General features: G+C 40.1%; 50 protein-coding genes (2 of these 50 cut by a window edge). 29 read left to right on the forward strand and 21 right to left on the reverse strand.

Annotated elements, in window-relative coordinates:
- The 10 genes from ABD894_RS19020 to ABD894_RS19065 all read left to right on the forward strand — a co-directional run.
- On the forward strand, positions 1-1,188 hold the 3' portion of the coding sequence (locus ABD894_RS19020; RefSeq protein WP_345212657.1) for a UDP-N-acetylglucosamine 1-carboxyvinyltransferase. It extends 102 nt beyond the left edge of the window; 1,188 of the gene's 1,290 nt are visible here — the last part of the coding sequence; its start codon lies off the left edge, out of view; the stop codon is at positions 1,186-1,188.
- Positions 1,181-2,494 carry an oligosaccharide flippase family protein gene (locus ABD894_RS19025; protein WP_345212658.1) on the forward strand — a complete coding sequence of 438 codons (1,314 nt, stop codon included), beginning with the start codon at positions 1,181-1,183 and terminating at the stop codon, positions 2,492-2,494. The genes ABD894_RS19020 and ABD894_RS19025 overlap by 8 nt, the downstream gene beginning before the upstream one ends.
- Positions 2,445-3,341 (forward strand): UDP-N-acetylmuramate dehydrogenase, encoded by an 897-nt coding sequence (murB, locus tag ABD894_RS19030; protein WP_345212659.1) that lies wholly within the window; start codon positions 2,445-2,447, stop codon positions 3,339-3,341. Before ABD894_RS19025 ends, murB begins: the two co-directional genes overlap by 50 nt.
- 11 nt (positions 3,342-3,352) lie before the next feature.
- Positions 3,353-4,324 (forward strand): glycosyltransferase family 2 protein, encoded by a 972-nt coding sequence (locus tag ABD894_RS19035; RefSeq protein WP_345212660.1) that lies wholly within the window; start codon positions 3,353-3,355, stop codon positions 4,322-4,324.
- A gap of 5 nt (positions 4,325-4,329) precedes the next feature.
- Entirely contained in the window at positions 4,330-5,757 is a 1,428-nt protein-coding gene (locus tag ABD894_RS19040; RefSeq protein WP_345212661.1) for a hypothetical protein, read from the forward strand.
- A 169-nt stretch (positions 5,758-5,926) separates the two neighbouring features.
- A complete protein-coding gene (locus ABD894_RS19045; RefSeq protein WP_345212662.1) occupies positions 5,927-7,129 on the forward strand; it encodes an acyltransferase family protein in 1,203 nt (400 codons plus the stop codon).
- A 19-nt stretch (positions 7,130-7,148) separates the two neighbouring features.
- Positions 7,149-8,336 (forward strand): glycosyltransferase, encoded by a 1,188-nt coding sequence (locus ABD894_RS19050; RefSeq protein WP_345212663.1) that lies wholly within the window; start codon positions 7,149-7,151, stop codon positions 8,334-8,336.
- Complete coding sequence (locus ABD894_RS19055; RefSeq protein ID WP_345212664.1) at positions 8,329-9,465, forward strand: glycosyltransferase; 1,137 nt, start codon at positions 8,329-8,331, stop codon at positions 9,463-9,465. Before ABD894_RS19050 ends, ABD894_RS19055 begins: the two co-directional genes overlap by 8 nt.
- A 6-nt stretch (positions 9,466-9,471) precedes the next feature.
- Positions 9,472-10,647, forward strand: a complete 1,176-nt coding sequence (locus ABD894_RS19060; protein WP_345212665.1) for a glycosyltransferase family 4 protein — start codon at positions 9,472-9,474, stop codon at positions 10,645-10,647.
- A gap of 2 nt (positions 10,648-10,649) precedes the next feature.
- Positions 10,650-11,789: a glycosyltransferase family 4 protein gene (locus ABD894_RS19065; RefSeq protein ID WP_345212666.1), complete on the forward strand. Its 1,140-nt coding sequence runs from the start codon at positions 10,650-10,652 to the stop codon at positions 11,787-11,789.
- Here ABD894_RS19065 and ABD894_RS19070 read toward each other — a convergent pair.
- From ABD894_RS19070 to ABD894_RS19080, 3 genes are all read right to left on the reverse strand, one after another.
- Complete coding sequence (locus ABD894_RS19070) at positions 11,779-13,650, reverse strand: hypothetical protein (protein ID WP_345212667.1); 1,872 nt, start codon at positions 13,648-13,650, stop codon at positions 11,779-11,781. The genes ABD894_RS19065 and ABD894_RS19070 overlap by 11 nt on opposite strands.
- A gap of 199 nt (positions 13,651-13,849) precedes the next feature.
- Complete coding sequence (locus tag ABD894_RS19075; RefSeq protein WP_345212668.1) at positions 13,850-14,161, reverse strand: DUF3467 domain-containing protein; 312 nt, start codon at positions 14,159-14,161, stop codon at positions 13,850-13,852.
- A 58-nt stretch (positions 14,162-14,219) separates the two neighbouring features.
- Positions 14,220-14,960, reverse strand: coding sequence for a tyrosine-protein phosphatase (locus ABD894_RS19080; RefSeq protein ID WP_345212669.1), 741 nt, complete (start codon positions 14,958-14,960; stop codon positions 14,220-14,222).
- Between the two features lie 295 nt (positions 14,961-15,255).
- On the opposite strand from ABD894_RS19080, the gene ABD894_RS19085 reads away from it, so the two are divergent.
- Together ABD894_RS19085 and ABD894_RS19090 are read left to right on the forward strand one after the other, a co-directional pair.
- The gene (locus tag ABD894_RS19085) at positions 15,256-16,236 is read left to right on the forward strand and encodes a UDP-glucuronic acid decarboxylase family protein (protein WP_345212670.1); all 981 of its coding nucleotides are present in this window, start codon (positions 15,256-15,258) and stop codon (positions 16,234-16,236) included.
- 287 nt (positions 16,237-16,523) lie between these two features.
- Complete coding sequence (locus ABD894_RS19090; protein WP_345212671.1) at positions 16,524-19,397, forward strand: T9SS type A sorting domain-containing protein; 2,874 nt, start codon at positions 16,524-16,526, stop codon at positions 19,395-19,397.
- 238 nt (positions 19,398-19,635) lie between these two features.
- Here ABD894_RS19090 and ABD894_RS19095 read toward each other — a convergent pair whose 3' ends face one another.
- On the reverse strand, positions 19,636-20,235 hold the full coding sequence (locus ABD894_RS19095) for a hypothetical protein (RefSeq protein WP_345212672.1): 600 nt from the start codon (positions 20,233-20,235) through the stop codon (positions 19,636-19,638).
- 581 nt (positions 20,236-20,816) lie between these two features.
- Between ABD894_RS19095 and ABD894_RS19100 the strand changes: the two genes are divergently transcribed.
- The 3 genes from ABD894_RS19100 to ABD894_RS19110 are packed head-to-tail and all read left to right on the forward strand — an operon-like array spanning position 20,817 to position 26,872.
- On the forward strand, positions 20,817-22,250 hold the full coding sequence (locus tag ABD894_RS19100) for a TlpA family protein disulfide reductase (protein WP_345212673.1): 1,434 nt from the start codon (positions 20,817-20,819) through the stop codon (positions 22,248-22,250).
- 24 nt (positions 22,251-22,274) lie between these two features.
- The gene (locus ABD894_RS19105; RefSeq protein WP_345212674.1) at positions 22,275-25,478 is read left to right on the forward strand and encodes a SusC/RagA family TonB-linked outer membrane protein; all 3,204 of its coding nucleotides are present in this window, start codon (positions 22,275-22,277) and stop codon (positions 25,476-25,478) included.
- A 23-nt stretch (positions 25,479-25,501) separates the two neighbouring features.
- Positions 25,502-26,872 (forward strand): RagB/SusD family nutrient uptake outer membrane protein, encoded by a 1,371-nt coding sequence (locus ABD894_RS19110; RefSeq protein WP_345212675.1) that lies wholly within the window; start codon positions 25,502-25,504, stop codon positions 26,870-26,872.
- A 36-nt stretch (positions 26,873-26,908) separates the two neighbouring features.
- On the opposite strand, the gene ABD894_RS19115 is transcribed toward ABD894_RS19110, so the two are convergent.
- The 4 genes from ABD894_RS19115 to ABD894_RS19130 form a co-directional block, all read right to left on the reverse strand.
- Positions 26,909-27,214, reverse strand: coding sequence for a hypothetical protein (locus ABD894_RS19115; RefSeq protein ID WP_345212676.1), 306 nt, complete (start codon positions 27,212-27,214; stop codon positions 26,909-26,911).
- A 140-nt stretch (positions 27,215-27,354) separates the two neighbouring features.
- The gene (locus ABD894_RS19120) at positions 27,355-27,798 is read right to left on the reverse strand and encodes a MauE/DoxX family redox-associated membrane protein (protein WP_345212677.1); all 444 of its coding nucleotides are present in this window, start codon (positions 27,796-27,798) and stop codon (positions 27,355-27,357) included.
- Between the two features lie 42 nt (positions 27,799-27,840).
- The gene (locus ABD894_RS19125) at positions 27,841-28,041 is read right to left on the reverse strand and encodes an HTH domain-containing protein (protein ID WP_345212678.1); all 201 of its coding nucleotides are present in this window, start codon (positions 28,039-28,041) and stop codon (positions 27,841-27,843) included.
- Between the two features lie 59 nt (positions 28,042-28,100).
- Entirely contained in the window at positions 28,101-28,457 is a 357-nt protein-coding gene (locus tag ABD894_RS19130; protein WP_345212679.1) for a helix-turn-helix domain-containing protein, read from the reverse strand.
- A gap of 126 nt (positions 28,458-28,583) precedes the next feature.
- Here ABD894_RS19130 and ABD894_RS19135 point away from each other — a divergent pair, with 126 nt between their 5' ends.
- Positions 28,584-28,751, forward strand: coding sequence for a hypothetical protein (locus tag ABD894_RS19135; RefSeq protein ID WP_345212680.1), 168 nt, complete (start codon positions 28,584-28,586; stop codon positions 28,749-28,751).
- 999 nt (positions 28,752-29,750) lie between these two features.
- Here ABD894_RS19135 and ABD894_RS19140 read toward each other — a convergent pair.
- The 7 genes from ABD894_RS19140 to ABD894_RS19170 form a co-directional block, all read right to left on the reverse strand.
- Positions 29,751-30,140, reverse strand: a complete 390-nt coding sequence (locus tag ABD894_RS19140) for a hypothetical protein (RefSeq protein WP_345212681.1) — start codon at positions 30,138-30,140, stop codon at positions 29,751-29,753.
- A gap of 125 nt (positions 30,141-30,265) precedes the next feature.
- The gene (locus tag ABD894_RS19145) at positions 30,266-30,595 is read right to left on the reverse strand and encodes a hypothetical protein (protein ID WP_345212682.1); all 330 of its coding nucleotides are present in this window, start codon (positions 30,593-30,595) and stop codon (positions 30,266-30,268) included.
- 1 nt (position 30,596) lies between these two features.
- Positions 30,597-33,194 (reverse strand): DNA ligase D, encoded by a 2,598-nt coding sequence (gene ligD / locus ABD894_RS19150; RefSeq protein WP_345212683.1) that lies wholly within the window; start codon positions 33,192-33,194, stop codon positions 30,597-30,599.
- Positions 33,179-33,340, reverse strand: a complete 162-nt coding sequence (locus tag ABD894_RS19155) for a hypothetical protein (RefSeq protein WP_345212684.1) — start codon at positions 33,338-33,340, stop codon at positions 33,179-33,181. Before ABD894_RS19155 ends, ligD begins: the two co-directional genes overlap by 16 nt.
- Before the next feature lie 51 nt (positions 33,341-33,391).
- Complete coding sequence (locus tag ABD894_RS19160) at positions 33,392-33,562, reverse strand: hypothetical protein (protein WP_345212685.1); 171 nt, start codon at positions 33,560-33,562, stop codon at positions 33,392-33,394.
- 204 nt (positions 33,563-33,766) lie between these two features.
- On the reverse strand, positions 33,767-34,639 hold the full coding sequence (locus ABD894_RS19165) for an alpha/beta fold hydrolase (RefSeq protein ID WP_345212686.1): 873 nt from the start codon (positions 34,637-34,639) through the stop codon (positions 33,767-33,769).
- 549 nt (positions 34,640-35,188) lie between these two features.
- Entirely contained in the window at positions 35,189-35,992 is an 804-nt protein-coding gene (locus ABD894_RS19170) for an alpha/beta fold hydrolase (RefSeq protein ID WP_345212687.1), read from the reverse strand.
- A 370-nt stretch (positions 35,993-36,362) separates the two neighbouring features.
- On the opposite strand from ABD894_RS19170, the gene ABD894_RS19175 reads away from it, so the two are divergent.
- The 6 genes from ABD894_RS19175 to ABD894_RS19200 all read left to right on the forward strand — a co-directional run bounded on the left by ABD894_RS19175 (position 36,363) and on the right by ABD894_RS19200 (position 40,833).
- Positions 36,363-37,376 carry a proline iminopeptidase-family hydrolase gene (locus tag ABD894_RS19175; RefSeq protein WP_345212688.1) on the forward strand — a complete coding sequence of 338 codons (1,014 nt, stop codon included), beginning with the start codon at positions 36,363-36,365 and terminating at the stop codon, positions 37,374-37,376.
- 191 nt (positions 37,377-37,567) lie between these two features.
- Entirely contained in the window at positions 37,568-38,758 is a 1,191-nt protein-coding gene (locus ABD894_RS19180; protein ID WP_345212689.1) for an MFS transporter, read from the forward strand.
- A 251-nt stretch (positions 38,759-39,009) separates the two neighbouring features.
- Positions 39,010-39,282, forward strand: coding sequence for a hypothetical protein (locus ABD894_RS19185; RefSeq protein WP_345212690.1), 273 nt, complete (start codon positions 39,010-39,012; stop codon positions 39,280-39,282).
- A 45-nt stretch (positions 39,283-39,327) separates the two neighbouring features.
- Complete coding sequence (locus ABD894_RS19190) at positions 39,328-39,738, forward strand: nuclear transport factor 2 family protein (RefSeq protein WP_345212691.1); 411 nt, start codon at positions 39,328-39,330, stop codon at positions 39,736-39,738.
- Positions 39,739-39,759: 21 nt separating this feature from the next.
- Positions 39,760-40,371 carry a pyridoxamine 5'-phosphate oxidase family protein gene (locus tag ABD894_RS19195; protein ID WP_345212692.1) on the forward strand — a complete coding sequence of 204 codons (612 nt, stop codon included), beginning with the start codon at positions 39,760-39,762 and terminating at the stop codon, positions 40,369-40,371.
- 39 nt (positions 40,372-40,410) lie between these two features.
- Positions 40,411-40,833, forward strand: coding sequence for a DUF983 domain-containing protein (locus ABD894_RS19200; protein WP_345212693.1), 423 nt, complete (start codon positions 40,411-40,413; stop codon positions 40,831-40,833).
- 238 nt (positions 40,834-41,071) lie between these two features.
- Here ABD894_RS19200 and ABD894_RS19205 read toward each other — a convergent pair whose 3' ends face one another.
- Positions 41,072-41,998 (reverse strand): LysR family transcriptional regulator, encoded by a 927-nt coding sequence (locus tag ABD894_RS19205; RefSeq protein WP_345212694.1) that lies wholly within the window; start codon positions 41,996-41,998, stop codon positions 41,072-41,074.
- A gap of 140 nt (positions 41,999-42,138) precedes the next feature.
- The gene (locus tag ABD894_RS19210; protein ID WP_345212695.1) at positions 42,139-42,978 is read right to left on the reverse strand and encodes an alpha/beta hydrolase; all 840 of its coding nucleotides are present in this window, start codon (positions 42,976-42,978) and stop codon (positions 42,139-42,141) included.
- A gap of 68 nt (positions 42,979-43,046) precedes the next feature.
- Between ABD894_RS19210 and ABD894_RS19215 the strand changes: the two genes are divergently transcribed.
- The gene (locus ABD894_RS19215; protein WP_345212696.1) at positions 43,047-43,253 is read left to right on the forward strand and encodes a hypothetical protein; all 207 of its coding nucleotides are present in this window, start codon (positions 43,047-43,049) and stop codon (positions 43,251-43,253) included.
- Positions 43,254-43,266: 13 nt separating this feature from the next.
- Here the strand turns inward: ABD894_RS19215 and ABD894_RS28215 are convergent, their stop codons facing one another.
- Positions 43,267-45,234 (reverse strand): sigma 54-interacting transcriptional regulator, encoded by a 1,968-nt coding sequence (locus ABD894_RS28215; protein ID WP_425562990.1) that lies wholly within the window; start codon positions 45,232-45,234, stop codon positions 43,267-43,269.
- Between the two features lie 189 nt (positions 45,235-45,423).
- The gene (locus ABD894_RS19230) at positions 45,424-45,711 is read right to left on the reverse strand and encodes a hypothetical protein (RefSeq protein ID WP_345212697.1); all 288 of its coding nucleotides are present in this window, start codon (positions 45,709-45,711) and stop codon (positions 45,424-45,426) included.
- A gap of 357 nt (positions 45,712-46,068) precedes the next feature.
- On the opposite strand from ABD894_RS19230, the gene ABD894_RS19235 reads away from it, so the two are divergent.
- The 4 genes from ABD894_RS19235 (at position 46,069) to ABD894_RS19250 (ending at position 50,970) form a co-directional block, all read left to right on the forward strand.
- A complete protein-coding gene (locus tag ABD894_RS19235) occupies positions 46,069-46,965 on the forward strand; it encodes an alpha/beta fold hydrolase (protein WP_345212698.1) in 897 nt (298 codons plus the stop codon).
- Positions 46,966-47,413: 448 nt separating this feature from the next.
- Complete coding sequence (locus tag ABD894_RS19240) at positions 47,414-48,283, forward strand: alpha/beta fold hydrolase (RefSeq protein ID WP_345212699.1); 870 nt, start codon at positions 47,414-47,416, stop codon at positions 48,281-48,283.
- Between the two features lie 142 nt (positions 48,284-48,425).
- A complete protein-coding gene (locus tag ABD894_RS19245; protein ID WP_345212700.1) occupies positions 48,426-49,115 on the forward strand; it encodes a hydrolase in 690 nt (229 codons plus the stop codon).
- A 67-nt stretch (positions 49,116-49,182) separates the two neighbouring features.
- Positions 49,183-50,970, forward strand: coding sequence for an amidohydrolase (locus ABD894_RS19250; RefSeq protein WP_345212701.1), 1,788 nt, complete (start codon positions 49,183-49,185; stop codon positions 50,968-50,970).
- 200 nt (positions 50,971-51,170) lie between these two features.
- Here the strand turns inward: ABD894_RS19250 and ABD894_RS19255 are convergent, their stop codons facing one another.
- A complete protein-coding gene (locus ABD894_RS19255; RefSeq protein ID WP_425562991.1) occupies positions 51,171-52,490 on the reverse strand; it encodes an alginate export family protein in 1,320 nt (439 codons plus the stop codon).
- Positions 52,491-52,883: 393 nt separating this feature from the next.
- Positions 52,884-55,184 (reverse strand): histidine kinase dimerization/phosphoacceptor domain -containing protein, encoded by a 2,301-nt coding sequence (locus tag ABD894_RS19260; RefSeq protein ID WP_345212703.1) that lies wholly within the window; start codon positions 55,182-55,184, stop codon positions 52,884-52,886.
- A gap of 633 nt (positions 55,185-55,817) precedes the next feature.
- Between ABD894_RS19260 and ABD894_RS19265 the strand changes: the two genes are divergently transcribed.
- Together ABD894_RS19265 and ABD894_RS19270 are read left to right on the forward strand one after the other, a co-directional pair.
- Positions 55,818-57,188 carry an RHS repeat-associated core domain-containing protein gene (locus tag ABD894_RS19265; protein WP_345212704.1) on the forward strand — a complete coding sequence of 457 codons (1,371 nt, stop codon included), beginning with the start codon at positions 55,818-55,820 and terminating at the stop codon, positions 57,186-57,188.
- A 4-nt stretch (positions 57,189-57,192) separates the two neighbouring features.
- On the forward strand, positions 57,193-57,671 hold the 5' portion of the coding sequence (locus tag ABD894_RS19270) for an imm11 family protein (protein WP_345212705.1). Its footprint extends 130 nt past the window's final position; 479 of the gene's 609 nt are visible here — the first part of the coding sequence; the start codon lies at positions 57,193-57,195; the stop codon falls past the right edge of the window.

Consider the following 57,671-nt stretch of genomic DNA (forward strand, 5'->3'; position numbering starts at 1 on the left):
TCATTAATTTGTGACGACATTGTCACATTAGAGAACTTCCCAACCGAGTTAGTTGATGCTCGTTATAAGATTGATTTTATAACTAAAAATGGTGGGCTAATTGTTATTGATGAAGAAAAGCAATCCCTCGTTATCAATGTATCAGATTTCAAAAATAATTTACTTGATGACTATGATTATCCTATTCGGACAACGTATTTATTAGCTGCCGGACTCATTAAAAGGTCTGGCATTGCTCAAATTCCCTATCCTGGAGGTTGCAAAATTGGAAGTAGAGGTTACGATTTGCATATAATGGTATGGCAAAAACTTGGAGCAGAAGTTACTGAAAAACTTGATTTTATTGAAATAAAGGCGCCTAATGGCTTTGTAGCAGGGGAGATTGATTTTCCTATCTCTACTATTGGAGGAACTGAGAACGCATTGATTTGTGCCGCTAGTATTAATGGCGAGACAATTATTAAGAATGCCTATATTTCTCCAGAAATAGAAAATCTTATCGAATTTTTGAGGGTCGCCGGTGCAAAAATTGATGTTGTTGGTAATAGTTTTGTTAAAGTCCATGGAAGCGAACATCTTCGCGGTTCTAATTTCCGAGTTATGCCTGATCGAATTGAAGCGCTTACTTGGATTGTCTACGGAATTCTATCAGGGGGTAAAATAACAATCGAAGATGTGCCGTTTTCTACGATGGAAATTCCTCTAATACATCTCAAGGAAGCAGGGATCGACTTGTACAGAAATTCGAATAATATCATTGTTTCACCAGAGTGTTTAATAAATGGAAGTATACAGCCATTTGAAGTATCTTGTGGTACACATCCGGGCATTATATCTGACATGCAGCCCTTCTACGTTCTTCTTGGATTATACGCTGATGGAATTAGCAGAGTTTATGATTATAGATACCCTGAAAGATTAAAGTATTGCGAAGAACTTAGTAAGTTTTATCCGGATCAGCTAAAGTGGGAAAAAGGTGCTATAACAATTATTGGTAAAAAAAGCGCAAAATCTGCTATTGCGCAATCCACGGATTTGCGAGGTAGTATGGCTCTAGTTATGGCAGGTTTACTTTCAAACGGTGAGTCTGAAATTTATAATGTTGAAATGGCTTTACGAGGTTATAATGAATTAGAGAAAAAGCTATCTGAATTAGGAGTTTCTATATCTCTTTTTCAGCATGAGTAAGTTTGTGAAAGATCTTGCTAGTGTTATGACTAGTAAGGTATTAGTTATTGTGCTAGGACTTGTCAGGTCAATAATTATCGCTCGCTGGCTAGGACCTGCTAATAATGGTATAATAGCGGCTATTTCAGTATATCCGTCATTGTTTATGACAATCGGGGCATTAGGAATTAGACAATCCACAGCATTCTACGTGGGAAAAAATATATACCCGGAAGAAAAAGTGAAACGTTCAATAATTCATATCTGGTTGTTAAGTACTTTTATAAGCATAATTATATGCTTTTTTTTAATTCATTATTTCTCTAGTTCTGGCGACAATTTATTATTGGTATTCTTGGCGATTATGCCTATTCCATTTAGTTTGTTTGTGGACTATAACTCTGGGCTTTTTTTAGGAAAAAACCAGATACAGCAATTCAACAGAGTTAATTGGCTTCCAATATTTTTCGTCCTGATTGCAACAGTTTTACTGGTTATATTGGCGAAATGGGGTATTGTAGGCGCCATGGCATCAGCCGTAATGGGGCCGCTACTGATGGCGCTGATCATGTTGAGGAAAAACGAATTCTATAAATATTTTACCTTGTCCATAGATAAGGAAATCATAGTAAAGCTATTATCGCTTGGAGTTACCTATGCCATTGCTTTGTTAGTAATAAATTTAAACTATCGGGTTGACGTTATCATTTTGGACAGAATGTCGACAGACTATCAATTAGGAATTTATTCCAAGAGCGTAAATATAATTGAAATGCTTTGGCAAATTCCTATGATGTTGAGTACGATTGTTTTTGCAGGTAGTGCAAACTCGAAAAATAGTAGAGAGTTTTCGGTAAAAGTACACTTACTTTTGAGGTTATCAATTATAATAATTGCTATTGGTAGTATTGTCCTATTAGTTCTGTCAAAGTTTGTCGTATTACTAATGTTTGGCAAAGCTTTCGTTGAAAGCGCTAGTGTTCTTCAGTACCTTTTGCCCGGTATACTATTACTAACCATTTTCAAAGTTTTAAATATGGATATGGCAGGGCGAGGTAAACCATGGATTTCAATGAAAGCGATGGTTCCTGCGCTATTACTAAATATTGTGCTTAATATTATATTGGATCCTTCTTTAGGGGCTAGGGGATCTGCTATATCAACTACCATAAGTTACATTATTTCTGCCCTATTATTTTTGCATTTTTATTCCAAGGAAGTTCAAATTCCAATTTTAGAGATTTTAAAGTTTTCGAAAAAAGACTTTGATATCGCTATTGAAAAAATTAAAAGAAAAAAGCCGAAAGAAAAATATGAGAGTCTATAATAACTTTGATTTAACAGACTATAATTCATACCGCATTCCTGCAATTTGTAAGATAGCTTATTTCCCTGAAACCAAAAATGATATAAGTGACATTTTCAGTCTGAAAAATGATGAGAATAAAATTATTTTAGGTGGTGGTAATAATATTATTCTATCCAAATCTTATTATGATGAGTCTTTTGTTATTTTTTCCGGCAACTTCAATCACATATCACTTGACGATAGTGGGTTTTTATGTGCCGAATCTGGTGCTTCTATGTTAGAGTTGAGTGAATTTGCACTAGATAAATCGTTGTCTGGCTTAGAAGTGTTTTTTGATATACCAAGTTCTCTAGGAGGAGCGATTGTAATGAATGCAGGTGCTGGAGGGGAAGACATAAAAGACTTGTTATCTTCAGTTGAATTTTACGATCCCACGACAAATTCTTTTGCACAAAAAACGAAACAAGAAATGGATTTTAGCTATCGTAATAGCTATTTTCAAGTAAACACACATTTGATAGTAACTGAAGCCAAACTTCATTTGCGCACTTCTGATACTATCACGATTTCAAATAAGATGACGGCAATCAGAAATGCAAGGTGGAGTAAACAACCCAAGGAATATCCTAACGCAGGAAGTGTGTTTAAACGGCCTCCTGGCAAGTTCGTTGGCCCTATGATAGAAGAACTCGGGTTAAAAGGATTTCAGATTGGAGGAGCTAAAATATCTGAAAAACATGCTGGTTTTATTATAAATATGGGCGACGCAATTGGACAAGATATCATTGATCTCATCACACATGTAAAAGAGAAGGTTTTGAATAACTTCGATGTTGATTTAGAGGTAGAACAAAGAATAATATAAGATTTAAACTTATGATCCCCAATCCATTAGTAAGTATAATTACTGGATATTATAACAGAGAAAGCTTTGTTGACGAATCTATCCAAAGCCTTCTAGATCAAACGTACGAAAATATTGAAATAATTATTTTTGACGATCATTCAACGGACAATACGTTAAACAAACTTCAGTTATTTGCAGATCGCGATTCCCGCGTAAAACTCATTTCACATAAATCAAATTTGGGTTTTGTGGATGGATTAATTCACGCCGTTTCATTAGCCTCTGGTAAATATATAGCAATTCATGGATCGGGTGACTATTCTTATCCACAAAGGATTGAGAAGCAAGTACAAGCATTTCAATCAGCAACGCCAAATTTATCTGTGGTTGGTTGCTTTTGGGAAAATTATAAAGGCGGCAAGAGAATCGGCTTATATAATGAAAAGATTTCTGCTGGTGATGACTGTTTTAATAGTTTATTAAAACGAAATATTTTTAGCCATGGTGAGGTTATGTTTAATATTGATTTTTACAAGGAAGTTGGAGGTTATAGGAAGTTTTTCAAATTTGCGCAAGACCGTGACTTGTGGTGTAGGCTTTCTCTTAAATCCAATTTTTTTATTGTTCCTGAAATTTTATACAGGAGAATAAACGATGATGAGAACTCCGTCCGAAACAATCATTTGAAAAAAGTGAAACAGCGGTTTTACTCAAGTTTTTCAGTACAGTGTGCGGAGATGCGTAAGAAGTATGGCTACGACTATATAGATATTTTGGGCACCGAAGCTTTTGCATTAAGACGCCCCGATAAGCAAACATGCAAGGATATATATACCGTTGCTCTTAAAAAGTACAGAGATGGCAATTATAAAGAGTTTGAATATTATTATGTAATCTTAAAAACTCAGAAATCACACTTTCGTGCTTTTATACTTTTTTTGATAAAGAAGAAATTTTTACCATTGAATAGTATTTTGCGTTTAAGAAATATTTTCAAATAAGCCGTATGGATAATTTAAAATTATCTAACTCGAACCCTTTGGTAGATATTCCTGTTTTTATCAGACGGGCAATACTAGGTTATTGGATAATATATCAATTTTTTCTTCCATTGGTATTTTCATTAAATCGCGAACTGGTGTTTACTGAAGAGGTTATATTTGTACTTCTCAACTCGTTGCTAAATTTGCTGATATTATCACCTATTATTTTCAAATTTGATACAGTCGGATTATTCCATCCCTTAACATTTCCAGCATTGCTCGCCCTTGCAAGGGCAAAATTACAAGATCCTTTATCGTTTTTTTATGTTAACAGCGACGATACAGGATTTCTCAAGTCGTCACTAATTCAGGATTTTAATACAACCGTTGACGCTAATTTTAAATATGTTATATTTCGAATCCTTTCTATATTATTAATATATGCGGGATATTACCTTTCACAGATTCGTATTACTCGTGTTTACAACTTTTATACTAACGTTCCAATAACAAGAATTTACTTAACTGCTGGCGTGGCCACGTTGTTTTTTTTCGGATTTTTTATATCGCAAGGTGGGGTTAAGGCCTATATTGATTCTTGGGGTATGGAGGGAGGTAGACGTCAAGCTTTAGAAGGTATAACAGTTTTTGTTTCTTTTTTAAGGACGTTATATTTTATTCCATTAGTTTGGTATATATCAGATCCGAAGAATTCAATACGAAATCCAATTTTTTTAGGCAGTGCGGTGTTATTTTCTTTTGCTGGGTTTTTGGGATCAGGTTCAAGGACAAGCTTATTTAATGTTGTCTTTTTATTTTTAAGTGCTTGGATACTGAGAAATAGACGAGTCCCAAGTACTACAATTATTTTAGTTGGATTAATCGCCTTTCTGTTATTTGGAACATTAGGACAATTGCGCTCATCAGTTACAAGTAAAAAATCTCAGACTGATTTAAGTGTTCTTTCATTTTCAAAAATTAAAGACAATTTAGAATATGCAATAAGTGAAGGCGCGAAAAGGCAAGGAGAAAAGCCGTATATCGCTGTATTTGGAAAAGTTCCTGAACAAGAAGATTATATTTATGGTTTGAGTTTTGCTTCAATATTGACTACTTACATACCTAGAGTTATTTGGGAAGATAAACCACATACTGTTGCTTACTATACCGGAAAGAAGATTTTTCATGTCGGATGGTCTATTCCATTGGGAAGTGAGGGGGAGGTTTATTGGAACTTTTCATATTGGGGGCTCATATTGTTCTTTTTTTGGGGGCGATTATTTAAAATAATAACCACTTTTTTTGTTAGTTATTACTGGGCGCCAGGAATTGCCGCTGTATATTTAATCTTTCTCTTAAGCGGCGCATCTATTAACTCATTAAACTTAGGGAGTCTTTTGCAGCAATTATTGCTAATTTTTGTTGGTCTTAAGTTTATGAAGTTTATATAAAATTTTTCCAAATATTATTTGGTTTGGAAAATTATAAGTATTTCTTATGGCCAAAAAATAAGGAGATTTTAAAAAGTTAGTTGCACGAAGATATTATTAGAATCAGTTTTAATTTTTTGTCTTCGATTATAAATGGAATCATATTAATTATTAACTTATTTACTTTTTAATGAACAAATTGTTTCATATCGGTATGTTATCTGGAAGAGTTTTTGGCCTAGATCTTATGAGATTCATTGCTATATCTCTGGTACTAATTTCCCACGGAAGAGTTCTCATTTCGCCCATTTTAAAAGATAAGCAAAGCAATTTTACAATTGGTGGTTTTCTTGGGGTAGAATTATTCTTTGTTTTAAGTGGATTTTTGATCGGAGGGATTCTCATAAAGATATGCGAAAAAGACGGAGGCTTAAATGTCAATTCTTTGAAAGATTTTTGGAAAAGACGCTGGTTTCGTACACTGCCTAATTATTATTTAATTATTATCGTAACGACTTTGGTCGCATTGCTAAAAGGCAAACACCTTTTTACAAGTCCTTCTTATTATCTCTACTTCATCTTTTGTCAAAATTTTGCGTATAAACCGTCAATTGACTTTTTTTTCGAGAGCTGGAGCTTAGCTGTAGAGGAATGGTTCTATTTGACACTACCTATAGTATTCATCGTCACCTTTTTTTGTATTGACAGATTCAATTTTAGAGTCAAAACGAGCAACAAATCGCTAATTAGCATATTAGTTTTGCTTTTTCTGGGGTTCATTTTTCGATTAGTTGGTGCATATTTTACTGATTTGTCATGGTTTATTATGCGATGTATAGTTCTATTTCGATTGGACTCAATTGTTTGGGGGGTATTGTTTGCTTGGGTAAATTTTTATAGACCCGTTTTCTTTAAAAAATATTCAATTCATTTTGCAATTGCTGCTTTTATACTTTTAGTTCATTGTGTACACCATTATTGGTACCAATACAATACTCCGGGACATCTCACGGATTTTTATTCCAGGTCATTGTATTTTACAATAATTAATGTTGCATTTGCAGCCCTTTTACCATTAGTTAGCTCTTGGAATAGCACTAAATACACTAGCATTTCTAGTTTGATAACTAAGGTTAGCATTTGCTCCTATTCAATTTATTTAACGCACATAACCTTCTCTTTAAATTTTGTGTTGGCTTTGAGAAAATCAAATTTTCCAATAATTAAAGATTTTGATACAAATGCATTTTCTTCAATAGTGTCTTTTATTATTTACGTAATAATATCCGTAAGTATATCAATATTATTATTTAAATATTTCGAAAGACCAATGACCGACCTGCGAGATAAGAAAAACACAAATTCGAAGGCATTAAAAAAACAATATAGTTAATGTACTAAATAATTGACCCATGAAAAAACGTGTTCTATTTTCTATATATCAAACAGAAAATCATTCAAACGGAGGTGTTAATAGTATGTCTCAGATTATGGAACAAGATGTATCAGTTGTACCATACATTATTACTAACATACATGGACCATTTAATGTGAGATGGGAAGCCAGGCGTTGGATAATAAAGGTGACCTCAATCAAGTGGGGAGGGACAAGCTCTTCGCCTTTCAAAATTATAAAATTGTTTGATTTGCTAAAATCTAATTTGGCTGCATACCGAATGTTAAAGCGTAACAAAATAGATACATTATACTGTAATGATATACAGGGGTTTTGGTGCTCGTATTATGGTGGTTTGCTTGCCGGAGTTAAAGTAATATTTAACTTAAGAGACACGAAATCTGCTGATGAGTTATATTCATTAAAAAAATGGAAGTACATTGCCAGTAAGGCGGATGTTATAGTTGTTCTATCTAAAGAAATGAAGGAATTTGTCGTTAATAAATTATTAGTAGGAAGTAATTCTGACAAAGTTGTAGTTACTTATAGTATAGTTAATCAAGAAGTTTTTCATCCTGTAAACACAGTAGAATCTAAAAAGCTAAGAGAGTATTATGAGATTGCAGAAGAAGAGTTTGTCGTCAGTTATGTAGCTGCATTTAATGCTAAGAAAGCTCAATTGCTTTTTATCAAGAATGTTGTATCTAAATTTCGCGACACCAACAATATAACCTTCAACTTCATTGGTGATTTTGATATAAACAGCAACTCGTATGCGGCCGATTGTTTAAATGAGGTTCGAAGCTTAGGACTTGAATCTTTGGTTAAATTTGTCGGACATGTAGTTGATGTAGATAAATGGTATAAGATGAGTAATCTTGTTGCAATAGCTTCAAATAAGGAAGGACTTGCAAGATGTATGATTGAAGCAATAAGCTGCGGTACCCCAGTAATTTCATTTGATGTATGCAGTGCCAATGAGATATTAGCAGAATATAAAACAGGAGAGGTGGTTCCTATGTCGCGATATGATATCTATACTCAGAAATTAAAAAATTTGATTAGTGACAGAAATCTTTTGAAGGAATATAGTAACAATGGATTCAAGGTAGCGTCTGAGTTATTTAATAAAGATACTGTTTTAAAAAGATACAAGGGAGCATACCACGTTAATGAAAATAATATAAATTCAACTCATGATTAGAACCAAACTTCTATTTTTCTGTTCTCGTTTTGGTGGTGGTGGTGCGGAAATGCATCTTTTGCGAGTGCTCTCACATGCAAATTTTGACGAATTTGAAATTCATCTAGCACTTACCAGGGATGGTGGTGGTTATGAAGAGCGATTACCGGCTCAGATTAATATACATTATTTAACAATAGGCATTAACTCTTCTTTTCTAAGTTTAATTAAATCATATCGCCCATTAAAAGAATTGATACATAGATTGGATCCTAAGGGCGTTATCTCGATTATGGATCCACAGAATTTAATGCTCTGTTTTATAAAAAAGACCAGTTCTAATTTTCCACCGATAACAATTCTTTGTCAAAATGCGCCGATTAAAAATTTATCAAGTGAGGGGATTAGAGGTAAGATTTTTCTGCGTTTAATTCCTAAGCTATACAAACATGCAAATCAAGTTATCGCTATTTGTCGGGGTGTCCATGATGAGTTACTTCAAAAGTTAAAAGTAACGAGTGCAATAGAAATAATTTATAATGCTGGATATGATCCGTCTTATAAAGTACAATCCCAAGAGCCAATTGGTGACATTACGTTTTCACAAAGTATACAATTGATAGCGTGCGGACGTCTGAACAAACAAAAAGGTTTTGACGTACTTTTGGATGCGTTAGCCATTATAAAAGATGAAATAGATTTTAATATGTGGATATTGGGTGTGGGCGAAGATAAAGAACAACTATTACAACAGAGAAGTGCTCTAGGCTTAGAAAATAGAGTGCATTTTCTAGGATTTCAATCAAACCCTTATAAATTTTTTAATAAAGCCGAGATTTTTGTTTTATCGTCGCGTTGGGAAGGTTTCGGCAATGTTCTCACAGAAGCTATGATTTGCAATTGTGCTGTGGTCTCAACTAATTGTGATTTTGGGCCTAACGAGATTTTAAAACATAATGAAAATGGTGTTTTGTGTCAAGTCGAAAGTTCAGAAGATTTAGCAAAAAGCTTAAGAGAGGTAATTCTTAATGATAAATTGAGAAAAAAACTTAAGGAGGCTGGGGCGGTTCGTGCGGAAGCGTTTGCATCAGAAGAAATTAGCAATCAATACTTTCGAAAATTTAAAGAGGTTATAAATACAACTAATTAACATGAAATGAAGATACTTCATATTTACGATCACTCTTATTACGAAAAAAATGGCTTGTTCTATAGTTCTGGTGTCTTTGGTAAACGTGCTTGGGAACCGTATTTTCAAGTTTTTGACAATTTGACCATTCTTGCAAATTTAGCCGATTCAAATAATATATCTGTCGAATCGCTAGATATAAGTAGTCGATCGGGTGTGGGATTTTCCTTTGTTGAAAATAAGCGCCTCTTCAAAAATTATGTTAAAAGTTTTTTTACTTCCGACAAAAAACTTATCAATTGCATTAGAGAACATGATGGTGTAATAATTAGGTTGCCTAGTGAATTGGGATTGTTTGCCATTAAGGAGGCTATAAAACTTAAAAAACCATTTGCAGTTGAAGTTGTAGGTTGTGCTTGGGATTCTTATTGGTACCATGGTTCTGTAAAAGGGAAACTAATGGCATATATTACCTTTTATCGAATGAAAAAGGCCCTAAAAGCTGCGCCTTTTGCTATCTATGTAACTGAATATTATTTGCAGAAGCTCTATCCTACAAATGGCTATTCAGGGTTTGCTTCTAATGTAGTCTTACCGGACCGTTTTGATCCGAATGTACTTGAATCTCACATACAGTTCTTAGAGAAATCAAAAAATAAGTTGAGGATAGGGTTAATAGGCACTTTGAATGTTGAATATAAAGGACATTTAGAAGCCATCCTAGCTTTGAAGGAGATTCAAAATTTAGTACCTGATTTTGAGTTAGTATTTGTAGGTAAGGGGGACAGTACGTGGCTAGAAAAAAAAATTGCTGAAAATGGTATGACGGAAAAGGTTATTGTTTTAGGAAAATTGTCATCTGGCAATGCAGTCTTTGAATTTCTGGATAGTTTGGACCTATATCTTCATCCGTCAAAACATGAGGGGCTCCCAAGAGCTGTTATTGAAGCTATGAGCAGAGCGTGTCCTGTATTGGCATCAAGTGTCGCTGGAACACCCGAACTCTTAGCCAAAGACCATTTGCACACCCCAGGCGATTATTTAACTTTATCTAAGCAAATACATTACGTGATTAATAATCGAGAATTATTAAAGAAAATGGCTAAAGATAATTTTGAAAAATCCAAGATTTATTCCTTCAGTAATATTAAACAGCATAAATTTGAATTTTGGAATAAATTCAAAACAACATTATTTAAATAATTATGTCTTCAAGACCAAGAATAGCTATTGTTACAAATATCGCTTGGAATATATACAATTTTAGACGAGGGCTTGCAATAGCTATTAAAAATGCAGGCTATGATCCAATATTAATTGCAGCAGACGACTCTTATGGAGCTAAACTTTCTCAAGAAGGGTGGGATTTTGTACCAGTTAACCATTTAGAAAGAACAGGTGTGAATCCTATTAAAGACTTAATGTTGTTTAATGAATTTATTAAAATCTATAAAGAATATAACATAAGTTTTGCTTTGCATTACAATGCAAAGCCTTTAGTTTACGCTAGTTTGGCTGCTGCATTTCTAGAAATTCCATTTATTCCTAATATAACGGGTTTAGCGGGGCCGTTTTCTGGAAATCGGAAATTGATCGCATTCCTTGTAACTAAGTTATATCGATGGGCGTTAAATAAGAGCGAGAAGGTTGTTTTCCAAAATAATGAAGATTTAGAATTTTTTGTAAAAAATAAAATTATAAATCTTGAAAAAGCTATTTTGATAGAAGGATCCGGAGTAAATATGGATAATTTTAAAGCGGATCTTTTTGAAGCTCCATCCGATGAGAATACCGTATTTTTAATGTTTGCCAGGCTTTCAAGAGCAAAAGGGGTTGAAGAGTATGTAAACGCAGCAAGATTTATTAAAAATCTTTATCCTAAAGTTACATTCAAGCTTGCGGGACCTTTTGACAGCGATAAACTTGCTATAAGAAAAGAAGAAGTTGAAGAATGGGTCAATGAGGGGGTAATTGAATATCTAGGTGTTTCTGATTTTATCCAACGCGAAATAAGTAAGGCTCACGCAATCGTTTATCCGTCTTATTATCGCGAAGGAGTTCCCAAATCACTTATTGAGTCTGCTGCTATGTCAAAACCGATTATCACTACTGATAATGTAGGATGTCGTGAAGTGGTACGTGATGGAGTAAATGGATATCTTATACCTGTGCGAGATAGTGCTTCCTTGGCTGCTGCATTCACCAAATTTATAAATTTGGACAAAGACCAAAGAGATAGTTTTGGTGAAGAATCGAGAAAAATTGCCACATCTCGTTTCGACGAAAAAATTGTTATTGAAGCATATATGAAATTGATAAATAGATCTATGTTAATTACTGAGTAATTTGTGTCTGATCAGCGAATCCAGTCAATCTTGATATAGTCGGTTTAATCTGTAAGCCTTTTATCAAGTTTTTGTTGTTTATAAATATGTTAGTTCCGATTTTTCCTTTGAAAAACCCCGCCGTCTTTACCACACTTAATTGACTGTTGTTTTCGACCAGTGCATTGATTATAAAGCCGCTTTCATATTTCATTATTATTGTTGTCTTATTGTTGCCACTAAAATTTAACCCATCTAATATTCCATCTTCAGTAAATTTGACTTGAATTTTTCCTGTAATTTTATTGTCAATAAAACTAATATTTTTTAATATGCCACCTAGAAAAAAAAGTTTGTTATTGGCTTTAATAGTTTCCCCTGGTTCAGTATAGGTCCCGATATTTTGCAACTGAATTTCAATGTTATCTTTATTTACTTTCAATATTTTATATATTCCACCAGTACTAATAGCTATGTAAGCATCGGGCTGAAAAATAACTTTATTCTTGTTTTCTACGTTATTTATTGAAATCGTAACCGCCTTGTTTAAAACCGGCTGTACAAATTCACTAGAAATAAGTACCGGTTTTCTATTATATTTAAAAGCTTGAAGCCTTCCCAAAAAAATATCGTTTCCGTTGTAATCTTGAGCGATATCGATTTTATTATTCTTAACAATAACATCTTTTAAGTACGGTTCGCCTCCACTAATATTGATCACATACGGGAAGGAGTTTTCTTTTCTATAATTTTTCCCATACACTCTGTAGTTCCCAATAGTGATAATATTGTCTATTATCCGAAAATTTGAGAAGGTTTGTTTATTTACAGATCTTTGCACCGGACTGGGATCATGACCAAATAGAATAGAACTGCCGTCAGCGTCTATTATTGTATTATTTGAAACTTCAAAATCTTCAAAATCAACTTTGTTTTCTGATACTGTTGTAAACGCTATTCCGTTAGCTTTAGGTCGCAAAATGTTATTACCTTTGACTTTGACCCTTTTAAGTACGCTACCACCGCCTGCGACAAATTGATGTGATTCTGCATTCGAGATGCAGTTTTCGATCGAAATATCGGTAGTAGAATCGGCAAAAGAGCTTAAATTTATACACCAAGCATCCTTCCCTTTTCCTCCTGTTAAGTCAGGATGAATCACCTTAGCACTATCCATAAACGAAAGATTATATAATTTAATATTCCTAATGAAATTGCCAGGTTTCCCTTTTAATTGAATGGGAGCAAAGAAGTCAATCCAACCACCATTAAAATTAAAATCAAAAGTCAAATTAAAAATTTCCAGATTTTCAATATTCCGAACGGAGTGACCGCTTTGATCATAATCGTAGGTTGATATCGCGAATGTCGACTTGATTTTCTTTTTTTGATAATTAGACTTTATATATGTTTTATTTATACCATCGCCAAAATACTTTCTATTTGAAACTAAGTCTACTGTCGACACCAGATAACTTCCTTTTGGAAAGTAAACATTTCCTAATGATTGTGCTTTTCTAATCAAGTCACTGCAATCTATTAATCCAGTTTTATCAGCGCCGAACCATTCAATATTTATTGTTGAATCATTTAAGATGCGTTTGTAACGACTGCCATTTGAAGAAACTATAATAGTTCCAGTATTGTCCTTTGAGGTATGATCATTAGGGTCATAATACCAATCACCTTCACCAAACTCTAATGTGTGATACCTTAATCCTTTTACTGCCGTTTTTAACGAGCGCAAATGCTTGAGACTAATCGTTTTGGAGTTAACATTAGCATGCTGATCAAAATGGGACGATTTATTTAAGAGTTGATTATTGCCATTATGAGGCGTTAAAATTAAAAAATTAATTATTGCTGACAATAGTAAATTCATTGCATCCAATGTTATTAAGTTTGTTAAAATTTGGTCGACCGACTTTTTAGTGCTGTTTAGTTCAAGCTTTTACACTTAACTGTAATAAAACGTTGTTATTGATATTATATTCTTGCATTCTTAAAAATATCTATATGCTATCCTAACTACAAAACCTTGCTCGTTTCGGCTACAACATTTTAGTCTTGTTATACAAGATTTATGCTTCACCTATGGTGCCACCAAAGTTTATCGAAAATTCGGGGTGGGCTGGTTGTATTTTAATACGACCGTTTATACTTTCAAATTTTTCAATATTATCTTCTAAAGCGGTCAGTAGTCTTTTGGCATGCTCCGGCGTTAATATGATCCTTGATTTTACTTTAGCCTTGGGAATGCCCGGCATCAGGCGTATAAAATCGAGCACAAACTCGGAGTTTGAATGCGTAATAATGGCAAGGTTAGAATAAATGCCTTCCGCAACTTCTTCCGAAAGTTCAATATTTAACTGGTTCTCATTTTGTTCTTCCATGGTATATATTATTTCTTTTAGTCTTGAATTTTAATAATAGTGTTGCTTAACAATAGCCTTATAATCCGAAAAGTTCTTTATTCCTGAACGGATATTTACTCAAATGGTCATAAGTGTCTTTCCATAAACGCTGGCTTTGAAAAGCATTCAGGTGTTCTTGGTGGTGAAAATCGGTCGCTCCTAAATCGTATGCATTGTTTTTGAGCAGTTTTAACGCGGTGTGCTTTACATCGCGCCCGTAATAACCCGTTACCGAAAGCAGGTTGAGTTGCAGCAGGCAGCCCATGTCTTTAAAGCGATCTATCCGCTCGGGTTTAGCATGGTAAAAGGTATACCTTTCGGGGTGGGCCAGTATAGGCTTGTAACCTTGCAGGTTCAATTCAAATACATAATCTTCAATACCCGGCGTTTCTGATAGGTACGACATTTCTATCAGGATATGTTTATTGGGCAGCAGCATCATATCGGCCTGCTCTACCAGCGGACCAAAATCCATATTCACCATGTACTCGGCAGCCGCGGATATTTTTATGTTATTATCTTTTATAAACTGATGGCTTTGCAGTTGAGTAAGCGCGGCGCTAATGGTTTGGCGGTTATTGGGGTACAGCTCCATAAAAATATGCGGTGTGCATATAAATGATGAAAAACCAAGGTTGCGCAGTGCCGAAATATAGTTAACTGAACTTTCTACATCCGGCGATCCGTCGTCAAGTCCGGGTAATAAGTGAGAGTGGATATCCGTGCCAATAAAATCAAAATCTACTTGTACAAGAGATTTTTTAAAGAAATTAAACATATAAACAAATACAAGCTATAAAGGTAACAAAACTTGCCTAAGATATTTAATTAGCTTCAATATTGTACGCTTATATGCTGGTTAAATTGCTATGTTTGAGCAGCTAACCGAAGGATGACTTAGTGTTTGGCTGATTATATTTTACCATTTTCAATTAATAAGCCCGAAAACAGAAATATTGTTATATTTTTATCCTTTGTGGAGGTTTTTAGAAATTTCGATAAAAAACACATCGAATTTTGTTCTTTTTAACAATCACATAACATATTTAACAAGTTGAGTTAAACAAAAATATATGTCAAGAAAACGTATACTGATCACCGGGGCCGCGGGCTTCTTAGGGTCGCACCTGTGCGACAGGTTTATCAAAGAAGATTACCATGTAATTGGTATGGACAACCTGATTACAGGCGACCTGCGTAACATTGAGCACCTGTTTAAACTGGAGAACTTCGAGTTTTATAACCACGATGTATCCAGCTTTGTACACGTACCCGGCGATCTGCACTACATCCTGCACTTCGCATCACCGGCCAGCCCGATAGATTACCTGAAGATCCCTATCCAGACTTTAAAGGTAGGTTCATTAGGAACGCATAACCTATTAGGTTTAGCCAAAGTGAAAGGCGCGAGAATGCTGATCGCTTCTACCTCAGAAGTATATGGCGACCCGAATATCAACCCACAACCCGAAGAATACTGGGGTAACGTAAACCCTGTTGGTCCGCGTGGTGTATATGATGAAGCCAAACGTTTCCAGGAAGCTATTACGATGGCTTACCATACTTTTCATGGTTTGGAAACCCGTATCATCCGGATCTTTAATACTTACGGCCCAAGGATGCGCTTGAATGACGGCCGTGTATTGCCTGCGTTCATTGGCCAGGCTTTGAGGGGCGAATCACTGACCATGTTTGGTGATGGTTCACAAACCCGTTCGTTCTGTTATGTAGATGATTTGGTTGAAGGTATTTACCGCTTGCTATTCAGCGATTATGCCCAGCCAATGAACATTGGTAACCCCGATGAGATCACTATCCGCCAGTTTGGTGAGGAGATCATTAAACTAACGGGAACAGATCAGGAACTGATCAGCTTGCCATTGCCGGTTGACGATCCGAAACAACGCCGCCCGGATATCACCAAAGCCAAAGCCATACTGGGCTGGGAGCCGAAGGTATCGCGCAGCGAAGGTTTAAAGATCACGCTTGACTACTTTAAGTCATTGCCTGATGCCGAGATCCGCCACAAAGATTTTAAATACTTTAACAAATAAGTAGTTGGTTAACAAAAAGTCCTGGAAGTAATTTCCGGGATTTTTTGTTTTTAGATGTGTTTACGAAAACTCCATTTATGATATTTGATCAGATCGTTAAATATTCCCTATGCGTTTTATAAACCATTTGCTTTTTCTTCGAAATGACTTGCTGTAACAAAGGTGTTGCATAGTCCGTAAACAGGTTACTCTAATTAATCAAGAGGCTCAATACTACCGTACTCAATATTGGTTTACATGCTACCATAAATTGAACTGCAAATTATTGGGTCCGTAACTATCGATGTATGGGACAGTGCTTTACTTATTCTTCAGCTTCGCTTAAAAAGGCTGTTTTACTTATCCTGGCAGTAATTGCATTTGACACCGCCGATGCCCAAAACAGGCTGAAGTTTGTACAGATAACCCCAAGTCAAAACACCGGGCAGGATTATTCGCCATGGTTAGATGATAACCTGGATAGCCTGGTACAGGAAGCATGGCAAAATAACTTTGTATACGTTGATGTTAAGTTGCGTTTTAAGTACCGCAGCAAAATAAGCCAGTTAAAGTTTTACGATTATACCGGCGTATTTGATGATAAGCCTGCCGAAATTTACGCAATAAAAGATACCACTAAAACCTTCCTGGGTATATTCACCGGGCCGGGTTATAAAATATTCCAGTACATCAACCTGCAAACTCCTGTTGAGGCCGATGGTATAGTGATCCATAAATACAGTAATAACATCCCCCAAAAAATATTTGCCTTTGGTACCGAGGATGCAAGCAAGCCAACTACTGCTGATGTGCAGCCCGAAGCACCGGTGCAAGTACCGAACAATCCGACAATACCTACCGAAACACCTGATGGCTTGGTGAAAATTCCTATCGAGTCTGACAGGTGGTACCAGCTGAACAATGTGAGCGACGGTCTACAAGGTATGTTTGATGGTAATACCGAAAATGAGGTATACACCGGCTGGGGTAAAATATTTAATAACTACGATGCTTACTATCCTGTAAAAGAAAATGAAAAGATAGATATCTATAAGCTCAAATTTTACAACCGTACAGGTGGTTTGGGTACCTTCCCGCTTACGGTATCGGTAATTGATAGCACCGGTAAGCGCAGTGTGGTAGGTATTTATAAGGGTGGATACTATCAAAAATGGTTAGGCCCTAATCCTGATAACGTTGGCAACTTTTATACCGACAGCGTATTTAAGAACATTAAGTACATAGTGCTCAACTGCTGGTACCAGTTTCCTACCGAAATAGAATTTTACGGCGCTTATGATGTGCGTGTATCCCGCCCCGAAACAACGCCACCTCCAGATGACTCGGTTGCCGATAAATCATACCCGTTGAACAATTACTTTGGTGTGAATGCTTTTGAGTGGGATTTTGAAGACGGTGCCAATCCCGATAACGTGGAAACCAATAGGATGACCGCTGTTAAAACCTTTTCGGCCGTGCGCCATTACATGGACTGGCAAAAGCTGGAATCGGAAGAGGACAGTTATACCTACAGCCCAACCCGCAGCGGCGGCTGGAGCTATGATGCCATGTACCTGGCCTGTAAAAACTCAAGCATAGAAGTACTGGCCGATTTAAAAACCCTGCCCGACTGGATGTTGAGGACATACCCCGAAGCTGAGCGCGATGCCGAGAACGTACCGGTAAGGTATGGTGCCGATTTTTCGCTTCCGGCCTCGTATATCGATCAGGCAAAGGTTGGTTTTCAGTTCGCGGCACGTTATGGTTATAATACCAAGGTAGATAAGTCGCTGCTGAGCGTTAACTCAACCCCACGCTGGAATGCCGATCCGGTTAATAAAGTAAGGGTTGGTTTAGGTTACATTAAATATATTGAGTGCGATAACGAACGCGATAAATGGTGGAAAGGCCGTAAAGGTTATCAAACCGCTTTTGAGTATGCCGCTAATATGTCGGCCTTTTACGATGGGCATAAGAATACCATGGGCCCTGGTGTAGGTATAAAAAATGCCGACCCTGCTATGAAAGTAGTAATGGCCGGTTTAGCATCGGCTTCGCCGGAGTATTTGCACGCCATGGTAGAGTGGTGTAAAGTGAACCGCGGTTACAAGGCCGATGGTACTGTAAACCTTTGCTGGGATGTGATCAATTATCACTGGTACAGCCACGATGCGCAAATGATACCTAACTCGGTACCAACAAGGGGCGTAGCACCCGAAGTGGGCGGTACCTTTGAAAAAGCCAAGCAGTTTTTAAAAGCGGCGCACGATTACGCTAACGATATGCCGGTTTGGGTTACCGAGGTTGGTTACGATGCCAACCCTAACAGCCCTATGCGTGCTATCCCGATAGGTAAGAAAACTATACTACAAACACAGGCCGACTGGATATTACGTTCGTCGTTATTATATGCACGTGCAGGTGTAGAGCGGATCTTCTTTTACCAGATGTATGATGATAACTACGAAAACCCTATCCAATACGGTTCGTCGGGGTTAATGAACCAGGATCGCAGCCGCAAGCCTGCCGCGAATTTTATTAACCAGGTGAAAAAGTTAATTGGGAGATATTCGTACAGAGAGACTCTTCATAACGACCCTATTGTGGATCGTTACGAATATGAAGGTAAATCTGCTTACATAGGCTGGATCCCAGATGAGAAAGGCCGTACCGCTACATATGAGTTTAACCTTGGTACAGACTCAGCGAATGTTTACACCTTAAGTTATGAAGGTAATAATATTGAACTATCAAAAAGAAAGCTTGTAAATGGCAGACTGATAAGGAATTTAACAGAAACTCCTACAATCATAGTTCCTTACGGTATCAGTAACTCTGTAAATACATTAAAAATTCAGTCAAATATTTCTGACGATTTGAAAATCACAAATAAAGTTGCTGCTGACACATCTCAATCTATATTAGTTGATGCAATTAAATTGTTCCCGAATCCATCCACCCGTTACGTAAACGTGTCGTTTAATAATAAGAACTTCAAGAGTGTAAATATTACCGTGTCAGATATATCGGTAGGCAGGGTTTACAGTAGCCATAAATACACCAAGGCCGGTGAAGATTTTTCGCAAACCATCGATATAAGCCAGGTGCCAATGGGTGTTTGCCTGGTGGTGATAAAACAAGATGACAAGGTAACCGTAAAACGTGTTATAAAAACAAACTAAAAACCTAAAATAAAAATAGATAGAAAATGCCCCTTCCCAAAACTTAAAGGGGCATTATAAAGAACATTATTTTGAATAAAGGTATTCAATGTTGATCATAATAAAAAAAATTTGAAGGTTGTGATTTATCAACTTGTAAACTCGAATTATTTTGCGTGTGCATCACTATGCAACATAACAATAAATTTATATGTCGACATTAGTTATTCATTTTTCATTAATATCGTTACTCGATTTTTTAACTACTTTCATCAACCATTATAGAAATGTGTAAATTTGGTTTCCAAAACACATCAACCATTCTGGCCCCTTCTTTCCCATTTCTGAGTTTGATTTTCGCTTTTTTACTTTTCAATAGTTTTTTTACGACCAGGTATTTTAAATGACCATTTATTTCGTTACTACTGAAATGACGGCCATATTTTACGCACTCCTCTGATACTTCCCATGTGAATTTGGGATTTTCAAAAAAGTCAGAACCGAGAAGTATGTTTTCAATAAACAATCTGCCTTTTCTTTCTGCTCTATTTGATAGAAAATAGTAATAGTTTAATTTATTGTCTTCCAAAAACTTTTTCAAAGTTGCAGATTTGGCAATGGAATTTGGAATTTCTATGTTTAAATTGAAAATTAACTTTCCATCGAAATTGAATTTTTCCCCAATTCTATTTGCTACTTTGTTCGTCAAAATCCTTCTTTTATTGAGTATTGAATAGATATGACTATCTGAAATGCCTGTGAATTTTGATAGGCCAATAATTTCTAATCCTGAAATTACCATAATATACTTTATTCTATTTGCTATTTCATGTTTGTAGTCATCATCAGTCATTTTCATTCCCAAAGGGAAAAATCATTCTTCAATAAAATTTGGTCAAAATATTTGCGATTTATTTTTTGTTTTTGTATATTTGATTGTAAATCAATTCAATAATATATTGATTTTGATAATTTGCTATTCAAGCATTGAATAATTGAATCTTGTAGTGGAAATGTAGGAACTTCTAGGGTACAAGATGCAAAAGTCAATGTCCATTTTCTATCTTTGAGATAGAGATGGGCTTGCTTTTGTATGCGCCCAAACTTCCTACAAGTTCCACAGTATACAGAGTAAGTCCCATCTCTATTAATTGCGCCTTACTATGGATTTCATTTGTTGAATGCATAATATTTAATTGATGTATTTAACGGATATTAATTTAAGGCTCGGTTTTAATTCCTTTGCTCCCAGATTGGACTGGTGTAGTTCCGATCTTTTGTCAGTACTTAAAAATAGGTTCAAGAATATTATCAAATCCCCGGAGTGAATCCGGGACCGGCAACCTGTGATCAGTTTGATAGTTAATAGTGTTTTTTATAGGTTGCCGTTCCTTTACTTTCCTTTTTTTGTAATCCCTTCTCTTACTTTAATTAATTTTTATGAAGCTTAAAATAGGCTTCCCGGAATTGCTATTGCCTTTTCGGAAGCAAAATATAACCTTGAAAAAATCTACTGTTATTAGAAAAAATGATCACTTTTCCGGTCTCCCGGAACCACATGCATTGGCCTTGCTACTTCTTTGGTTTATCGTGTTCCTATTGGGCATCCGCAACGGCCGTGCGCAGGGGGCGGAGCCTGTCAAAATTGGGCAGCTAGTGCCCGGTGTAACCATCTCAAACTTGGTCAATTATCCATCTACTAACGTCAGGTTAACTGATTTTAAAGGCAAGGCACTCATTTTGGACTTTTGGGCCACCTGGTGTTCGCCCTGTATTGCAATGATTCCTTTAATGGACAGCCTGCAACAGCAATACTCAGGTCGCTTGCAATTTATATCGGTGACCGATCAGCCCGGTGAGTTGGTAATTCCTTTTATGAAGAAGCTTGAGCGGCAAAAAAATGCTCATTACCGTTTGCCCATTGCGCTTAATGATAAAGTCCTGAGCGGTTTATTTCCACATACTACCTTACCTCACTATGTCTGGATTGATGGCAAAGGTGTCGTTCGGGCTATTACAGACCAGTTTGCGATTACTTCATCGAATATTGACGCCTTTTTGAAAGAGGGAATATTATCGGTTGACGAAAAGAAAGATGTGCCGGTTATGACTTATGACCGTAGGTTGCCCTTATTTACTGATAAAATAGCCTTGCTGGATTCTGTGAAAAAGTACCAGACCATATTTTCCGGTTTCGTCGAAGCGCTTGGCGGCGGGTATCATTTTGATTTATACGAACCCGGTAAACCCAGAAGGGTGACGGTTCGAAACTTGCCCATTTCCGGATTATTTAGATTGGCTTACGGCGGCCAGTACCGCAGTCTCGGTGATCATAAAGTGATTTACAAAGTAAAAGACACGAGTCAGCTCAATAATTCCGCAGTTGGCGCGGCTTACGAAGCCTGGATGCGGCAGGGCCATGTTTTTTGTTATGAACTTATTGTTCCGTCTGCTCAGGCTCCGCATATTTTCGAGATCATGCAGGGGGACCTGAAACGGTTTTTCCCGCAATACCGTGCCGAAATAAAAAAGTTGGACCGTCAATGCCTCGTGCTTACGAGAACATCTGCACTTGAAAAGTTCAAGAGCAATGGAGGGACATCATTAGCTCAGGCGGATAAATTTGGTTTTGAACTGACTAATGCAACCCTTGACTATCTTATCGTACAGCTGGATTCTTTTTACCTGTCTAATCAGCCCTATCCCGTGATTGACGGCACAGGTTACACCGGCAAAGCCGATTTGAATATCGATGGCAGTTTGTCCAGCGTGGAAGCTATCAACAAGTCACTGGAGAAGTATGATCTTCGGTTTGAATTAAAGACCGCACCTGTAGAGATGCTGGTCATCAGTGACGCGGATACCCCCCTTTAATGAATGCCCTAAACCTCAATCAACATGAAATATTTTTTATGCTTTCTGTTCTCCTTGTTATTTTGCCTGAATAAAAATGTATTTAGCCAGAGCGCTTATGTGATTACCGGTACAGTCTTATCGGCCGAAGACAATGAGCCTTTGCCAGGAGCCGGTATAGACGCAGGCAAGTTCAGCACTATTGCCGATGCTCAGGGTAATTTTGTGCTTAGGATAAACGGGCCGCAAGATTCGATCAGTGTCAGTTTTATTGGTTATAAATCCCAAAAGGTGACGCTCGTCCTTCCTGCGAAGACTGTTTATGCTATTAAACTTACCGCTGAGCCCAATCAGTTAAAGGAAGTGCTGGTTAGTACCGGTTATCAAACGTTACCTAAAGAGCGCGCTACAGGTTCCTATGTTAAAATCGATCCGCGATTGTTTAACAGGCGTGTTGGTACAGATGTCCTTAGCCGACTGGAAGACGTCACGCCTGGACTGATCTTTAATCGTGGTGTGATGAGTAATAATGCACAAACCGCTATCAGTATCCGTGGACAAAGTACGATCAATGCAAACGTCGATCCGCTGATTGTACTTGATAATTTTCCATACCACGGTGACCTCAACGATATCAATCCGAATGATGTCGAAAGTGTCACTGTACTGAAAGATGCAGCTGCTGCATCCATTTGGGGCGCGAGGGCCGGAAATGGCGTGATCGTCATCACCAGTAAAAAGGGCGCTAATAATCAACCTTTACAGGTTTCGGTTAATTCGAACCTGACGATTGGTAATAAACCTGATCCATACTACGAATCACAGTTATTAATTGATGATTTTATTGAAACAGAAAGGTTATTATTTAAGAATGGCTTCTACACTGCCGCCGAGCAATCGGAAGCCCATACCCCTTTAACCCCCGTTATTGAAGTACTGATCGCTCAACGGGACGGACATCTATCGGCTGAGCAAGCCGAACGTAATATCGAAGAATTTAAAAGACATGATACGCGAGCGGATCTGCAGCGCTACTTTTACCGCCGTAGTGTCGCGCAGCAGTATGCTTTAAATCTAAATGGTGGAGGAGAAAGCCATCAGTATTATTTCTCCGCCGGGTATGATAAGAATTTGGAAAACCTGGTTAGGAATGGATATAACAGGATGAGCATAAACAGTTCTAATACTTATGAGCTTTTTAACAAGCGTCTTAAGCTCAGCACTGGTCTTAGGCTGACGGAAAGTAAAACAGCGCTGAATAACCAGCTTTACAATAGCTCTTATTCGGCCGTCAACAAAAATCCCTATTACCCCTATGCAAGATTGACTGATGATCAAGGAAATCCGTCGCCTGTTGTAGCCGATTATCGTTCTGCATTCGTTGATGCGGCTACTGGATCAGGCTTATTAAATTGGGCTTACAGCCCATTGGATGAGCTGTATAATACAGATCATTACCTTAAAACAACAGATTATAAATTAAACGCAGGCCTTAACTACAGGATAATTACCGGCCTGCACCTTGACATACTTTACCAGTTTGGAAAAAGCCAGATTCGGGAAAGCAACCTGCAAAATATTAATAGCTATTATGCCCGTAATCTGATCAACCAGTTTTCACAGGTCAATGCCGACGGAACAATTGACCGGGTCATTCCCGTAGGCGGCATACTGGATGATCGAAATGCTGACTTATTTAGCCATAACCTGCGGGCTCAATTGAATTATAATAGGGCCTGGTCAGGCCGGCACGAACTGAGCGCTATGGCAGGTTACGAACTGATGGATGCCCATACTATTGGAAGTACCTACCGTTTGTATGGTTACGACCCTGAACATGCGATCAGCCGGCCCGTTGATTATATCAATCAATACGCTTATTACAACAGCCCCGGTTCAAGCGGGCAAATTCCCAACAGGGATACACGGTCTGATCTGAGCGACCGGTATATATCATACTATGCCAACGCCGGATATACCTTTGACCGGCGGTATTTTTTAACGGGCAGCGCCAGATTAGACCGATCCAATTTATTTGGTGTCCATACCAACCAGCAAGGTGTGCCTTTATGGTCAGCAGGAATTGGTTGGAATATTTATAATGAAAGTTTTTATCATTTAAAGTGGTTGCCCTATCTAAAACTCCGGGTAACTTATGGTTATAGTGGTAACGTAGACAAAACGCTGTCTGCTTATACGACCGCTCAATATGCACTTTCTAAAGCTTCCGGAACCCTGTTGCCGTTCCAGCGCATTGTCAATCCGCCTAATCCTGACCTCAGGTGGGAAAAGATCGGTACAATGAATTTTGGATTGGACTTTTCTATAAAGGATAACCGGGTCAGCGGTACATTCGAATATTACAGGAAAAACGGGATTGATCTGATCGGCACAGTGCCTTTTGCTCCATCAACCGGGGTTTCTGTATTTACCGGAAATACGGCAAAAACATATACCAAAGGTATCGACCTCACTTTGCATACGCTTAACCTGGAAGGGACACTGAAATGGGAATCAGATCTGTTGTTGAGTTTGGTGAAGGACAAAGTGACCAGTTATGCCAGTTCCCGGTTGGATGCCACAACGATGGGGACGATAGGTTATCCGGTCGAAGGGAATCCTTTATATGCTATCTACAGCTTCCCGTTTGCAGGTCTCGATCCTCTTACAGGCGATCCGCGAGGGTATCTGGAAGGGGATATAAGCAAAGATTATGCAGCCATTATAAATCAAGCCAATGCCGGGAATATTACCTTTAATGGCTCTGCCCGGCCGGTTACTTATGGCGCGATAAGGAATACGTTCTCTTTTCATAACTGGTCGGTATCGGCCAACATCACATTTCGGGCCGGGTACTATTTCCGGAAATCGTCGATCAATTATGCCACACTGCTGACCGCTCAGGGTGGGAACGGAGACTATGCGTTGCGTTGGAAAAACCCAGGAGATGAAGCCAAAACAAACATACCCTCTCTCCCCAAAGAGATAGATTATAACCGGGATAATTTCTTCCTGACCTCTTCGGCTTTGGTGGGAAAAGCAGATAACATCAGGTTACAGGATTTGACGCTTGCTTATGACGTGACTGGTCTTCATTGGAAACAACTTGCTCTGCGCCGTATGAAGATATACTTGTATATAAATAATGTCGCCTTGCTCTGGAAAGCCAATAAGTTTGGCATTGATCCGGATTTTCAGACATATCGTCCTGTACGAACAATAGCAGCGGGAATAAAATTTGATCTCTAATGATGTACTTAAATACTAATAAAATGAAAGTTCTTTCTCACTTTTCACTACTCTGTTTGGTATGTATTTCAACCAGTTCCTGCCAGAAAGCTTTTTTGGAAAAGAAGCCTAATCAGGCACTAACGGTACCCACAACGCTGACTGACTTACGGACATTACTTGATAATAACGACGACCTGAATCAGGCACCTTATCTGACTACCACATGTACAGATGATATTTATACCACCAAGGATGGCTTGCTGGCGGCAGGCAGTATCGTAAGCAATAGCTATTTGTGGGAAAAAGACGTTTATGAAGGCCAGCCTCAGGCAGACTGGAACCGTCCTTATCAACAGGTTTTTTATGCAAATGTCGTATTGGAGGGGCTGGAGAAACTAACGGGGCCTGATAAAGGAACTGCTGAGTTTTTAAACTTGCAAGGGAGCGCGCTGTTTATCCGCGCATTGGCATTTTACCATCTTGCTCAGGAATTTGCTTTGCCTTTTGATCCGGCAACAGCCTCCTTAACCCCCGGTATCCCGTTAAGGCTGGCTACCGATGTCAACGTCAGATCCAAACGGGGGACGCTGCTGCAAACATATACGCAGATCGTAAAAGATCTTGAAGCCGCCAAAGACTTGTTACCTCTTTCGGCAGCGTTCAAAACACGTCCAACCAAACCTGCGGCTTTGGCCTTACTTGCCCGCGTTCTTCAAACCATGCAGATTTATGATCAAGCAGCGGAGGCGGCAACTAAATGCCTTAAATCGAATGGCTCCTTAATCGATTATAATACATTAGACGTAAGCGCATACAGGGCATTTCCGAGAGCTATCCCTAATGGTAATGTCGAAGTCTTGTATTTTACGCCCCTGATCAATGTGGACTTTTTGGATTTCCCTACGTTGACCGCAATTGATTCCACACTTTACCGGTCTTATGATGAGCATGATCTCCGTAAGACATTGTTTTTCCGTCAATGGGATGGCTACGTCACCTTTAAAGGAAATTATAGCGGCAATGCGGCTGTATTTGGCGGTCTCGCAACAGATGAGGTCTATTTAATACGCGCGGAATGTTATGCAAGAATGGGGAATATAACCTTGGCTATGAAGGATTTAAATGAATTATTGAAGAATCGCATCATCAAAACAGCTTTTTCACCCTTGAAAGCTGCCAATGTAGAAGAAGCTTTGATGCTCATATTAGCAGAACGCCGAAAAGAATTGGTATTCAGGAATACCAGGTGGACAGACCTGCGCCGGCTAAATCAGGACAGTCGTTTTGCTGTGACACTCTTACGGCATATTGATGGACAGGAATATCGCTTGCCGCCCGGTGATAGGCGTTATACTTTCCCGATACCGGATGATGAAATACGCAATAGCGGAATAGAGCAGAATCCGCGTTAATTAAAAAAAGCTGCCGGCATAGGCCGGCAGCTTTTATCAGGGGTTAATAACATACTGTCCGGCCTCTGTATCCGGAGAAACTGGTGCGGCTGTACCATCAGCCGGTTGGCTGGTGAACCATGCGGTACAGGCCTTACTGGCGGCTGTACAACGATATTGACCGGGGTCAAGGCCTTTTGTCCGGCTGTTCAGAATCCAGTGCGTGGTCGCAGTCGTACTGGTATTGGCATATTGTTGCAAGACCTTATGGGCCCTTGGTTCCGGTGTCTTGAAGGCCAAGGCCGCACCCGCGCCGCTTAACAAAGCCAAAACAGCAAAATTGATTTTTATACGTTTCATCATATGGAATGCTTTATTGGATCAAAAAACATTCGGAAAAACTTTAATTTTAATATGAAAAATAATGAATAGCCTACTCTTTTTATCGGGTTTTCAGCGAACCCCGCCGCGTACCTAACCTGGTCAGGACACAATGGTCATCTTTATTTTGTCAGACCTCCTTTCTCTGTTAGTGAAATATATACTCCGTAAAAACTTAACAGCAAAAAAAAGAGGTTGAAAACAAGATGTGATTTCCAGCCCAGTAATTTAATAACACCACCACAGGAACAAGGGACAAAACTGAAAAAGTGGAAATTGATCAGCGCAACATAGCCTGTAAAGCAAAACATTAAAAATGCCGATAGATAAAAAGCTTGCCGTCTTGTCGTTTCAAAGATTAATAACAAGGCTGTTAGTAACTCGATTAGGGGTAGCAGCCAAATTAAAAATTCGTTTATTGCTGACGGGATAGGCTGATTATGCATCGCTGCTTGGAATGTTTTAAATTCCAGTGCTTTACTTAGTGCGGAATAAGACCATAACAAGGTTAACGGTATCGAAACCCAATATTGTCGATGATAGTAAGTTGTTGATTTGACAGCCATAGTGTAAAGATATTGCTGCCATCAGGCCAAAAATTGGCCCTATTAGGAGGAGATGTAATATTTTTTTTCTAAACGGTCGTAACAGATATGATAACCTTTTTCACGGAGATGTTTGAGCATTCTTTTAACGGTTCGTTCGCTACAGCCAAATTTGGAGGCGGTATTGGCAACTGAGCGAAACCGCTTTTTCTGAATCAGTTCCAACATATAATAAAGCCGTTTTTCATAGGTCAGGTAATCCATGTTTCATCATCTCTGTTGACCAAATAAAGATGATGATTGAAGTTCGTAATCTTTATAACTCAGGCTTGTAATTTACCACTTGAACTGTTTCTATCTGTCACTTTGATAGCCAGTATCGGATCTTGACTAGTTGTTTCCAAAAATTTCGTCCAAACATACTTTTTGAGCTTCCTCAGAATTCTTATAATGGAGTCCAGGTTGATCGCAGAGCCGGATTTTGGCTTGGGCATTAATAAGAATGGAGAGATCTCAAGTATTTCAGCAACTTCAAATACCCGTCTGATAGTGATTTCGGTTTCGTCGCGTTCCATCTTCGAATAAGCCGCCTGAGATATGCCCAGTTCATAGGCCATGCCCGCCTGGCTATAATTACGAATTTGCCGCTGGATGCGTATGTTTTCGCCGGTTGGTGCCATATGAATAGGGTTTAAAACCTAAAACTACAAGTTGTAATTTACAATTTCAACTTGTAGGACAAGCCTGACAGAAAAATGACCTTTAATTAATTCCTGCTATTAGGAAGAGATTTAAAGTGTTTAGCTATGAAAGAGTTATCTGATGAACAAGCAAAGCAACTTAGAGGGGGGATCAATCACTGTCTCGCATCTGTTGCGTTTTCTGCTTCATTTGGCGGTTTATTTGGTGGTGTTGGTGCCGTAGTCGGTGCCGCAGTAGCCGCCACGGGACCAGCTTGCCTGCAATTATGGTAAAAGTTTCCGCCTCGTAATCATTACGAGGCGGTTTCGAAATTAGATCGTGAATATCCGGTCGGAGTTTTTGATTTGTGTTTAAAGTATAGTTAAGGACTGCCGTAGACCGTTTCCGTATTATAGTATAGCAATGAAAAAAATGCTTTTCTTATCTTTTGGGTCATTATATGATTGCGTACGTCTTAGAGCTTTAATTATAAATAGCAGTGATAGTTAACATGTTCTTTTTGGAGGGAACGTGTTTTAAGTATATAGCTTATCTGTGTTCTTTAAAGGAAAGATAAATGCAGGCGACAATAAGTACGAATAGTAAGTATTTGAAAATAAACATTTTGCTATTTTATCTTTTTGTAAAATGAAGTATAGCATTTATAACATTTATAGTGTTTTATGCTATCTGAAAAGAGAAACCTAACTAATGGTGATTTTGGAATTCGTTGTACTTCTTTGTTTTTGCATTTGGGACACTCTAAATGATTAGAATTTTGGATTGCAGGGGTGACAACCATGGTAATATTATTTAAAGGTGAAAGATGATCTTGCTCTCCTTTTACGAGATTTATTCGTATAGGTTGTGGGGATTTTTCATTTTAATAATATGTTGATGGACTTCTTTTTAGGACCTGGAGCAAATTGATGACGAGCAGGGGAAACGAAGTTTTGTCAGAATGCGCGTAGGAGAAGGTATGCCCATTATCGTGCAAGCCTATACAGAACTGTCAAGCCTTACCTAACCACCATATTGAAGGGATTAATAGGCCCGAGGGGATGTACCTGATCCCTATCATTTTGTTAACATTAATAGAAATCATAGTTGCCGTCAAACTTAGACGAGGTTTTATTGTCTTCCGAATTCTATGACCGTAAGTGTTATGTTAAGAATGAGAATAAATCGTTTACGATAAGCATTTACATGTTGGTGTGTATTATTAAATAGAATACTTACAATTTATTATATCCAGGAAGCCTGCTAAGTAACAATGGTTGCCATTATGCCGATTAACTATTCCCAGTTTTATTACTCCGATTGGTAAACTTAATTGCATAGGTGTCACCAATTTTAACAGGCTCGATCAAAAAGGTTTCTCCATTGTCTAAATCAACTATGACAGGAACGTATTTGATAAATTTTAGTGCCGATAGCAGTCTTAGTTGAGTATCCTGGAGCTGGAATGATGCCTGATTGAGTTCGTCATCTGCCGCTTCTTTATCCGCTCCGATATTGATGACCCGCTGTGCTAATGAAAATGAAATAAAATTGATGTCATCCTCTGAAATGTTGTGCTGCATTTCTAATAACTGTGCTCTGAATTTCGCTTGATCTTCAGCAGCTATAGCATGTCTTTTTACCGCTGATATATAATTTTTCACCAGGCTTTTCAAGTCCATTCGGCAAGTTTAAGGAAATTAAACCGGAGTTACCAGATAGGACGTATGTAATAAAAAACAATAAGCCGTTTGTTGATGATATTGGAAACCTGACTGTTCTATATGATATTCAGCGCGTTTCATTCTTATTTAGAAAGTAAAGCGAGGCGTTCAGGATTGTTTATCCGGTCAATTTCCTCAATGATAAATTGTTGCATATTATCGTTTCCCAAGTTCAAAAGCTGCTGGTTGTATTGATATTTATCAGGAGATAATGTCCTGCTCCAGAACTGAAAGGTTTGATCAAAAAAATGATAAGGTTGTCTGGTATATACTGTTAAATGGGAATAGTCGAAGTCTATTCCAAATCCTTTTCCGGCTCCATTACGCTCTATAGCTTTAAATGCTTGATGGATAACGTTAAGGGCGACCGCGCCGGCCAATCCTCCGATGATACTACTGAAAATCTTTTTCATATTAGCCGAATATACTTTGTGCTTTTTTTATGGTTTTGGCCAGGTCTATACCTTCGCCTAACACGCCTTTAAAAAGGTCGCCGGTTTCTTTCAGGCGGTCAAGTGCGTTATGAATATTAAAATGCTGTATGGTCAGTCCGGGTTTTACTTCGTCCCAGGCAAGCGGCATAGAAACCGTAGCTCCGGGCTTTGGCCTGAGGGAGTATGGCCCTGCAATTGTAGCGCCGGGCCGGTTTTGTAAAAAGTCCAGATACATTTTACCTTTCCGTGCGGCAATGCTGCGTTCCAGGCTGGTGAAATCCGGTATCTCTTTGTGTACCAACTTAACTATGATATTGGCGAACATTTGCGACTGGTCGTAACTGTATTTGCCTTCTAAAGGGATGTAGATATGTATACCGGTTGAGCCGGAGGTTTTCGGATATGCGGGAACGTCAATGGCATCTAAGACTTTTTTTACTTCCAGCGCTGCTTGCACCACCTGGTCGTATGTATGTTTGTCCGGATCAAGATCAATTACGCAGTAGTCAGGATTATCCGGTGTCTCTGCACGGCTAAACCAGGGATTGATCTCTATGCACCCTAATGAGTTCATCCATAGCAAACTTGCCTCGTCGGTTGCTACCAGATATTTCGTAACTTTCCCTTCTCCGGTGACGTGGTCAAAAGTTTTGGCCCAGTCAGGGGCTTTGTCCGTTACATTCTTTTGGTAGAAGCTCTGGCCATGTATGCCCCCCGGAAATCGGTTTAAAGACATAGGTCGATCTTTCAGGTATGGCATCATATATTCGCCGACCTTATAATAATAATTGAGCATCTGCCCTTTGGTGATCTTATCTTCCGGCCAGTAAAGTTTTGTGACGTGGTTGAATTTGAGCTGATAACCGCAAACGGTTTTTGTTTGTGTATCCTCAGTGGGGTTAAGCAGCGTTTTTCGCTCAGTGGTTTTTATGGGTTCCAACTTCAGACCGGCATCTTTGGCTTTGGCTTTTGTTGTTGTTTTTGAGGGTGTTGATCTGGGTTTTTCTATGGTTTCCGGAATTGATGTTTCAGCTTCCGCAAGGGTTGCTTCGGTATCTACCGGAGTTTCCAAAACAACATCTTTCGCTTTTTTGTCACTGCGCATCCCTTTAAAAGATGCCTGGCGAAATACGCCGTCACCGGTTACTTCGGCAAAGCCTACTTCGCAGACCAGTTCGGGTTTTAGCCAGGTTGGTTTCGCGCCCGTTCTTTTCGGCCTGAAGCGAGTGGGCTTGTCCACATCTACTTCATAATTGAAAGGGCTTTCGTCAGTGATTAAAGGCTTGAACTGCGCCATCATTTCCTTTTGTAGTTTATCAGAAAAGCCAGTACCAACTTTGCCCACGAATTGAAGTTCCTTGCCTTTGTAAACACCCAACACCAAGGCGCTAAATGATTTCCCCGTGCCCTCATTTTGGGTGTAGCCGGCGATCACAACTTCCTGCCGCCGCTGCACTTTAACTTTTAGCCATTCCTTGCTGAGCAAATCAGAGGTATAAACACTGTCCGCTTTTTTGGCAATAAAGCCTTCCAATCCCATTTTTTCAGCAGCCGCAAAGAAGTCGATACCGTTAGCGTCAAACACTTTGCTTTGACGGATATGATCATTATCGGTCGGGAGGATTTCGTTAAGGATCGCCTGGCGTTCAACGAGCGGTAGATCCATCAGGTTTTTCCCCTCGTACCATAAAATATCAAAGATGTAGTAAACGAGGTTGCCATCCGCTTCACTGCGCCAGTTTTGCATAGCACCAAAATCAGAAATGCCTTTTTCATTCAATACAAGTAGTTCCCCATCAAGTACGGCATTCATGCTCCAACTTTTTAATTTCTCGTTGATGGGGTAATATTTTTCAAAGGGGAGATTGTTGCGGGAGATCAACTGTGCACCATCTTTTTTATCAAGTACGGCTACCGCGCGGTAACCGTCCCATTTTACTTCAAACAGCCAGCCGGGTTCATCGAATGGTTCATCTACTAAAGTGGCTTTCATCGGTTTAACGTTGGCAGAAACTTTAGATTTGGGCGCGGCTTTTAAAATGGCCTTTACATCGATATCCGGCGCATCTTCGGTATCTACATCTTCCGCCAATTCTTCATCGGGCGCCACATCTTCTTCATGCCCGTTTTGCCACACTTTCTCACTGGTTTTTTCCATCGTTTCTATGGTCTTTCCGGAAAGCACCGATTTGTCCTGTTTGGTGATATCCTTATCAGTGGCGAACTCATCCTTATGCTTGATCATCAGCCAGCCATTCTCGCCCATGCCATGTGTTTTCACCATGGCAAACTCCCCGTTTAGTTTTTCGCCGTGCAATTTAATTTTTAGCCGGCCGCTTGCCAGTTGCTTAAGCAGGTGTTTTTCCCGCGCCTTTTTCCCCTTGATCGGTTCTATCGGTTCATAAGTGCCTTCGTCCCAAACGATGACCGTCCCGCCGCCATATTCCCCTTTGGAAATAATTCCTTCAAAATTTAAATAGTCAAAGGGATGGTCTTCAACCATCATGGCCAGGTGTTTAATCTTCGGGTCAAGGCTTGGTCCTTTAGGGACAGCCCAGCTTTTTAATACGCCATCCATTCCAGTCGGAAATCATAGTGCAGTCTGGATGCATCATGCTTTTGCACGACAAAAATGAGGTTATTCTTATCCTTGCTTTTTCCTGCTTTGGGTTCGGCGGTCTTTTTAAAATCCCGCTTTTTGGCGTATTCCTTCAGTTTTTCCATGGCAGACAAGAAAGCCCCTGACGGGGCTTTACGATTATGCGTTGATCATTATTATTTGCCTTTAACAGCTTTTTCAACCGTTGTACGTTTGTTGCTACCCGTCTCTTTTTTGGCAGCTTCTACAGCTTTTGATGTCGTACCGTTTTTTTTCGCTTCGTAATTTAACTCATGTGGTTGCTCAGACACCGAGTTTCTTTCCACTTTTGCTCCTTTAGTTGCCATAGTATTAGTGTTTTAGATGTGTATTGACAACAATATTTGGGGGATGGTGTTTTAATTTCTAATATAATTTATTTCATTGGCGTTTTGAATCTGACTAGATCATAATAACTGCCTTTTTATAGTCCTTATCAAAAGGCCGATGCTAATGAACAAGTGGACACTCACATAATTATGGCGTTGACAAACTGTAGGTTGTCGGAGTAATTATCGAATTACCTTTCGGCCGAGAAAGTTTTTTATCGTAGCCGCTATTTCTATACCATGACTTTCGAGAGCGAAATGCCCTGTATCAAATAAGTGGCATTCCAGGTTTTTGACATCTTTTTTGTACGCCTCAGCAACAGATGCCGGGAATATGTAATCGTTTTTACCATATACGATCAGCATTGCCGGATTTTGATCCCGGAAATATTGTTGCCATTCCGGGTATTTCGGTGGATTGTTCTTGTAATCATAGATCAGGTCGAGTTGTATCTGCGCATTTTCAGGCCTTTCCAAATGGCGCAGATCCATTTCCCAATTATCAGGGCTGATCACTGAAGTATCAGGGACACCGTGTGTATATTGCCATTTTAATCCATCAGGATGAAAGAAACTACGGAGTATATCTTCCGCGTTTTTATTATCCCGGTTGTGCCAGTAAGCTTTTATCGGCTCCCAGAATGTATCCAGGCCTTCTTCATAGGCGCAACCGTTCTGAACGATCAATGCGTCTATATTTTCAGGATGCTTTGTGGCCAATCGATAACCTATGGGGGCGCCATAGTCCATTAGGTAAATACTATATTTTGTAATGCTCAGCTTCTGTAAAAGTTCTTCTATAATTGCCGCAAAATTGTCAAATGTATAAGCAAACTCTCCGATAGGCGGTTGGTCACTTTTGCCGTAACCGGGATAATCCGGAGCGATCAGGTAATATTTATCGCATAAGTCATTAATAAGATTTTTGAACATGAAAGAAGATGAAGGGTAGCCATGTAATAAGAGTAGGGTTGGGGCATCTTTAGGTCCGGCTTCACGGTAGAAAATTTTCACTCCGGCGATCTCGATAAAGTTATAGGTGGTTTGGTTCTGCATTATATAAACTAAGCTTTCTATTATTTTCACTGTACTCTATCTTTGGGTAGAATAGTTCCCATCTCCGGCTGATCACAGATGTTTTTGCAGGGTTTATAAAAGAATGCCCGGTACGCTAAAACTTGTGATTTGGCCCCATAATGGCCAGTATCTTGTGTAAAACAAATGCTATTGTCGCTGTATTTGTTTTACATACAAATATAAGACTAGCATATCTGGCCCGTATGTGACTTGAGTATTACCTGAATGATAATTGTTATCATAATTGTGTTGACTATCAGGTGTTATTTCAACGAAATTAGATAGGATTGATAACCTTGGGCTGCCATGTATGAATATCCATCCGCGTTCTTATCTATTAATATGAAAAAAGCATTAAACCAGCTTTACGGTCGGCTTAATGCTTTTTTTTCATCAAGTATAAAAGTAACTTCTTCAGCCGCCTTTAATATAGTAACCAATGTGCCGGGTAATGCTGTTATCCTACATGGCGCTGTGTCTTCGTGAGCTAAATGAGATCTCTTTACAGCACATGGTGTTAAGATTACTTTACATGGCTGCTTTAAAGATCACTTCTGCTACTTCTGCCGGTTTTGACAGCATAACAACATGGCTCGCCGGGATATGATAAGTAGTGGCATTTATCTTCTTTGCCATTTCAGCTTCAATTTGAGGCGATATAATTTGATCATTATCGGCCACTATAAAAAAGCTCGGCCTGGTTTTCCAGGCCGGAACGGTAATTTTGGCCGTTAACGTACTTACATGAAAACGGCCCTGAACCGCGGCTATATTTTTAGCTTCCTGTAAAGGTAAATCTTGCGCAAAATATTTAATGATCGTTTCTTCCTTCAGGCGAATATAGCCGTCAGTAATTACCGGGTCGGTAAATCCGGGTACATTCGGAATTTTTCTTTCCGCATAAGCTTCCCTGCTTATACTGTCAATACTTTGGCCCTCGCTGGGCGCATAGGCTGCAACATATACCAGTGCTTTAACTTTGTCATTATTACCGGCCTGTGTGATGACCGCTCCGCCCCAAGAGTGGCCTGCCAAAACAACTTTTCCCTTTACTTCTGCAATGGCACGTTCAACCGCTGCAACATCATCTGCCAGGGATGTAAGAGGATTTTGGACGGCGATTACCTGGTATCCCTTTTTTTGGAGGATAGGTATCACCTTGTTCCAGGAAGAACCATCGGCGAAAGCACCGTGGACAAGAATGATAGTTGGTTTTTCCTCTTTCTTAAGTGCGGGCTTTTGTTGAGCGCTTCCCGGGAAAGCCGTAGATAACAGCAGGATCACCAGTGCTGATACGGTCATAACGGTTAATTTAAAATTTGTTGTTTTCATGATTTTTTGATTTAGTGCTAAGTAAATAATGCTTCGTTCGGATCCTTTCTATTGGGCGGCCCACTCAGCCAGATATCTCTTTAATGGAGTCCAGTAAATTGTCGGAACCGGCTTCTTTACCTAAAGGATTGCTCACAAAGCATTTATACGAAAGTATTCGATTTTTATAACCCTAAGGCGCATTTTGCCATCACCCTTGTAATAACTGTCATTATAAAAATGATGATAATAGAATGTTGTTTTTCAGTTATTTAGCCGTTGGGTTTCGGTTTGTGCTGTCAATATCCGCAGGCCTTATATAATAACCTGGCAGTTATTGTTAATGCCTGTTAGCATTATCGTTTACCCGTTTATATTTTAACTTTTATTTATGAAAAGAGAATTTTTATTGGTGCTTATGACCGTCTTCCTCGCCTGTAAGCAGCCTCAACCTGCTGCTCAGTCCTTGAGTAACGCACCGGGCGACAGCATTAAAACAGGTGGAAACAGGCTCATCAGTGTTGACGGCAAATACAAGGTATGGACCAAAAAGGTAGGAAATGGAAAAATCAAAGTGTTGCTCTTACACGGAGGGCCGGGTTTTTCACACGATTATATGGAGTGCTTTGACGATTTTTTACCGAAGGAAGGCATGGAAATTTATTACTACGACCAGTTGGGTTGTGGTAATTCAGATGCGCCGACTGATACCTCTTTATGGAACACTCGCCGTTATGTTGAGGAAGTTGAGCAGGTACGCAAAGGTTTGGGATTGGAAGATTTCTATATCGTAGGGCATTCCTGGGGTAGCATGTTAGCTATGGAATACCTTGATAAGTACCAGTCGCACGTAAAAGGAGTTGTATTTTCAAATATGACAGCCAGCATTGCGGATTATATTGACTATTCGGCTACCCTTAAAACTAAACTATTTACCGCCCGCGATCTGGCCGTATACGATTCGCTAGACCGGCGTAAAGCTTATGGAACACCACAATATATGGAGCTTTTGATGAATAAGCTTTATACCCGGGTAATTTGTCGCCTGCCGCTTGACCAATGGCCCGAACCATTGACGCGTGCATTTAAAAAAGCAAATCAAACAATTTATATGAAGATGCAGGGCGTTGATGAATTTCACGTCACCGGAAACTTTAAGAACTGGGATTTTTGGTCAAGGCTGCCAAATATAAAAGTACCCGCACTGGTGTTGGGTGGCGTTCATGATGAAATGAATCCGGAGAGCATGAGAAAAGAGGGGCGACTATTGCCGAATAGCCGGACCTACCTTTGCCTTGAGGGAAGCCACATGGCCATGTATGATGACCAGCAGCGCTATTTCAGTACCCTCACAAGATTTTTAAAAGAGGTAGATGCGGGTACATTTAAAGCTGATAGCAGGTAAAGGTAACAGCAGAACCTTAAATGGTCTGTTGTAAATTGAGTTAACAAAATCGTCCCCGGACAGGGAGATAGCGTTGCCGCGTTACTAACTAAAACATATACCTATAAATACCACCCGCAGCATTAATTTGATAATAGCACATATCATTAATATGATATGTGCCCAAGCCTTTCCCTGTCGAAATTAGTGGAATGAAACACGAACGGATAAAACAAGTTTTTTCAGGCACCGATATCATTCCCGGCATAGCATGCATGCTGCTGATGTTTCAGGCTTATCTTATCGCACCCTTATCGCCAACCCTGGCAAAAGATTTCGGTTCTTTTTTGATAAACCTGGCTGTACCTACGTTTGCAATCCCTTTTGCCATAGCCGCGGGTGGAATGATTTTTCTGAGGCCTGTAATAAACCCCCACAAGTGTTTTTTATTTTCGCTGGCAGCGCTGTGCGTTGGTACTTATCTGCTTAGTGTGGCTACCTCTGTTGGTATGTTTTTACTCATCAGGGCCTTTACCGGCTTTGGAACGGGGGCTATGCTGCCCTCGGCAATACTATTGTCTTTGAGGCATTATGGAAATAGGCGATCACTTAAAAATATGGTGCTGATCATATTTGCATTAGCAACAGGTATGACTTTCGGCCCGAGTTTAGGGGGATGGTTGAATGATATCGTCGGCTGGAGATACCTTTACCGGTTCATCAGCATACCGGCTGCAATACTTTTTTTGATCTACTTACTGAAGTACATACAAGAACGGCAGGACGGAATAACACCATTCGAGATAAAAGCGGCAGCAAAGTCAGTATCCGACTGGAAAAGCCGGTATATCTATGGCTTTGTATACCTGACAGGGGTATTTCATTCGGGGGTATTTGTGTGGATCAGTTATTATTTCACTACACAGTATGGGTTAGATGAATTCCACATCGCTACCGATCTGTTCATTTTCGGCCTTCCAGGTTTTGTGGTTACCATATTGATGTATCGTTATCAACTTGATGAAAAGGTTGTTACTATCCTTTATGTGTCACTTGGGTTAACAATTGCCGGTCTTTTGGTATTAATGGGGAATTTACCTTTGTGGCTGGCGGAATGCTTATTGGGCATCATGTCCGTCGGATTCGGTTGCAGTCAGCCTTTGTTTATCGGTATACTTAAATTGCCACGCGCGGGTTCATCGCCAATAGGGCCTGTGGCCAAAGGTTCCGGGTTTCTTTTTGCAGGCTATGGCAGCGGGCCTTTAATGATGATCGCTTTACTCAATGTTGATTTGACTACCGCCATCCTTTTTTTGATATTGCTTGTCCTGGCGCTGGCTTACATTTCGCGCCGTGTATGGAATGTAAGGGGGCGTAAAGTAGTGACACTTTCAGCAGGCTAAGCGGAAATAGGGTTACTGTAGGGGACAGCAAAGCGGGCGGCTAAGTATATCCATAACTTTTGTAAATTCAGGGAGCAGACACGGGTTCGCGCTTGCAATAGTATTTATTATTTTAATGATAAAGCTTATAACTTACCTAATTGCATAAGTCAGAATGATCCGGGGTTTTCTGTCTAAATTGCATATCAAAGGGGATTGACAGGCCTTCGCTAACAGCATAAATCATTTTAAACACTCAAAATTAAAACAATATGATCACAATATTTTATCCATCAAACGGCCTTGATATTACCGGCTGGCAAGAGCGCTTAGACCGTGCTTCCTTAACGTACGAACTCATTATAGAAGAAAATTCTACAGTGCCACGGTTAGTTGACGGCGATAACGTGGCAGAAGGAATACCTGCCATTGAAGCCTACTTGGAAAGCCAGGAGCAATTCGTAAAAGATTGGTACGATGACCGCTGCGACAAGTATGAATTTGATCCGGATGCTGCACCGAAGATCAAAGGCATCAACGGATAAACAGGCAGATTTTACTATTACCCAATCATTCAAATATATACACGTATGGAACAAAGAGTACCACTGCCGCCATTTACTTTAGAAACGGCGCTGCAAAAGGTTCAATTGGCAGAAGATGCCTGGAACAGCCGCGACCCTGAGCGGGTTTGCCTGGCCTATACTATTGATACGGAGTGGCGGAACCGCGCCGAATTTATTAATGGCAGAGAGGAAGTAAAAGCCTTTTTGAGTAGAAAGTGGCAAAAAGAGCTTCATTATAAGCTGAAGAAAGAACTATGGAGTTTCCATGATAACCGGATAGCGGTACGTTTCTATTATGAGTGGCAGGATGTAGCCGGGCAATGCTACAGAAGCTATGGTAATGAGTTATGGGAATTTGATGAGAATGGCCTGATGCGGAAACGCTACGCAAGCATTAATGACCTGGCCATTGATGAGAATGAAAGAACATTATGATCTGATTTAGTTGCTGCCAATATGAATTACGAACAAATAGCATTTACCGATGCGGTGAAGAAATTACAAGAGTTGCATGGGAGCCGTACCGTTTACGCGAGGATGGAAAGGGGTTACCATGAAGATGGATTTACCGAGGCCGAAGTAGCTTTCATCAGCAGCAGGGATAGCTTTTACATAGCCAGTGTCAGTCAAACAGGCTATCCATATATACAGCACCGTGGAGGGCCAAAAGGCTTTATTCACGTACTTGATTACACTACCCTCGGGGTGGTCGATTTCAGTGGCAACAGGCAATACATCTCTGTAGGTAACGCAGCCGATAATGCCAAGGTGTCTTTAATTCTGATGGATTATCCTCAAAGAGCCCGGCTTAAGCTGTTCGCGGATATAAAGATTGTCGAAATCTCGGAGAATCCTGAACTTTTTCAACAGCTTGATCCTGCCGGCTATAAACATAAAGCCGAACGCATGTTGCTTTTTTCGGTAAAGGGTTACAATTGGAATTGTCCGCAACACATTACGCCGCGGTACACATTGGAAGAAATAGAGGCCGCATTTGCAGAAAGGAATGGGTATGTACAATCTCTGGAAGAAGAGGTTAAGCGTTTGAAGACGTTGCACGACCGATAGCATTTACAACACAATTAAAATAGAAAGGAAGATAGTACCATGAACACTGAACCTACATACACAGATTCTGAATTTAAGGCGGCGCTGCACGGGAAATGCCCTAAATGCCGTACCGGAAATATGTTTTCAACAAACCCAATGATGATCTTCGGCCAAAAAATGAATGAGAGATGCCCGCATTGTAACTTTCAGTTCGAGATAGAACCCGGATATTTCTACGTAGCCATGTTTGTAAGTTATGGCATGAATGTGGCCATCATGTTAACATTTGCAATCTCCACTTATATCATCACTCATAATTCAAATCCCTGGGTTTATATTGCTGCTACGTTAGTACCTGCTTTTCTGTTTTGGCCATTTACTTTTCAATATTCCCGCATTATCCTGTTATTCTGGTTAACACCCGGCGTTCACTTTGAACCTGAGCGCGCCAAGCCCGACTATCATAAAGAACACGCCTGATAATATTATTTCAGATCTATATATACTGTGTTTGTTAACAAGACAATGATATTGTCTGTTATAGAATATGGAATTTAAATTTGTTTTTACACCAAAAAGCTTGCTTGTTCGTAAGCAACAAGCAAGCTTTTGACACAGCGTTATAAAGAGCTATCCGGTGTAAGTCTTATGTTGGTTAAGAGCTGATTCAGATTGAATTACGTAGCCTTGGCCGTATTTTTGTTAGCCGGAATATTAATTAATTTACCGGTGTTAACCCTTCATGGCACTGTGGCCAGTTCCTGGTTAAAATCTCTTCCAAGTATTTAATCTCCTGGGGATAAGCAGTGTTCTTACGCTTTCCGAAATATAGGGTGTTTTCTACAGGAGGGCTGCCTTCCCAGGCCAGCTTTACAGCATTGCCTGCAATTTCGTTACAGCAGAGAAAATCAGGCACTACCGCAAAACCTTTACTATTTGACAAGCAACGCAATATCGAACCAAGAGAAGGCAAAACATATTTTGGCCTGAAGCTTGGCAATGTATCAAAGCTGGCAGACCAAAAGCGGTTTAGATGCTCCATGTCAGACGCGGTTGTATAAAAATTCTGAACGGAGAGCCACTCCTTCAGTGCCGGGCGGTCATCTCTCAGGAGGAACTCATCCAACTCAGTGGTATCCGTTTGATTACCACAGATCAGCACTATCCTCTCTTTGGTGAATGCCTTGTATTCAAGGTTATGCTGCGTGCTTTTTTGGGGTGTAAGGATCAAGTCTAAGGTGCCGCTGTTCAGTTCCTGGAGCATTTGGGGGTAATCGCCAAATCTGGTAACCAGGTTAAAGGGCAGCTCGGAAATATGAGATTCGAGCATATATTGGAAGATACCTGTAGACATACCTACACTTATCGTTGGCTTTTCCATCTTAGATTTTCGGTGGAGATTATGCTCTGCCTCTTCGAGCTTGTTCATGTGGTCGATAATAAAGTTATAAAGCATGGTACCTCGCTCCGTAGCGATCATTTTCCGGGTATCACGATCGAAAAGACGGTGACCGGCATAAGATTCCAGCGAACTTAAATGAAGACTAACTCCGGGTTGGGAAATAAATAAAGCTTGTGCAGCCGCAGATAGTGTTCCGGCTTCATAAATAACTTTAAAAGTTCTGAACCATTCTAAATTGATCATAGTTGTAGGATTTAATATTTTGAAAAATTCTTATTTGGGTAGCGTTACGCTTGACCGGCATTTTCCCATTGCAATCCGGACGCTAAAAAGTTTTCTGTAGTGTGAGTTCCGCTGGTGACATTAGCATCAGTGCCGAAGGATTAAACCCTTTCATTCAGCCAGTGCAGGATATCCTTCGTAACGATGTCGTTATCTTTGTCATTCAGCAGATCATGATAATGCCCTTCATATAATTTAAGCTGTTTGTCAGCAGATGACGCATGTTTCATAAGATACTCGCTTCCCGCAGGTTCGGTGGCTTTATCAGCCGTGCCATGCAGTATCAGGATAGGAAGTTTAATTGCCTGCATTTCTTTTTTCAAATATTCCCCTGCCAGCAAAAGTTGTTGCATGGTCTTGGCTGGCTGTTTTTCGTTTTCCAGCAGTGGGTCTTTGTCCATTTTAAACACGAGCGATTTATCACGTGAAAAATCTGCGTTATTTAGTTTAACAAGCCGGGTGTGTGGTATAATATGCGCCAAAAATTTAATTGCCGCAAGGGCAAAACCGGGAGCCGGAATTTGAAATGCAAAACTTTCTGAAATAAGTCCCTTCAGCTTACCCTGATTTTGAACTGCATAAGCAGAGGCGAAAACGCCGCCCGCGCTATGCCCGAACAGAAATATAGGTTTTGATGGACGAGTAAAACCGGCGATATTCATTAACAGGTCAATGTCTGCAAACACATCGTGGTAATCCACGATATAGTAACGCTCTCCTTCAGACCGGCCACGGCCGGCAAGGTCTATCGCGTAAACTTCAAATCCATCCTCCCGGAGCCGGGCTGCAAAATCCTGGTAATATCCACTGTGTGAATTTAACCCGTGGATGATTAGAACAATGCCTTTAGGCTTATCCTCGGGTATCCAGTTTCTATAAAAAACCTGCTGCCCTTGTTTATTAATGAATGTTGCTGTTTTTGGTTGATTTGTTGATTGCATGACTACAGCATAGTCAAATACGTGCCATAAACATTAAAGCCCACAGCTTTGCTAATTAATTATATAATATGCTGATATCCATTGATTTGAAATCTCAAATAAAAGGAGCGGAAAAGAAAATTGATAACCATCTCCGATTTTTTCGGAGGCGATCCGGCTCCGGCTCTGAAAAAATTGGAGAAAAGTGGGGGAATGGAATTGGGCAGGATGTAATTATAAGCGCTTGCCTTGCTGAGATAATTGCAGGATGGGTTCTTTTTATCAATAAAAGCTAAAAGGAGGTACCGTTCAGTTTTGTGCCGGGCCCCAATAATCTTCTCTTTTTACACCTAATTTAGCCATTCTTGATTCCAGCGTAGTAGGCTTAAGGTTTAGTAATTCCGCCGCGCCGCTGTTCCCGCGGATGCGCCCTTGTGTTTTTTTGAGAACAGAAATAATATAGGCTTTTTCCGTTTGCCGCTGATTGTGTTTTATATCTTCAAGTGTTACTATATCGGCTTTGCCCGGTGCTTCTGTAGTAACACCGGTGAGATGTTGCTTTAATTCTAATTCAGAATTTCCGCTGGTAAGAATAACGGATCGCTCCAGTACATTCTCCAGTTCGCGAATATTGCCCGGCCACTGGTAAGCAAGCATCGCATCTATCATTGAAGCCGAAATACCGTTAAACTCTTTATGAAAGTTATTGCAAAACTTGTGGGCAAAAAAGTTAACCAGATCCACAATATCACTTTTCCTTTCCCGCAGCGGCGGCAAAGTTATCGGAAACACGTTCAAACGATAATACAGATCAAGCCTGAAATTTCCTTCGGCCACTTCTTTTTCCAGATTGCGGTTAGTAGCGGCCACAATACGTACATCCACTTTTTTGGGTGTATTGCTGCCTACGTAATTTATCTCTCTTTCCTGTAAAACACGTAGTAATTTAACCTGCATTTCTAACGGTAACTCGCCAATTTCGTCCAAAAAAACGGTGCCTCCTTCTGCTTGTTCAAAACGGCCTTTTCTTTTTTCGGTAGCCCCTGTAAATGAGCCCTTTTCGTGGCCAAATAATTCTGATTCTATCAGTGTAACCGGTATTGCACCACAATTTACTTCAATGAAAGGCCCGCTTTTTCTTGATGACAGGTCGTGAATGGCATGAGCAACTTTTTCTTTTCCGGTCCCGCTTTCGCCCAGTATCAAAACCGAGGTATTGTAAGGCGCTACTTGGGTGGCAAAATCTAACGCGGCCAGTAAAAGAGGGTGCTTTCCGATAATACCTTTAAATACCTGGCGGTTCGGCCCTTTGCCGGTCTCATCGATGGTGGTAGCTGCTTTTACGGTAGGCGATACGGTTCCTGGCAGCAGCATTTTGTCGGTAACACTTGTTAAACAGCTCTTAAAACGCTTTAATACGGCTACATGTTTTTGTGTGTACACGTTGCGCTCACGGCTATAAAAGCAATAATTTACCGTCACTCCGTTGCTGGTGACCAACGAGAACATAAAGGACGAGTTTATTTTAAAACAATCGGTCCATACTTTCTGAAGCGGAGTGATAGCTGTATGATTGTCTGATATTCCTTCATAAACCGTACTATGGGCTAAGGGGTAACTGTTTTTGAGTATCCCGGAGAGGGTTTTGCTGCTCAAACCGGCAATGGTCATCAATTGCTTTTCACCAATATACTGGTACTCATCATAACCAACACGTAAATAACCTGTATCGGTGAACTGGGCGGCATCTTCCGGGCGACTGCCTGAAACAACAAGATCGAAGGGGATGAATACCCGTATTGCCTGCGCGACCTTCAAAAGTTTATGTTTAGCATCCGACGTTTCATTACCGATGTCTGCCAGATGTTTTTGTAGAAGCGTCTCCTGCTGTAATCTCGACTCCAGGGCGTTTCTTTGCCGGTACGAGGCAATATCAAGCGTTACCAGCAGGTCTTTTTCCCTGAATGGTTTGATCAGGAATCCGTAGGGGTCAGTAGCCTTGGCTTCTTCGAGTATTTTTTGGCTGGAATTTGCAGATAAGTATATAAAGGCGATATTGTCGTCGTTAAGCTTGCGGGCCAGGTCAATGCCTGACCGTTTTCCGTCTAATTGAATGTCCAAAAGTATGAGATCTGGTTTCTGAATTTGCAGCTGCTCATCGGCATCTTCCGCTGAAGAAGCGATGCCCGTTACCATGTAGCCCGCTTGCTCCAGTGTAAAACGCAGCGCATTGGCTACCACAAATTCATCTTCAACTATCAGTATTTTTTTATTCATATCCACTTATACTAATTATTAACGTTCATGCTTGCTTGTAACTACACAGCGAACCGAACCGTGATATGTACACCCTCAGTAACTTTGCAGGGTAAGGTCACCATTGCCGCTATTCTTGGGATGGCCATTCGAATAAAGAAAACGACCCGGAAACCTGGCGCCATTATTTTTTGAGCGATACAGTGAGGTTTAAATTTCATAGCGGATTTTATCAATTTTTAGCCGGGTGAACCAGGTTGTGATTTTGATAAACGAATATACCGAATATTCACTTATAACAAGGAGAAGGCAGTGATGCCTTTTACTCATTACCATAAAGCCAGCATGTTTCCGGATTGATAAACGGGCGTTATGATACAATTTCATAACACCGGTTTGCAGCGCAGCACGATTTGGGTAGATGCCTGCAATGCCCTGAGCGCCATAATATGTGCGGCCATATTTTGCCGCATTTTTCACCAAATAGTTATGTGCCATATTCTCGGGGACGTAATTTGGCTAAAGCTACAAATAGCTACTTATTCAATATTAACCTGTTTCATCATAAGGCTTATAACAGTTATCACAAATATTATAGACGGCTCTATAAATCCGGTTAACGATCAGAAAACATTTGACGGAATGTTAAAGTATTTTAACGCTTTAACAAAGAATGCTTTGGTAATGAGCAGGAAAAAGTAATTGATGCACCTATTATAAAACTAATACCAGTTACTATATAAATGGTATACCAATGCATGCAGATCAACATAATTTTGACTGATATAGCTGAAGCGTTACGACTTAATTAGCCGCTTAATTACCCAAAGTCAACCACAATAATAAAACGAAAAAATGATGAGAATAGCTAACAATAATGATGCACTTTGCGTTCGCTACAATACAGTAAAGATTGGCAGCGTGGATCTCTTTTACAGGGAGGCAGGAGATCCCGATAAACCTACTATCTTATTACTTCATGGGTTTCCGTCGTCGTCGCACATGTTCCGCAACCTGATCGAACAGCTTTCTTCAGACTATCATTTGATAGCGCCCGATTATCCCGGTTTTGGTTACAGCAGCTGCCCGGATCCTTCCATATTTGATTACTCGTTCGATCATCTCGCAGAGATCATTGAGCAATTCATCGATAAGCTGAAGCTGCAGCATATCAGCTTTTACATGCAGGATTACGGCGGACCGGTCGGTTTCCGGGTAATTAAAAAAAGGCCGGAACTGGTTAAAAGCCTGATCATACAGAATGCCAATGTTTTTTTAGAAGGCCTTGGGCCTGATGTACAAAAGATTGGCGCGCTTACAGCGGCACAGGATTTCGCAGGCCTGGATGTAGCTATCGAGTATATGATGTCGTTAGAGGGCATTAAAGAGCAATATGTTTCCGGCACCTTGCACCCGGATCGTATCAGTCCTGACAGTTATTATATGGATCATTTCTTTTTCGGGCAGCCCGGAAGAAAAGCTGTTCAAAAAATCCTTTTTGCCAACTATGGCAGCAACTTCCCCAAATACCCGGAATGGCAGGCATATCTTAAGCAGCATCAGCCGCCCGTGCTGATCACCTGGGGTAAAAACGATACTATTTTTCCGGGCTCCGGCGCTTTAGCTTATCAAAAAGAGGTGCCCGGTGCAGAGATCCATTTATTTGACGGCAGCCATTTCTTGCTGGAAGAATATGGAACAGAAGTAGCACAGCTTATCAGATCCTTTTTACAAAAAAATGCCAGTCAATAATGCAATTAATTTGCCCTGAAAGCACCCCTGAAATCCCGTTAGTCGACAGGCGAACGGCCGTAAAAAGCAGGAGCGCTCGTAGTGTCAACACATCAATAATAACCACTGCGCCAAGTTTACTTCAATAAAGAAAAGACCGCCGGCCACGCCGGCGGTCTTTTCTTTTCTTCATCCAAAAATCTTTGAAAACTTATTTAAATAATGGATCGCCCGCCGGTTCAGATTGGATTTTACACGCTTGGTGAATTCAGCATAATACCGTAATGGAATTTGTGTTAAATTATTGTAAATGAATATTTTATGTAATATATCAATTTAATGATAACATGTATCATTAGCGTGATATACAAAATTTTTCGGAGGTGTCTACTTTTGAATTGTCGCCGGTAAGGATCAATAATCCGGCAAAAAATTATCCAGATATCTTAAATCACTAATCATTAAAATCATGAAAAATCAAACAACTTACGAGTTTATCGACATCAACGGAGTCAACATTTTCTATCGCGAAGCAGGGCCGAAAGATGCGCCAACGCTGGTATTGCTGCATGGCTATCCGGCATCGTCATTCATGTTCAGAAACCTGATCGACCAGTTATCAGACAAGTACCATTTGATAGCGGCTGACTACCCGGGTTACGGCCGCAGCGAGCAGCCGCCTATTGCCGAGTTTGATTATACATTTGATAATTACGCGTTAATTATTGAAGGGCTACTAAGCAAATTGAATATTACCAAATACAGCTTGTACCTTATGGATTATGGTGCGCCCGTGGGCTGGAGAATTGCTTCAAAACATCCGGAAAGGATAGAAACACTCATAGTGCAGAATGGCTGTGCTTATGAAGAAGGCCTGGAAACTTTTTGGGACCCATTCAAAGTTTACTGGGCAGACCATAGTAATAAAGAGGCCGAAAATACGCTAAGCACCTTCCACAATCCGGATGGCCTGAAATGGCAGTATACGCACGGTGTCGCCGACACTTCCGTGATCAGCCCGGATAATTGGGAAATGGACCTTCGCCATTTGGAAAGACCCGAGAACGGGCAGATACAACTCGATATGTTCTACAATTATGGCACTAACCCGCCAAAGTACCCTGTATGGCAACAGTACTTTCGCGACCATAACCCGGAGATGCTGATCGTGTATGGAAAGAACGATTATATTTTCCCGGTAAGTGGCGCTGAAGCTTACAAGAAAGACGTCAAAAATCTGGAATACCATCTGTTCGACGCCGGTCACTTCGCCCTGGAGAGCCACGGCGATGAAATAGGAGAGAAGATTAAAGATTTCCTGGGTCGTAAAGTTAAGTAATAATACACCTCAACCTGGATTAAGACAAGTCTCCCGCAAAATGGCGGGAGGCTTACTATGTCTGATCCTCCATTCACTTCAAAAGGGAGTACTCCCTAATCTACCTGACACAAAACAATTACACACCATTAAAAATACAACAATGAAAAAGTTAATCTTATCATCAATACTTGCCCTTACATCGTTATGCTGTTTTGCTCAAAAACCAAGCCCGGCATTATTAAATCCAACAAATCACACGTTGGTATTGATCGATTATCAAAGTCAAATGGCATTTGCAACCAAAAATATCACTATTGAACTATTGCGCAGCAATACCGGGCTCGTTGCAGGTGCTTCAAAAATATTCAATATACCTACAATAGTAACAACCGTTGCTGCAAAGTCGTTTAGCGGCCCGGTATTTCCGGAAGTGACGGACTTCTATCCTCAGGCCACTTCCAACTTTCTCGACCGAACTACTATGAACAGTTGGGAAGATGCCAATGTATACAAGGCAATTGGCGCCAAGGGTAAAAAAACTATCGTTTTAGGCGGTTTATGGACAAGCGTTTGTATTGTTGGCCCTGCATTATCAGCAATTAACGACGGATATACCGTGTACTTTATTACAGATGCTTGCGGTGATGTATCTAAAGAAGCGCATGACCAGGCAGTTACCAGGATGGTACAGGCGGGTGCCCACCCTATCACCTCCATGCAGTATTTGCTGGAATTACAGCGTGACTGGGCCCGGTCCGAAACCTATAAAGCCACTACCGACCTGGTTAAAAAATACGGGGGCGCTTATGGTATTGGTATTCAATACGCACAGGAAATGATGAAGCACTAACAACTAACAATTGATACAAAAGGCGGAAGATGATTCCGCCTTTTTGTATTCTAAAAAACATACTCGTATGAAACCTTCGTTTATTACAATCATCATATTCCTTGCTTTTACAAGCATACTTTATGCCCAGCAAAAGGCCGACCTGATCATCACCAATGGCAATTTCATCACCCTTGATGATCAGCATGCTACAGCAGAAGCGATTGCCATTGCCGGTAACAAGATACTTGCCCTGGGTAACAACCGGCAGATCCTTCGTTTTAAACGTGCCGGGTCGCGAATAATAGATGCTAAAGGTAAAACAGTGATTCCGGGTATTTATGATTCGCATCTTCATGTGATACGCGGAGGACGATTCTATAATACGGAGTTACGATGGGATGGCGTAAAAACACTGAAACGTGCCTTGGCTATGCTTAAAGAACAGGCAGCTCGTACACCTGATGGTCAATGGGTAAGAGTGGTAGGAGGATGGACCGAGTACCAGTTTGAGGAGAAACGCATGCCTACGTTGGCCGAGATAAATGAAGCGACAGGCAATACGCCCACCTTTATCCTTTACCTGTATGGCCAGGCTTATTTAAATAAAGCGGGAATTGAAAAACTGGCTATTTCCGGTGATACACCAAATCCTGCGGGCGGTCTTATCCAAAAAGATCAGTCAGGGCAGCCAACCGGCCTTTTGGTAGCAGAGCCCAGTGCTTTTATCCTGTACTCCACGCTTTCGAAACTGCCCGAATTAAGTGAGGAAGAAAAATTTAATTCTACTAAACTATTCATGTCCGAGCTTAACTCCCTTGGCGTTACCAGTGTGATGGACGCAGGCGGAGGCTTTCAAAATTTCCCTGATGATTATGCTATTACCGATTTGTTAGCCAAAAAAGGTGAGCTGACCGTTAGGCTGCCATATTATCTTTTCGCGCAGAAACCCGGTACCGAGCTGCAGGATTATATCAAGTGGATCAGTATGGTAGAGATTACGGAACACAGCGTGGATAACCATGCGGATAATCAACCAACTGAATATTATATTCAGGGGGGCGGGGAGAATCTGGTGTCGTCGGCGGGCGATTTTGAGAACTTTATTAAGCCGCGCCCAGAACTCCCTGCTGTGATGGAGGGGCAGTTGAAAGCGGTTATATCAGAACTTGTTAAACATCGCTGGCCTTTCAGGCTGCATGCTACTTACAACGAAAGCATCAGTCGCTTCCTGAATGTGATAGAACAGGTCAACAAAGAAACAGCGCTGAATGGACTTACCTGGTTCTTTGATCATGCGGAAACTGTGAGCGATAAAAACCTCGACAGGATTAAGGCGTTGGGTGGAGGTGTAGCGATTCAGGACCGTATGGCATTCCAGGCAGAAACCTTTATCTCCAGATATGGTAAAAATGCCGCGCTTAACACTCCTCCTGTACGCAGCATGATAGAGAAGGGCATCAGGGTAGGCGGGGGAACCGATGGAACGAGGGTTTCCAGCTACAACCCATGGATCGGTATTTATCAGTTCGTCACCGGAAGATCAGTAGGCGGAATTGAATTTACTGCAAAGGAAAACCGTCTTGACAGGATTGCGGCACTGAAATTATACACCCAGGGCAGTGCTTCTCTGATCCATCAGGAACAGAGTAGGGGAATGCTTAAAAAAGGCTATTTGGCCGATCTGGTAATCCTTTCGGCCAATTACCTGAATGTGAACGAGGAAGATATAAAGAATATCCGATCAGAATTGACTATTTTAAACGGTAAAGCAGTTTACGGTTCCGGTGAATTAAAACAATATGCACCGGTAGTGCCAAAGGCACTGCCAGCCTGGAGCCCGGTAAACTTTTACGGAGGGTATCAACATCAATAGGCATTGGCAGTTCTGGCAGATCAGGAAAAATAAAAAGCGAAAAGGCAATACTTTAAATCAAAGTAATTGCCTTTTTTTTGATCCGGTAATTCTAAGGTACTTCGGATGAATCAACTTGGGTCCTACGTTACGATACCAATGGTAAGTAATAATGATGGTTATTTCAACGGGAATGCGTAATCAGATACTGACCCGAATAATTAAAATTTAAATGATAACTGGGCATTAAAATATTTAGAGTTCGCCCAAAGTGGCTTAATATCTTTTATAAAACCACCTACCTTAAAATATTGTCCCCCGCAGCTCAGGGAAAGATACTTGTTAAATTGAAAGTCTGCGCTGAGCAAATAGGTTGTGCCAATAAAGCGATGGCCGGAGCCTGATCCGGTGGTATTAAAACTGCCGCTTGGCCGGTATAATCCATCTTGTAACGAATACCTCCAGTTGAACACCAAGTCCCCCTGCATAGATAACCTGTCGGTGATAGCGAGGATCAAATAAGGGTGGATATCGATCAGGTTTGATGGGCCTATTAATGGATTAAAGCCAAAATAGCCACCTTTTGGATACAAGGGATTAAAGGTCTGCAACTTTCCGTCACCGTTATGTTTATCCCCGGATATATAATCATTTCGAAGATTGATGGATGGTTTAAACTTAACGTCATCAAACGTATAACCCAGTTCGATGGCTGTTGTCCAGGCACTGATATTTCCTTCCCCGAATTTTCCAAACTGGTAGGCCGCTTCTAAATTATAAGTGAATCCTTCACTGTTTTTCCAATAACGTGCGGCCAGCGTATGCCTAATCTCTCGTTCCCTGCCTTCTTCAAATTCTGCATTGTCGCGCCTGGTACCCAGGTAATAAAGATCGAGATTTCTTGCTTTTTTAAGTTTGATATTCGAATAAGTACCCCAAAGGTTGGCCTGGCGGTTGGTACGATTGTCAAATACACCAAAATTGATTTCATCAGCAGCCATAACAAAAGCGTCTAAAGCAAAATAAGGCGTGGTGTACAGTAGCTTTGCCCCGGTAAAATACTGACGGGTAGTATTACCATCCCGAACGGAGATGAGCCTGCCCGACCCATAATTGATCTCCTGGCGACCCAGCCTGAAAGAAAGCTGGTGCTCAGGATCTTTTAGGATTTTATATTCCCCGAATAAGTTCTGAACATTGAGCTTATCTTCATCAGTAGGCCCGGGGCGATATTTACTACCGCTTTCAAGGGCGCTGTTCAATTGAGCGAATAACCTAAACCGGGAACCTGCATGGAGATCTGCATGTAACGAATAACGCTGAAGAATGGAATAATTATAACCTTGATCTTTGATCCAGTCTTCATCAATCTTTCCCCCGAATTCATTCCTGATCTCGCCACCGAAACTCAGATGTATACTATTATCAGTTGTAACCGGCAGAAATTTTAATTTATTGTAAAGGCTTTTACTTGAATCCTTCAGAGAACTATAATCTTCATTGTAACGCAACAGCTTAAAACTTTGCGCTTGCAAGGGCACCGCCCGTAATAATAATAAAATGAATAAAGCAATTGTTCGGCAGATATATTTGATAGGGGGCATGATCTTGTTAAACTTTCATCGATCCTGACAGCAAATGACAAACTGCTCTTGTATAATTTATTTCAATTTGGTTAGATTACTTGCCGCCACTTTTCATTGATAAAGTTACCGTTGCTTCAACCCGAAATAATAGTATATAACTGATAAGAGTTATCAGTAATTTGTTACGTACGTTGCTCTAAGTGATTGTGGTACATGGTCATTGACTGAGCCGTGGCAGCAAAGATGTAATTCTTAATAAACACACTGTTTATCAGCTTTTGGGAAATATATTTTTTACTTGATCAATATATCTGATAAAAAACGATTGGTAAATTAACCCTTTACCTTTTAGTTGTTAAGCAGTTGCGCCTGAAGGACGGGGATTTCAACAGGGAATTTTAAGGTAATCGTTAGTCCATTATTGTTTTCGGCAGTAAATGTGCCTTTAAGTTGTGCGGTCAATCCTTTTAAAAGCGTTATTCCGAGTGTTTTTGTACTGGCTAAACTGAACCCCGCCGGCAAACCTACTCCATTATCACTGATCTGCATTTCTATAAACTTTCCTGTTTGTTTAACGAGGATGGTAATTGTGCCTGCTTGATCATTTGGAAATGCGTATTTCAAAGCATTGGTAACAATCTCATTTAATATGATACCTACGGGTATTGCCTGTGAAACATCAAGCGCGATATCATCAATGTGGCATGCTATCGTGATATTGTTAATTTTTTTATTTAAGGAGCCATCCAGCGAATAAATCAATTCTTTTATATATGACGAAAGGTTGATTTGTGTAGAGTGCTCGGTTTTGTATAATTGATCGTGAATAAGCGCTATAGACCGAACCCGGTTTTGGCTTTCTAAAATAGCTTGTTGTGCTCTTTCGTTTGACATGTATACAGATTGTGACTGCAACAGGTTCATCACGATCTGCAAATTGTTTTTAACCCGATGGTTCACCTCTTTTAAAAGCAGATCCTTTTCTAACAATAACCTGTCCTTATCTTCAAGAAGTTGGGTTTTATCTATTACCAGGTATTGAAGAGCAATATTCTTTTGATCTATCTCCAACTTTTGCCGCGTGAGTAATGCGTTACTGCGTTGCTTCAATCTGTAACGACTGTAAATTAAACCGGTGATTGTCAAAAGCATGATACAGCCGCCAATGGTTACCTGCTGTATCAGTTTATTGCGCTTCAGTTTGCTGTGGTTTATCTGTGCCTGCCGGGTGAGCGAGTCGATATGCCGGTTTTTCTCCAATGTTTCATTTTCAACATGCAGCAAGGATAGCTGGTAAGTTTTTGAAACATTGTCTATCGAATCTTTGATCGCTTTTTCTTTAAGAAAGTGCACCATGGCAGATTTTTTGTCTCCGTTAAGTGACACCAATTGATAGTAACGGTATTCGGCTGTTCTGATACCTGCGGCATAATTTAATTTGTGGGCTATCCTGGCATATAACTCCGTATAGCGATAAGCCTGCTTTACCTTCCCCGTCTCGGAATAATAGGAAGCGAGCGAGTTATAAACGTTCATTAGTTCTTTTACATTTTCAGGATAGATTTTTGGTAACAAATCTTCCAATTCCTGCACATATTGGGCAGCCTGCTCAAACTGTTTCGCATAGATAAGATCATTTAAAAACTCTAATGTTACCGCCAGTTCTTTCAGGAAACCTCCAGGCCGGGCTTTCATTTCATTGAGTATGGCTAGTGCTTTGGGTAGTTGGTTCGTATGGGTATATACCAAAGCCAGCGCAAAAGCCCCGGAGCGGATAAAGCCCTCATCATTGTAACGTTTGGCCATATTAATTGCCTCTTTGCAATAGGGGATTGCCCGGTGATAATCGTGCATCTTAATATAGGTGGAAGCGATAAACTGATTAATCACACAGGCTTGCAAAGTAGTATCATTAACCTCTCGTGCTGTTTGTATAGCTAACAAATTGTACTTTAATGAATTATTGTAATCCCCTAAATTAAAAGAGATCCTGCCTATGTTCCAGTAAATTCCCTCAACGGTCCGGCGGCTTACCCCTTTACCCAAATTTAAAGCTTCGAATAAACACCTTAAACCCTCAGTAATCCGGTCCGCCTGAAATAAGAGGTCTGCATTTGCTGTCAATAAAAAAGAAAGCCAGGTTACATTCTTGTTCTGCCTAAATATAGTGATCGCTTTGTTTATATATAGTATCCGTTTTTGAAGCAAGACGGGATCGGAGGTTGTTAAATGTTGTGCTATCAGGTGGTATGACCTTGCCTCGCCGTCACTATTGTGGTGCTTTTTGGCGAAGGCAAGCGCGCTTTCAGCTATCCTGACACCGGTTTCCCCGTCACCCCGGTTATAATAGGTCTCCACGCTCAACAGCATGGCATTAATTATTCCAAAATGATAGTTGAGCCGGCGGCTCAGGTTCCCGGCCTGGGCTGCCAACCTTATCGCTGTATCTATATCGTTGTTGTTTTTGGTAGGCTTCAAAAGTACTAAATGCCCCAAAGCCAGTTGTAATTGAACCTTCGTTGTATCATCTGTACTTGTTGCCAGTTTTTGCCTTAATACAGGCAAAGGCAGTTCATCCAAACTACTGGTTTGCGCCAGTGCAGGTATTGCAAAGTAAAGTAAGAAAATGCATAACAATGCGTTTCTCATTAATTGTTTCGGTTATAGGTGTAAATACATCCTGAGCTTTTATTCCCCGAATATAATACAATAGCAATTAAGATAAGAAATCATAAATATATACAGGCTTGCCTACTGCGGTGTCTCGCTTAAGGGGCTGTTCCACTACAAACACTTTGTTGTTCCTTCACTGGATTTCCAATCACACTACCAGGGACATCTCCTGAGTACCGATGAACCAACGCTTGATTTTGAACAGCTTAAATAAGAAATTTAATACGTTCTTATCCTTTAACTAAAAAGCCACGTTTAATTTAAATATAAGTATTACTACTTCACTTTATCAAGTCTTCAATTCAGCCTCGTAAATAGCATGGCAAGCCCTCCGGGCCGGGCTATACGCTGTATCTGCTACGCAGGATGTCGCTGCTATCCTTCTTGCGAAGAGAAAATGGTTATGTTTTTTCCTGGCGCGTGAGATCTATTCCATTAACGTGTTAACGCAAAGCTATTCAATTGGAGGATTTAATCGCCTGCGGCTCCAATGGCATTTATTTATATAATCAATTACTATTTTAAACGAAACGGGTAAAAAGCGCAGCTAAAATCAAGCCCGGATCTGTCGTGAGGTTTGCAAAAGACCCGAACAAGGGTATTTCCACGGTGATCTATAATAATTTTGATCTACCTGCTACGGTTACATTTAGCGATGGTCGTTCTGTCACCTATCAATACGATGGGGTTGGAAATAAATTAACGATGACAGCAGTATCCGGTGGAAGTACAACGACCATTGATTATGTTGGAGCAGTACAGTATGAGCAAGGGCAGCTGTCATTGATATTTACCGATGAAGGTGTCGCCCGGAAAAATGGCACCAATTATCGTTATCAATATATCCTCACCGATCACCTGGGGAATGCGCGGGTTGTCATTCAGCCGGAGTATCCGAATGAAACGGTTGCCAGTGTGTTACAAATTAACAACTATTATCCATTCGGACTGCGAATGGGTTCAAATGATGCGTCAATCCTGATCGGCTATTCTGGGGGCGATAATAACCGTTATCAATTTAATGGTAAGGAAATACAGGAAGTTACAAATACCTATGATTTCGGGGCACGATATTACGACCCTGCAACCGGCCGATGGAGCGCCCCTGACCCTGCCAGTCAATTTGCGGAGCATTCACCATATGCTGCTATGGGCAATAATCCAATGGCCCGTATTGATCCTGATGGCAGGTGGCATATATTGGTCGGTGCACTTGTGGGAGGAATAGGTAATCTTGCCATTCATGCTATGCAAGGTAAAGTCAAAAGCTTTAAAGACGGCTTTGCGGCATTTGGGATTGGAGCCGTAGCGGGTGCAGTTACTGCTGCTACATTTGGCACTGGTAGCGCATTGGTTGGTGGCACGAGCGCTGTTAGTGCGATAGCCAATTCAGCAGCCACGGGTGCTGTAATGGGAGCGACAGGAAGCACCATTCAAGGTGTCGGTAATGCTCTATATTTTGGCGATTCGTTTGGGCCACAGGATGTTCTAACTGGGGCTATAACAGGGGGCGTAGTCGGGGCAGCAGCAAAAGGAATTCAAATAGCCATAGCCAGTAAGTCAGCGTTCGTTACAGCCAATGGAGTAAAACAGGGAGCGCCGTCGCAGACAGAATTGGATGATGCGCAAGCGATCAATGATGCATTTCGCCAGGAAGCTGATGATATAGCTAATGGTGGGGTTAAATTTACAAGTAATAATTATCGATCTAATCTGGCAGCTAGTACCGGAATTAATCCAGCAGACGCACACGCTCATCATGTGTTTTCTCAAAAATTTAGTGCTGAGTTTTTAAGAAGAGGAATTAATATAAATGATCCAAAGTATTTAACCTGGTGGAATGCAACTAATCATTTGCAAAGTGCTAGAGCATATAATATGGCATGGGAAACTTTTTTAAGAAGTAATCCAACACGTTCCCAAATTTTGACTTTTGGCCGTGAATTAATGAGTAATTTTGGCCAAACTGTAAGATATTAATAATATGGTTATCAACAACTTTTTTACTGTCGAGAGCAAGCTGCTTTCATCGTCTTTTCAAGCCGCACCAGTTGGACTACCCCATGAAGATGAAAATAGGTTATATGGTGAACACAAATTAATACAGGGTGATTATAGTGATATAACATTCCCTGTAATTTTTAAATATTCATCAGGTAATAAACTCAACGATGTAATAGATACGGGATGGGCAGGCTTGTATTTAATATCAAATAAAATGCTTACAATTCTGGAGGAAAATAATGTTTCTGGTTTTAAAGCTTATCCATCTTTAATAATTGACAAATTGGGAAATCCAATAAAAGGCTATCACGGATTTTCGGTTACTGGACGGTGTGGAGCAATCGACTATGAGAGGCCGGAAATTATTGAAAAGAGCTTTGTCCCCAACGGACCTTTAGTCAGATTTTACAAAGGTTTATATGTTGGTTTAGATCAATGGGATGGAAAAGATATTTTTTT

Origin of the sequence: Mucilaginibacter gynuensis (assembly GCF_039541195.1) — a bacterium.
GTDB lineage: Bacteria > Bacteroidota > Bacteroidia > Sphingobacteriales > Sphingobacteriaceae > Mucilaginibacter > Mucilaginibacter gynuensis.

Bases quoted from the DNA above. Each gene is read 5' to 3' on its own strand.
- ABD894_RS19205 (WP_345212694.1), bottom strand. From the start codon at position 41,998: ATGATCAATTTAGAATGGTTCAGAACTTTTAAAGTTATTTATGAAGCC.
- ABD894_RS19175 (WP_345212688.1), top strand. From the start codon at position 36,363: ATGAAAAGAGAATTTTTATTGGTGCTTATGACCGTCTTCCTCGCCTGT.
- ABD894_RS19045 (WP_345212662.1), top strand. From the start codon at position 5,927: ATGAACAAATTGTTTCATATCGGTATGTTATCTGGAAGAGTTTTTGGC.
- ABD894_RS19035 (WP_345212660.1), top strand. From the start codon at position 3,353: ATGATCCCCAATCCATTAGTAAGTATAATTACTGGATATTATAACAGA.
- ABD894_RS19105 (WP_345212674.1), top strand. From the start codon at position 22,275: ATGAAATATTTTTTATGCTTTCTGTTCTCCTTGTTATTTTGCCTGAAT.
- ABD894_RS19090 (WP_345212671.1), top strand. From the start codon at position 16,524: ATGGGACAGTGCTTTACTTATTCTTCAGCTTCGCTTAAAAAGGCTGTT.
- ABD894_RS19190 (WP_345212691.1), top strand. From the start codon at position 39,328: ATGGAACAAAGAGTACCACTGCCGCCATTTACTTTAGAAACGGCGCTG.
- ABD894_RS19065 (WP_345212666.1), top strand. From the start codon at position 10,650: ATGTCTTCAAGACCAAGAATAGCTATTGTTACAAATATCGCTTGGAAT.
- ABD894_RS19155 (WP_345212684.1), bottom strand. From the start codon at position 33,340: ATGGAAAAACTGAAGGAATACGCCAAAAAGCGGGATTTTAAAAAGACC.
- ABD894_RS19230 (WP_345212697.1), bottom strand. From the start codon at position 45,711: ATGGCACATAACTATTTGGTGAAAAATGCGGCAAAATATGGCCGCACA.
- ABD894_RS19210 (WP_345212695.1), bottom strand. From the start codon at position 42,978: ATGCAATCAACAAATCAACCAAAAACAGCAACATTCATTAATAAACAA.
- ABD894_RS19245 (WP_345212700.1), top strand. From the start codon at position 48,426: ATGAAAAAGTTAATCTTATCATCAATACTTGCCCTTACATCGTTATGC.
- ABD894_RS19100 (WP_345212673.1), top strand. From the start codon at position 20,817: ATGAAGCTTAAAATAGGCTTCCCGGAATTGCTATTGCCTTTTCGGAAG.
- ABD894_RS19130 (WP_345212679.1), bottom strand. From the start codon at position 28,457: ATGGCACCAACCGGCGAAAACATACGCATCCAGCGGCAAATTCGTAAT.
- ABD894_RS19235 (WP_345212698.1), top strand. From the start codon at position 46,069: ATGATGAGAATAGCTAACAATAATGATGCACTTTGCGTTCGCTACAAT.
- ABD894_RS19070 (WP_345212667.1), bottom strand. From the start codon at position 13,650: ATGAATTTACTATTGTCAGCAATAATTAATTTTTTAATTTTAACGCCT.
- ABD894_RS19180 (WP_345212689.1), top strand. From the start codon at position 37,568: ATGAAACACGAACGGATAAAACAAGTTTTTTCAGGCACCGATATCATT.
- ABD894_RS19170 (WP_345212687.1), bottom strand. From the start codon at position 35,992: ATGAAAACAACAAATTTTAAATTAACCGTTATGACCGTATCAGCACTG.
- ABD894_RS19250 (WP_345212701.1), top strand. From the start codon at position 49,183: ATGAAACCTTCGTTTATTACAATCATCATATTCCTTGCTTTTACAAGC.
- ABD894_RS19215 (WP_345212696.1), top strand. From the start codon at position 43,047: ATGCTGATATCCATTGATTTGAAATCTCAAATAAAAGGAGCGGAAAAG.
- ABD894_RS19060 (WP_345212665.1), top strand. From the start codon at position 9,472: ATGAAGATACTTCATATTTACGATCACTCTTATTACGAAAAAAATGGC.
- ABD894_RS19260 (WP_345212703.1), bottom strand. From the start codon at position 55,184: ATGAGAAACGCATTGTTATGCATTTTCTTACTTTACTTTGCAATACCT.
- ABD894_RS19145 (WP_345212682.1), bottom strand. From the start codon at position 30,595: ATGAAAAAGATTTTCAGTAGTATCATCGGAGGATTGGCCGGCGCGGTC.
- ABD894_RS19185 (WP_345212690.1), top strand. From the start codon at position 39,010: ATGATCACAATATTTTATCCATCAAACGGCCTTGATATTACCGGCTGG.
- ligD (WP_345212683.1), bottom strand. From the start codon at position 33,194: ATGGATGGCGTATTAAAAAGCTGGGCTGTCCCTAAAGGACCAAGCCTT.
- ABD894_RS19085 (WP_345212670.1), top strand. From the start codon at position 15,256: ATGTCAAGAAAACGTATACTGATCACCGGGGCCGCGGGCTTCTTAGGG.
- ABD894_RS19055 (WP_345212664.1), top strand. From the start codon at position 8,329: ATGATTAGAACCAAACTTCTATTTTTCTGTTCTCGTTTTGGTGGTGGT.
- ABD894_RS19125 (WP_345212678.1), bottom strand. From the start codon at position 28,041: ATGGATTACCTGACCTATGAAAAACGGCTTTATTATATGTTGGAACTG.
- ABD894_RS19025 (WP_345212658.1), top strand. From the start codon at position 1,181: ATGAGTAAGTTTGTGAAAGATCTTGCTAGTGTTATGACTAGTAAGGTA.
- ABD894_RS19120 (WP_345212677.1), bottom strand. From the start codon at position 27,798: ATGGCTGTCAAATCAACAACTTACTATCATCGACAATATTGGGTTTCG.
- ABD894_RS19095 (WP_345212672.1), bottom strand. From the start codon at position 20,235: ATGAAAATGACTGATGATGACTACAAACATGAAATAGCAAATAGAATA.
- ABD894_RS19140 (WP_345212681.1), bottom strand. From the start codon at position 30,140: ATGGACTTGAAAAGCCTGGTGAAAAATTATATATCAGCGGTAAAAAGA.
- ABD894_RS19200 (WP_345212693.1), top strand. From the start codon at position 40,411: ATGAACACTGAACCTACATACACAGATTCTGAATTTAAGGCGGCGCTG.
- ABD894_RS19080 (WP_345212669.1), bottom strand. From the start codon at position 14,960: ATGTTTAATTTCTTTAAAAAATCTCTTGTACAAGTAGATTTTGATTTT.
- ABD894_RS19240 (WP_345212699.1), top strand. From the start codon at position 47,414: ATGAAAAATCAAACAACTTACGAGTTTATCGACATCAACGGAGTCAAC.
- ABD894_RS19050 (WP_345212663.1), top strand. From the start codon at position 7,149: ATGAAAAAACGTGTTCTATTTTCTATATATCAAACAGAAAATCATTCA.
- ABD894_RS19075 (WP_345212668.1), bottom strand. From the start codon at position 14,161: ATGGAAGAACAAAATGAGAACCAGTTAAATATTGAACTTTCGGAAGAA.
- ABD894_RS19135 (WP_345212680.1), top strand. From the start codon at position 28,584: ATGAAAGAGTTATCTGATGAACAAGCAAAGCAACTTAGAGGGGGGATC.
- ABD894_RS19115 (WP_345212676.1), bottom strand. From the start codon at position 27,214: ATGATGAAACGTATAAAAATCAATTTTGCTGTTTTGGCTTTGTTAAGC.
- ABD894_RS19165 (WP_345212686.1), bottom strand. From the start codon at position 34,639: ATGCAGAACCAAACCACCTATAACTTTATCGAGATCGCCGGAGTGAAA.
- ABD894_RS28215 (WP_425562990.1), bottom strand. From the start codon at position 45,234: ATGAATAAAAAAATACTGATAGTTGAAGATGAATTTGTGGTAGCCAAT.
- ABD894_RS19040 (WP_345212661.1), top strand. From the start codon at position 4,330: ATGGATAATTTAAAATTATCTAACTCGAACCCTTTGGTAGATATTCCT.
- ABD894_RS19110 (WP_345212675.1), top strand. From the start codon at position 25,502: ATGAAAGTTCTTTCTCACTTTTCACTACTCTGTTTGGTATGTATTTCA.
- ABD894_RS19195 (WP_345212692.1), top strand. From the start codon at position 39,760: ATGAATTACGAACAAATAGCATTTACCGATGCGGTGAAGAAATTACAA.
- ABD894_RS19160 (WP_345212685.1), bottom strand. From the start codon at position 33,562: ATGGCAACTAAAGGAGCAAAAGTGGAAAGAAACTCGGTGTCTGAGCAA.